The organism is Nostoc sp. (assembly GCF_036919555.1).
Taxonomy (GTDB): Bacteria; Cyanobacteriota; Cyanobacteriia; order Cyanobacteriales; family Nostocaceae; genus Nostoc.
On record NZ_JBALCS010000054.1, the window covers coordinates 57551 to 110633 of the forward strand.

A 53083-nucleotide genomic window follows, 5' to 3' on the forward strand; every position below is an offset into this window, starting at 1 on the left:
ACCCGTTGTTTAAATTCGGCGGTTTTACCTTTTAACTCATCATCAGAAAGAATCTTAATTTCTTCCTCTAAAAGGTTAATTTCAGTAACAGAAGGTTGGTATTTTTTAAGCTTACGAGCGTTGGGGTCGCCCAACAAAAGTTTTAGCATGGCAGATTATAGAACTGAATCAAGGGGGATGGGAATTAAAGGTTCGGCATTGATTATAAACATTTAACCCAACCCAACCGTTTCGGTCGTGGATGGGTGTGAAATGAGAATTACCTCAAAAACAGGAGAAAAACGAGCCAATCACTTTCTTAAATAATTGGTTTTAACTCTTATCTTATATTTACTCTTTCTTCATAGTATCATTTTGCCCCCAGATGAGGCCAGAGAAGGAGTGGGAGAATAGAGTGAGGAGTTAGGAGTTAAGAGTTAACGCGATGTGCGACTTCTTCTTAAAACCCCACTTCCATTCCTCTCTCCGCTTCGGGGAGAGGCTTTAAGTCTTGCTCGCCAACCCTGGTAGGGAAGGGGCTGGGGGTTAGGTTTGAGAGAAAGTTGCACACCGCGTGAGTTATGAATTTTTTAACTCCTAACTTCTGTAGAGAGGCGATTAATCGCGTCTCTACTCTTCATTTCCACTCTGCTGTCAGGCGGCGGAAATTGTAATCACTAACACTGGGATGACAGCTGACACAACTGCCAAGCTGGACGGGACGTGGTAACTTAACTCCTGGATGCAAAGCTTTAAAATAACGTGAGTTGTTGACGCGATAGGGTGTTTCTTCGTCGTCTAGTTGGACACGGGAGAAAGTCGAAAGATATTTCCACACCAAGATGCGCTGCGGATCAACTAAAGGCTTTAGTTGTGCGCCGTAGTGCTGGGAGTCTTCCAGAAGATTTTTCCAAGTTTGGGTGGGCAAAACGGCTGGTGGTAAGCCGATGTGGCATGTGGAGCAGCTTTCTAAATACACTTCTTGCCCTAGTTGGTACTGTGCAGGCACTACGTCAACAGTGCCAATTTCGGCGGAAGGAGTAGCACTTTGAGCGTTAGTTGCCAAAGCTAGAAGCCATCCCATAACTAGGCTCCAGGTGACAATTACCAGAAGTAAACCGAAAAATTGGCGTTTGAATTCACGTTCGGCGCTTTGGTGTAACGATCGCATTTCGCCATCGCGGGTTTTGCGCTTAACAAAAATTGACATTCCTCACATTCCCAGATATTTAGAAGTGGCGCTTGTGCTAATCATAAGACTTACGCAGTTTTGGCAGTATTTGGTGATTTTGCCTAAGTACTTTTGGCAACCAACGCATCTTTCATATCCACAAGAGTAAACGGCGTTTTTGTACCCCCACCATGCGATTGGGTGGGGGTATTAAACCATAGGATGCAGAAATTTACATCTGCGATCGCTATAGTTTTATAATCTAGATGACCAATCTGCCATCAGCCTAACCAATTAATTTCTGCCAGTTAGTAGGCCCGACAATCCCATCGGCTTCTAAACCATTTTGCTTTTGAAAGTTCTTAATTGCAACCTCTGTTTGCGGCCCGTAGACGCCATCATTATCAACACCTAAACGGTATTGCAAGTATTTGACAACTGCACCACCAGCATGGTTTGGTCTGATAATTCGTTTTGCCAAAATTAGATTTATGGCATTCCATGTAGCATCATCAGTAATTCCAGTCGGCTGAACCCCAATAATAGTCTGAAATTTTCCTACGGCAGATTTTGTGTTAGCCCCAGTGAAACCATCTTCCACTAGCGCCGTACCATTTTTATCAGTTATTTTGAGTCGATTTAATGCCTTTTGCAGTCTAAGAATAGTTGTATCTACATTCTCCTCTTCATCTGGTACGGGTTTAACAGGAACACTTGACACTTTACCAGTTAAGCCTTTGACGATCGCATTAGCTATTGCTTCTGGATTATAAAGATTCATATCTTTTTGCGAATCGACAAAGCAACCTTCTACCAGAATCGCCGGCATATCTGTATGTTTCAGAACATACAAGTGGGAACCACTCTTAACGCCGCGATTAAAAAATCCTAACTTGACGATTTCATCTAGTACAGGTTTAGCGATTTTTGTCCCCGTATCGCTAGTCGAATATACTTCTGTGCCGTTAGCTTGTCCATTAAAGCAGTTAAAATGAATCGCAACGTAAATATCTACTTTACTCCCATTAGCTGTAGAACATCTTTTTGAAAGCGATTCAGTTACTGTACGAGCGCTACTTGGTCTACATACTACGACTTCGTTCCCCAAAGCTCTTAACTTGGCTATAACTCTATTACCGACATCTAGAGTTAAATTATCCTCAAATTTAATCCCGCTCGCTCCTGTATCTGGTGGACAATTGTGCCCGCTATCAATTCCAAATTTCATGATTTCATCCTCAAGTTAGTTATTTTGACACTAGTACCGCAGGGCAGAATTCAAAATTCAAAATTCAAAATTCAAAATGAATATAGCGTAAGCGTTTCATTTATTTTGAGTGGGTGGTTTATTTATGCCGTGCTGTACTAGTTTAAATCTCTTCCAATTATAGATACAAAGTTTTGTTAATAATTTTTTTGAAGTAGTTGTTGGGAATGTCCACATTATTTTAAGTAATACTACACTGGCAGACAAATTCAAAATTCAAAATTCAAAATTCAAACATTTTAGACAATTTCAGACAGTGATTTAAACCCTGACTGAAATTGAAGCTATGTGTAGACGTAGGGGGCTTAAACCCTTCGATTTGCGATAAGTTTTTGCCTGAATCTGAACAGCAAATTTACTGTGGTAAAATCCACTAATTCAAAGGTATATTTTCACCAAAAACACAACCATTATAATTTATCAAAATCGGGAATAACCCGTTAATTTTTGCAATAAATTGAAATGCAGCAATTGCCTCCATTATTCAGATAATAACGCTGACAAATGTACTTAGTAGACTGTGACGGAAGTTTACCGACTTTTAACCAGTTGCTCAAGCAATTGTCTTGTTAATTGAGATGGTAGCTGAATTTACGTCCTACCTCAAGGTACTACTGACCAAAGAGGCAGGGGAGCAGGGAGCAGGGGGCAGGGGAGAAAGATTCTGGAATTCCCCTGCCATCTGGGTTTCAGAGCAACTAAATTTATTTATGCCCAAAAGCAAAAATATTTATTTCGAGATGCATAGCACGAGAAATAATGCGTCCGTTTTCAGAGCAAATAATTTTATTTATGGGGTTCTCCCCCCTGCTCCCTGCCCCCTGCTCCTTTTCCTCTTCTTTGACCGAAATCTGTGGGTAGATATTTAACAATCAACCTGTGAGCCAGTTTAAAATTTAAGTAAAGAAATATTTCGTAGCTTACAGGCATGAAACGCATCGTCTTGGTTGCTGGGTTTGAATCGTTCAACGCTGACTTGTATAGAAAAGCAGCTTTTTTGGCTAACTCTCGCTGTCCAGAGTTGGATATTCGGGTATTTAGCGATCGCGATATTACCAGTAAACGCACCGAGGTAGAAGCAGCACTTCATGAAGCGGATGTATTTTTCGGTAGCCTACTATTTGATTATGACCAGGTTGTGTGGTTGCGCGATCGCATTGCCCAAATTCCCATCCGTTTGGTGTTTGAGTCAGCCTTAGAATTGATGAGTTTAACCAAGTTGGGTGACTTTGCCATTGGCGACAATCCCAAAGGAATGCCCAAACCAGTTAAATTCATCCTCGACAAATTTAGCAACGGACGAGAAGAAGACAAACTCGCTGGTTACATCAGCTTCTTAAAAATTGGCCCCAAACTACTGAAATACGTGCCAGTGCAAAAAGTCCAAGACTTACGCAACTGGTTAATTATCTATGGTTACTGGAATGCTGGCGGTTCAGAAAACGTCGCTTCATTATTCTGGACACTAGCAGAAAAATACTTGGGTTTAAAAGTCGGCGACATTCCCCCGCTAGTCGAAACCCCCAACATCGGATTACTCCATCCCGACTATCCAGGATTTTTTGAATCGCCCCGCGAATATTTAGAATGGTATAAAACCCATTGTAGAGACGCGATTCATCGCGTCTTCCCTAATCGCGTCTCCCCAGTAGTAGGAATTCTCCTCTACCGAAAACACGTCATCACGAAACAACCCTACATTCCCCAACTAATTCGCAGTTTTGAATCAGCCGGGTTAACTCCTTTGCCCATTTTCATCAACGGCGTGGAAGGACATGTGGCGGTACGAGATTTGATGACAACCGACTATGAAATTCAGCAACGACAACTAGGTAATATAGAGACTGCCTCGCTTTCTAGTGAAGCAGTAAAAGTCGATGCGATCGTTTCGACAATTGGCTTTCCTCTGGTGGGTGGCCCGGCTGGTTCAATGGAAGCTGGGCGTCAGGTGGAAGTAGCAAAGCGCATCCTCACTGCCAAGAATGTACCTTATATTGTTGCTGCACCACTATTAATTCAAGATATTCACTCGTGGACGCGCCAAGGTGTCGGCGGATTGCAAAGTGTCGTCTTGTACGCGTTACCAGAATTAGATGGTGCTATTGATACCGTTCCCCTCGGTGGTTTAGTGGGCGAAAATATTTATCTAGTTCCCGAACGGGTGCAGCGACTAATTGGTAGGGTGAAAAGTTGGGTGGCTTTACGACAAAAACCGACATCGGAACGCAAGATTGCGATCGTTTTATATGGGTTTCCTCCAGGTTATGGTGCTGTGGGTACAGCTGCATTATTAAATGTCCCGCGTAGTTTGCTGAAGTTTCTCCACGCACTCAAAGAACAAGGTTACACCGTCGGGGATTTGCCGGAAGATGGGGAAGAATTAATTCGCTCTTTGAAAGAGGCGGATGAATCTTTAAATAACGCGGAGAATATCCCTGCATCTGTAAATGTCCGCACATTAGAAAAATGGTTGGGATATCTGCAAACCTCCCGCATCGAAAAACAATGGAAATCTCTCACGGGGACTGGAATTAAAACCTATGGCGACGAATTCCAAATTGGTGGTGTGCAATTAGGAAATGTGTGGATAGGTGTACAACCACCTTTAGGTATACAAGGCGACCCGATGCGCTTAATGTTTGAACGAGATTTAACGCCCCATCCCCAATATGCTGCTTATTATAAATGGCTGCAAAATGAGTTTCAAGCTGATGCTATAGTTCACTTTGGAATGCATGGAACGGTAGAATGGTTGCCTGGTTCTCCTTTGGGTAATACGGGTTATTCTTGGTCGGATATTTTGTTAGGAAATTTGCCTAATTTATATATATATGCGGCGAATAATCCTTCTGAATCGATGTTGGCAAAACGTCGCGGTTATGGTGTAATAATTTCTCATAATGTACCGCCTTATGGACGGGCAGGTTTGTATAAGGAATTGGTAGCATTGCGAGATTTGATTTCGGAGTATCGTGAAGATCCACAAAAGAATTATGTCTTGAAGGAAGGGATTTGTAAAAAAATTGTGGACTCTGGTTTAGATGCAGATTGTCCGTTTTTAGAGGCGAAAAAGTTGGGTATTGCCTTTACTCCCGAAAATGTGCGGTTGTTTAGCGCTCATGCTTTTGATGGTTATTTGGCGGAGTTGTATGGATATTTGCAAGTTTTAGAAAATCGGTTGTTTTCTTCTGGGTTGCATACTTTGGGGGAAGCACCGAATGAGGAGGAATTGGGGTCGTATTTGGAGGCTTATTTTGGGGGGGAAGAAGGAATAAACGAACCGCGTTCGCGAAGCGTCTCGCAGAGAAGGCGCGTTCACGAAGTGTCTCGAAGAGAAGGACGCGAAGAAGAAGAAAGAGAAGAGGAGGAAAGGCTAATAAGGGATTTATTGATGCAATCTACGGATGAGTTAACGAATTTGTTAAGGGGATTGAATGGGGAATATATTCCGCCTGCGCCTGGTGGTGATTTGTTGCGGGATGGGGCTGGTGTTTTGCCGACTGGGAGAAATATTCATGCTTTAGATCCTTATCGGATGCCTTCACCTGCGGCTTATGAACGGGGACGAGAAATTGCTCAAAAAATTATCGCCCAGCATTTGGATGAATCTGGGACATATCCTGAAACGGTGGCGGTGATGCTTTGGGGATTGGATGCGATTAAAACCAAGGGTGAATCTCTGGGGATTCTATTGGAATTGGTGGGGGCTGAACCTGTTAAGGAAGGAACTGGCAGAGTTGTTCGTTATGAATTGAAACCGTTGGTGGAAGTTGGACATCCCCGTATTGATGTGTTAGGTAATTTGTCTGGGATTTTCCGGGATAGTTTTGTAAATATTATCGAATTGTTAGATGATTTATTTCAACGGGCGGCTGATGCTGATGAACCCGAAGATCAGAATTTTATTAGAAGACATGCTTTAGCTTTAAAAGCCCAAGGTGTAGAAAATGTATCGGCGAGATTGTTTTCTAATCCGGTGGGTGATTTTGGTTCTTTGGTGAATGATAGTGTAGTTGATGGTAACTGGGAATCTGGCGAGGAGTTGGGCAATACTTGGCAAAGTCGCAATCTATTCAGCTACGGGAGAGAAGATAAAGGTCAAGCTAGACCGGAAGTGTTGAACACGTTGTTAAAAACTAGCGATCGCATTGTTCAAGAAATCGATTCGGTAGAATATGGTTTAACTGATATTCAAGAATATTACGCCAATACCGGCGGTTTGAAAAGGGCAGCAGAAAAACAACGCGGTAAAAAGGTTTCAACCAGCTTTGTGGAAAGTTTCTCGAAAGATACTACACCCCGCAATTTAGATGATTTGCTGCGAATGGAATACCGCACTAAGTTGGTAAATCCCAAATGGGCGCAAGCGATGGCGAATCAAGGTTCTGGTGGTGCATTTGAAATTTCCCAACGGATGACGGCGTTAATTGGTTGGGGTGGTACTGCCGATTTTACCGATGATTGGGTTTATGACCAAGCGGCTGATACTTATGCGTTAGATGCAGAGATGGCGGATAAGTTACGTAAGGCAAATCCGGAAGCTTTTCGCAATATTTTAGGCAGAATGTTAGAGGCGCATGGGCGCGGTTTCTGGCAAGCTGATGATGACAAGTTAGATAAATTACGTCAATTATATGAGTTGACAGATGAAGAATTAGAAGGCGTTACAGTTTAGAGAGTTGGGTACGTTAGGCATAATCACAAAATACCTTGAAAAGGCTACAAGATAAACGCTGTAGACTTTTTGTGTGAAAACAGAGAGAGCGATCGCTTTTCTTGAGGCGATCGCCACGATCTGATCTACGCTTAAACACAAGTCAATTGCGATCAGAGCGTGGCAATCTCAAACCCGACGATTGCTTAACTCCACTTCGTTGCGATCAAAATCACATCTTACAAATAATTTGCTGGACATGAAATGATTCATCTTTTGATTCAGCAACACCTGCCCTTGAGATTTATTTCCCCCGTCTCTGTTTTTTAACTGCATACCCGTAGGGCAAAGGCCAGTTCATTTCCTCATCCAAGTGGCAACGCGCATGAATCGACCAATATGGATCGCGGAGCATTTCTCGACCAATGAGAACCAAATCTGCACACCCACGAGTAATTATTTGATTAGCATACTCAGCCTCAGTTATCATCCCCACAGCCGCAGTCCTAATTCCAGCCTCCTCTCGGATTTTGGCGGCAAAAGGCACCTGATAACCTGTCTGCACGGGAATCCTGGCATGAGGGACTAAGCCTCCTGTGGAAACATCGATCAAATCAACGCCTAATATCTTTAGTTCGCCAGACAATATAACTGATTGCTTGAGATCCCAACCTCCCTCTACCCAGTCGGTAGCAGAGAGACGCACAAAAAGCGGTATCCCACTTGGCAGAATATCTCGCATTCTTTTTACCACCTCCAGTAACAAACGCATTCGGTTCTCCAAGGAACCTCCGTAACGATCTGTTCGTTGATTACTTAGCGGCGAAAGAAAGGAATGCAGTAGGTATCCATGAGCCGAGTGGATTTCGATAATCTGAAAGCCCGCTTGAACGGCATGCTGGGCTGTGGCAACGAAGGCTTGAATCACCTCTTCAATCCCATCCTCATCCAGGGGTATGGGAACGGGGCCGCCCTCTTGAAACGGAATTGGGCTTGGCCCGACTACAGGCCAACCCCCTTGTTCAGGTGTCAGAGGTGTACCACCCAGCCAAGGAAGATTGCAGCTCGCCTTCCGGCCAGCATGGGCTAATTGAATCCCTGCGATCGCTCCCTGTTGGCCAAGGAAGCGCACAATCCGAGCTAGTGGCTCAATGTGCATATCGTCCCAAAGACCAAGGTCGCCGGGGGTAATTCGTCCTTGGGGTGTCACAGCTGTCGCTTCCACTACAATCAGGCGAGTACCTCCAACAGCCCGACTCCCCAAATGGACGAAGTGCCAATCGTTTGCGAATCCATTCTCTGCCGAGTATTGACACATTGGTGACATCGCTATGCGATCGGGCAGGGTGATATCTCGAATTGTCAGTGGACTAAACAAGTCTACTTCCGGTACATCCGAATCGTGCAGACTTGTTGAGTAACAACCGGGGGAATCTATGAATTCTAATTCCGTCTGGGCTGGGGATGATGGCAAAGTTGTTAGTTTCTCTGTAGTCATGCTGGTACTTTTCCGTGCTTTGTGGACTAACACCCAGTATCCGAGTTAGCTCGTCAAAATCGATTTTGGATAAACAGTTTCAGATATTGGGTGTCTGATTTTTTCTCGCTTATCCAATGATTTTTAACTAATCCCCCTAATTCACCATCCCTCTATAGAGTGGGGAATTACCGCGAACAAACAAAAGAAGGAATGGAAGCGGGGTGACAAGAATAAATCGTAGATCGCGTGACTATAGTCCTGCAAACCACTCATAGCCTTGATCTTCCCAATAGCCTTTAATCGGTAACAAATTACTGACGAATGTAATTTGAGTCACCCACTTGCTTTGCTTGTAGCCCAGTTTAATTGGAGATGCTAGGCGTATGGGCGCACCATTATCAGCCGATAAAGGTTGTCCATTCTTTTGATAAGCCATGAGAGTTTGAGGATGTATAGCCGAGGCAAGATCCCAGCTTTCATAGTAACCATCAGCAGATTTGAAGTAGACATAGCGGACGTTTGACTTCGGCTGTACCAGCGCTACTAAGTCTCGCAATCGCACGCCTCCCCATTGAACGATCGCAGCCCAGCCTTCAACACAGATATGCCGAATTACCATTGAAGTCAAGGGAAGTTTTTGAATATCTGCCATGCTCAATTGCATCGCGTTACTAACTTCACCATCAATCTTCAGGCGAAACTGCGCCGGATCAATTTGCGGAGTGAAGTCAAAGGTATTAATCAGCAATTTGTCTGCTTCTATGGCACTGACAGGAAATTCTGGTATAGGTTTTTGAGTTAGCAGCAGTGCTTGCAGACGTTGATTTAGTGGCTCAGATATTTGCCGCACATTATTTGAGAACAAACTTGTCCCACAGCCATCTAAAAGAAAGCCTACCCCTGAAAGTCCAGATAGTTGCAGTAATTGGCGACGGGATAGGGTGCGTTTGGGAAGAATCAGACTCATAACTACCTCTACAGGAACATAGATTTAACTAGACGGATGTTTCCTACCTTCAGGGCAAGTAAGGAGTGAGCAATTGTAAACAGTATGACAGTGGGAACAGTGATAAAGTGAACAGTGCGTAGATTCTGCCAACTACCAAACAGCCCCGAAAGCCAATGCAGTTGAGCCGGTTTGTACATCGCCAGACCACTCATGATTGCCAGCAGCAGCACTGGAATGATCGCAGTATAAACTAGCCGATGCCATGCGTAATTCTTGCGCTTGGGGTTCTGGCTGACTTGCAATGCTTTTAAGTCACCGCGATCGGCAAATCGACGCTGCCAACGACGAGTTACAAAGATATAAACTCCATACCAAAGTAAGTTCAGCGAAAACAGCCACATCGCAGTAAAATGCCAGTTTCTGCCACCCCCTAGCCAACCTCCTAGCAACAGAAAGTCAGGAAAATGCCAACCTGCACGCCCTCCAAATACCGGATTAGCATTATAGATTTGCAGTCCGCTAGTGATCATCAAGATGAGACTGATGATATTAATCCAGTGAAAGGTCTTTGATAGAAAAGTTTGACTTGGTGTTGAGCGACCTTTGCCTTTTGATGAAGTCATACCAATTTTGGATTTTGAATTTTTGATTTTAGATTGTTCCAAGTTATACCAATTTTAAAAATGATTGCGACAGACGGATTCACACAAGCTACACCCAGAAGGCGATTCCCCATCCAAAATCTAAAATCGTATTAGACTTTCTGATTGGGTCTTCTAATCCAAAATCTAAAATTGGCAATCTAAAATTGGCACGTCTCACAGAGATTGAGTAGGAAAGAACGGAGCCAGCCAAAGTTGTATCTGCACATCCCAACCCAAAAGAATAGCAATTGCTGTGGACACGATCGCTACGCCACCAATTCGCTGCAACATTGGACTATGGGAGCGGAGATTGAGGATTCGTTTGCTGAGTACTCGCCCACCGTAGGCGATCGCTAACAGAGGCAACCCGGCTCCGATTCCATAGGCAACCAGTAGCCAAAATGCACCTGCGACTTGATGATTAACTGCTGCTAGTACTAAAATTCCCCCCAAAACCGGGCCAGCACAGGGAGTCCACAAAAGCCCCAACTGAGTCCCAAGCCAAAACTCTCCCATGAGTCCGATTCGTGGAGTATTTTTAGCCCACTTGCCAACTGGAATATAAGTAAATATTCGGTAACTCCAGGTGGGAAAAATCGCCAGTAATCCCAAAAATAAAAGCAGTACGATCGCACCATTCCGTAATAAATTAGCCAAGCCTGTAAACCAGCTTGCTGTTACACCTAGTAAACTACCTGCCAGTGCAAAACCAGCAATTAATCCCCCTAACAGTGCTACTGGTCCGTAAGTATGCGATTGGAGCGATCGGCCCAATAGCACAGGCAAAATAGGTAAAACACAGGGTGAAAGCACATTCAGAACTCCCCCCAATAAAGCCAGACTGATTGATAGAGTAGAAGTAGTCATAATTCCTTCTAACCCAATAGCTGGCGGATAGTTTGCTCTATTTTTTCATATTCCCCTTCACCAATATGGTTATATTGCAACAAGCCCTGACGGTCAGCCAAAAACATATGAGGCCAATATTGATTGTCGTAAGCCTTCCAAGTTTTATATTCGTTATCAACCGGAACCGGATAAGTAATTTTGTGTTGTCGTAATGCCTTTTTTATGTTGTTTGCATCTCGCTCAAAGGCAAACTCTGGTGTGTGGATGCCAATTACCTTGAGTCCCTGCGACTCATACTGCCGATGCCATCTAGTGATGTAGGGCAGGGTACGCTGGCAATTAATACAAGCAAAAGTCCAAAACTGGATCAGGACAACACTGCCTTTGAGGTCAGCGATTGACAAAGGTGTAGAATTAAGCCACTGACTGATACCCTGAAACTCTGGCAAACTCTTGCCTGCTGGAGGTTTCGCTGCAATAGCTTCCGAGCCTTGCGTATTGTTACGATTTGCAGAAGAGATAGAAGGGGCATTCACTTTTCTGAAGTTGGGAAATGTTGTGGCTGCACCGATTCCGACAACCCCTAACCCAAGGTAAAAAAGTAACTGACGCCGACGAAGCAGGTTGTGATTCATCAAAATTTCTCCTGTTGAGGTGAAAACGCCAAAGTATAGGGATTGGAATCAGGATTTTCCTGGTTAACCAATCCCTAGTACTCAGTAGAAGAAAAGTGAGATGCAAAGCTAGTTGTGGCTAGGGCTTGGTGGAAGCGGGTGATTGCTTCATAGCATCGCCGGCTTTGTCTTTACTCATCGCACCGCCGGCTTTGTCTTTACTCATCGCATCGCCGGCTTTGTCTTTACTCATCGCATCGCCGGCTTTGTCTTTACTCATCGCATCGCCGGCTTTGTCTTTACTCATCGCATCGCCGGCTTTATCTTTGCTCATCGCAGGAGTGGCTTCAGGAGCAACTTGATTGTTGGTTTCAGGAGTGCCAGAGCAAGCAGTGAGACTGGTAGTTAAAATCAGACCAGCAATTAAAGAAAGTGTTTTCCAGTTCATAGTCTTCTTTCATCCTTTGGATAGTTCTTTTTGTATTGATTTATCAGAGGAAACTAAGCTACAGGCAGATTCATCAAAGCTGTTGGAGTCCAGAAGATAGCTTCTTGTAGAAGACTCCATCAGACTTTTGCTATTGCGATCGCACTGAAGCGATCGCATCTACGTGGCAATAAAATAACGCCTTCGTTTATAACACAACTTTGAATAATAGGAGTAAAAACGATTGTCTTACTCTTGATGCTTGAGTTATCCCGAACATCCAAACTATCTCTGTTAGGACTGAAGCCTATCTGAAACTAAGCCATGATTTTCATAAATTTATCCCTTGATAAATTTTAGGTGATTCTCAGCATTTTCTCAGGCAATTATGGTAGTTTAGAGATACCGCCTAATTTAAGTATTCTCTCAGCCAAACCTCATTCTGAAGTGAATGAACGCAACTTAGCATAATGAGGAATGCCTTACTAACGCTGCCAATAAATAAGCCACTAACCCCTGCTAAACCTACGCTGTGGTAAACCAGCCTAATGAAAGATACATTCTGGTTTTGGGAACACTAGATTTACCACTAGAGCATCGATTCAGTAATCAAAAACCTAACCCCCTCTTCCCTACCAGCGTTGGGGGAGTTTAGCCCCCCTCTCCGAAACGAAGAGGGGTTGGGGGAGAGCTTCTTCCAGGATTACTGAATTGGTGTTCTCGACTTAACAGGAAGGAGTTGATGTCTAAAGGCGAATGGAATAACATCTCGAAAAATACAGTTCCCCTGCAATTACCCATAATATTTTTAAAACCAGTGAAGCGTAATACAATTACCCATGAATTTGACTCTGGTTCCCAAGTAGAAATACTACCTCCACAAGAAAGTGACGACCATTTATCAGAAGCCTCCAAGCTACTACGCCAAGGAATTCAACAGCAGCAAGCTGGTGAATTAATCGTGGCGATGAAGTCTTTACAACAATCCTTGGGGCTGTTTCAGGCAGTTGGGGATTTACCAAAACAAGCACAGGTACTTTCTTTTTTAGGATTGGTAACTTACAGCGCTGGAGACTACAAAGGTACTATCTCCTACTCCCAACAGTGTCTGTCTTTGAGCGAAGACACCTCAGATTTAGCAGTGCAAATGCAAGCACTTTCCCATTTAGGCAATGCATACCGTCATCTGAATGACCATCAAAAAGCAATTGAGTTTCTAGAAAAATGTTTGAAAATAACGCAGCAACTACAAGACAAACGCAGTCAAGTAGCAGCACTGAATAACTTGGGATTGGTGTATAAAGCTTTAGGCAACTTTACACAGGCAATTGAGTATCAGCAGCAAAGCCTAGAAATTGTGCGGGAACTCAAAGATAATTGGGGCGAGGAACAGGTACTCAAGAATTTGGGTAATGCTTGGTATGCTTTGGACAATTACCCAAAAGCGATCGCCTATTATGAGCAGTGTCTAGTAATATCACGCTCCTTAAAAAATGTTCGCAGTGCTTCTCAGGTGCTAAAGAATCTGGGAAATGCTTGTTATGCCTTAGGTGATTATGCTAAAGCCATTAAGTATTATGAAGATCGGTTGCAATTAGCCAAAGAAATTCAAGACAAGCGTAGCGAGGAACAGTCTTTAGGTAGTTTAGGAGTTACTTGTGAAGCTTTGGGTGACTATAACAAAGCAATTAGATATTATGAAGAACGTTTGCTTTTAGCTAGGAATATCAAAGACCGTCGCAGTGAAGAACAAGCTCTTGCCAGTCTGAAAGTCGCTTGCTACGCATTGGGTGATTATGCTAAAGCTATGCAATACCAGCAGGGAACATCTCCAAATAGTTAAAAAGCAAGACAGTAAAACAATTCAAAATTACTCGTACAGATCAATTCCCCCAATTGTCTTTTGTTGTTGGAGATATCTGAGAACTTCTAATGTATCTACTTGGGGAAATTGGGCGTAAAAATTACTCACACTCCAGAAGGGTTCCGGTGTTTCCAAAACTATTATGCGATCGCCCCACTGTTCTAACCAAGGTAGCAATTTTGGTGGCGCTACTGGAGTACATAGCCAAACTGCTGCTGGAGAAAGCGCTTTCATGGCAGTTGCCGCTACCGCTATTGTCATACCTGTAGCAATGCCATCATCAACTAAGATCAGCGTAGCATTCTCGGCATTCACCTGCGGACAAGCAGAAATTAATTGAGCCTCAAGAGACTTAGCAAGGTTTATCGCTTTATTTAAAGCTACTTCCCGCCTCCCCGCATCATGTTTAGACCGAAATAGCTTTTGATCAGTCCAAAGAACATTCCCGGAAGTCGTGACTGCACCAATTGCTAACTCTGGGTTTTCTGGATGGCTAATCTTTTTCGCCACAACAATTGTCAACGGACAATCCAAAAGATGTGCTATTGGTGCTGCTACTGGTACGCCCCCTCTCGGCAAAGCATAAACAATTGGTACAGGCTTTACGCCAGAATCAATAGTTTGCTGAGTTAAAACATCATGAATCACTCGCGCCAACTGCTCACCCGCATGGGTGCGATCGGCGAAAAGTGGGGTATGTGACATGGTTTCCCCCAGCATCTTAGGACGGCACTGCTTTTATGATGACTGAATTTTGTCTCAAATTAACTGATAGAATCAGATTTGTATAAATAATAAGTATTCAGCAAAAGTCTATTTATTCTGATAAATCTCCAACCAGAGCAGTATTTAACTCAGATAAGACAGCTGGTGCTGATAATGCCAAAATCCTGATTTTCATGAGCAGCGAAACCCAACTCAGCCTCTTCGACGACTCAACCTTTAACCAACGAGAACTGATTCCTACAGACGCGAAAATTGCGATCGCTCCGGGAACTTATTCTGGCATAATGGAGTTGACACAGGATTGCGATCGCTGTCACCGTTGTCCATTGGGAGACACTCGGACTCACGCTGTTGTCGGACGTGGCAATCTCAAAGCACCAATTATGGTTATAGGAGAAGCGCCTGGTCAAAATGAAGATGAAACGGGTTTACCATTTGTCGGTAGATCAGGGCAGTTGTTGGAGAAAATTTTGGCATCTGTGAATCTGACTACTGAGCATGATGTATACATTGCCAATATTAATAAATGCCGCCCACCAGATAATAGAGTTCCCACTCCAACAGAAGTGGCGGCTTGTCTACCCTACTTACTAGAACAAATTCGCCTAGTTGACTCCAAAATAATTCTGTTAACAGGTGCAACTGCTGTCAAAAGTATCACTGGCGATAAGCGAGGGATTACGAAAATTCGCGGTCAGTGGCTGGAGTGGGAAGGGCGTTTATGTATGCCAATTTTTCATCCTTCCTACTTGCTGCGTAACCCTTCTAAGGAAAGAGGTGCGCCGAAATGGTTGATGTGGCAGGATATCCGGGCAGTGCGTGCCAAGTTAGACGAAATTCAAAATAACAGCTAATGTTTAATTCCTTCCTTTTTAAGACTTGTCATTACCAACATCTTTTCAATTACCAAGACTTAAAAATTTTTCAGGCAGAAACAAGCCTCAAACCCATACAGGGCAAGGAAAGTACACCAAAGGCTCAAAAATGCTTGAAACCCAGATATATCAATAAATTAGGCAAACCGATGTCAAAGTACTTCTGTGTATACATTTGATAGTTTTTTCTGGCTACTTTTTGTCTAAGTCCCGTTACTCGCTTCGTTAGCATATTCGCTCTGTGAGTGAAAAAATACAAAATCTTTTTCCATGAGTGCAGCTCTCTAATGTATAAAGAAAAAATAGGTAAACAAACTTTTTTGTATTAGCAATATGCCCAAACAATTGAGTGATTTTCAAGTTTTCCCCAAACATATTGGCACTTGGTCAGGCTACTGGATCAGAATGGATGCTAATGCTCAAGAAACAGAACGCTTTGAAGCAGAAATTATACAAAAGATAGTTGACAATCAATGGCTACAAACCAATACTTACCATTATGCCGACGGGAGAATTGTCACTAACAGTTTTGTTGGTAAGGTAATTAGTAATGATGAAATAGAAATAGAAGCAGTAGATGTTCCCGCATGGGAAAATTTCACCACTATTGCACGTGAACATGGAGATAGCATTATCATTTTTAATGTCTGGAATAAAGCGACAGGCCAATTATTGGCAACGGAAATGATTAATCTTGTAAATAACAACAATAAATGTCGCACTAGCCAAAGTTTTACAGAAGATGGGAAATTAAAAGGCTTAATGTTAATAGTTGAGAAGCGGATTTCTAGTTAAAAAGTTGATGACGAATTATTGACCAAATTTGGCGCTGGATGGATAAAATATAATTCGTTCCCAGTCTTCGACTGGGAATGCCTAATGTGAGGCTCCGCCTCAAGACTTGCGGCAGAGCCGCTATGATCAGCATTTCCAGCCTCTGGCTGGAAACGAGGTTTTAAAAGGGTTTAAGCTTAAGTTGACACGGATGATTCATCAATTGCCCCTACGACGAAAGTGTTTTTTCAAATCATCTATACTTGGTCTTTTCTGTCAATGCGTAATTCTTGAATTATTTAGCAGTCTTAGCAGTCTTTTTGATACCTTGCCAGATTTCTCGCAGTCGCTTCAAGTTAGGCGTATGACCACCATAACGCCAACTAACATAAGCTTGGCTAATCTCATCTATTACCTCAGCAGTTGGTGGGGCATGATGCTGGGATGAGACTCTGGCATACTCTAAAGGTGTTTGTGCTGGATGTTTGCCTAAACCTTTTTGGGTTGTCCATTGCAGCATTTGTTGATAAAGGCTCTCCATTGCTGGCAATTTCTTTAACCATCGACGGTTGCGCCACTCTCGCCACTGACCCCAACCCAGCCAACCAAGGAAAGCTGCTATAGTTGCCAAGATTAAGCCAGTCAATACGCCAAACCAACCTTGAGAGAATAAAGCTAAAAACCAAGCGATCGCTTTAATCACCCAACTCAATATTGTCCCAAATACATTATTCAACAAACCTGTCACCGGAGAAGGCAACCATCCAGCAACCCAGTGCCACAACTGGCGCAACACACTAAAAGTCTGAGTATCTTCAACAGATGGGGGAATCAGGGGATGATTAGGAATCGGGTCAAAGGCAAACCAGCCATATTTCGGAAAATACACTTCCGTCATCGCGTATGCGTCAGTATTACGGACAACATACAGCCCTGTAAATGGATTAAATTCTCCGGCACTAAACCCTGCTACTAACCGCGCTGGGATGCCAATGGAACGCAACATCACCGTCAGAACTGTAGAGAAGTGGTCTGGATAGCCTCCCTTTTGCTTAAACAAAAAAGTTTCTACCAAGTCTTCTTTTTCACTCAAATAAGGCAATTCTAAGGGATTTTGGGGAACAGAGTAGTGTTGCTTTAGGTATTGAGCTAAGTAGAGAGCCTTTTCATAGGGTGAATCGAGGCTTTTAGAAAACTTTGTGACTCCTTCTTGATTGTAGCTAGCGAGAATTTCTTCAGTCTGTTGCCGGACTTTTTCGGCAATTTCGGGAGGAACTTGCAGATAATACTTTTTAATATGTTTTGGATAATTAGTAGAAGCTTTACCTAATAAAGTGCGATCGCGGTATGGGACTGCGGAAATGACTGTGTAGGTGAGTCCTTCTGATAATTCTACAGGCGATCGCAATCCGTCTTCTTGATCAACAGCGATCAGTGCTGTGGGAAAGTAAACTTCCTTGGGATAAGCCATCGCTGGAATTAGGTTAGGCAAATCCGCCACCATTGTATAAGTTTGTACTACCTCTTGGGTTTTACCAACGAGCACAGATGGGTAAAGAAAAATTTGGTAAGACCAAGGCGATCGCTTAATAGTCGTCACATCTTCATTCCGGGAAATCTCCCATCCCTTACCTGTATAACGGTCAAATCCCAGCACTCGCCAAAAACCCTCAATTTGCGATCGCACCCGCATTACAACCTTAGGTTTCATCTCGCCGCGCAGATTTTGGTTAATTTGGCTATTAAAACCGTAATAAAAGTTATTATCTACTTGACCTGGTTGACCAGTTTGATTTTGCCCTGTACCACCGCTACCACTGCCTTGATTATTACCTTTACCTTGGCGGACATAACCGGGATTGATGATACTACGTCCCGTGAAACTACCTTTTACTTGAATAGTAGAACTTACAGGAAACGTTCGTAATTGATAGCCAGGAAATCGGGGTAAAATAGCAAAAATTGCCAGACCCAGACCGACAATTAGCAAAAAATTCAGAATTAAAAATTTAAAATTAAGAGTTGAAGAATTCTGCTGATGGGATTTTTCCTTTTGAGTTTTTAATGGCTGCAAACCCAAGCGTGAACGATAATCTAGGACTAAAGTTGGGAGAGCGATCGCTAAAAATAACAGTAGCACAGGTGCAAATGCTAAAGTCTGACTTAGGGTTCCAGCCACACCCAATAAAATCAGTCCGATAATAATCGAATAGCCCAAATCTTTGCGGCGGGGTGTATCAAAGCTATGTAACACCTGTAGTTGAATTAATAACTCTGCCAAACCCAAGCGCGTATCATTCAACTCCCCCACTAATCGCCCAAAGAAAGCACCCAGTGCTACTAACATTCCGATAGCGATGCAGAACTTAACTGCAACATTAGCATCGCGGCGACGATAATAACTCCAAATCGCACCTACTCCACTCAAGGGAAACGCCCAAAAACTGAATGAAGTCTCGGCGGCAATATCCGTCGCCACAATTCCCAAAATAACTAACGCTAGCACCAGCACCCGCAATAAAATTGAATCTTCCACTTCTATTAAAGGCGACCTCTGCGGATTTCGCGGCCAGAAATTACCTACAGAGGGAGGCCAAAACCGATTCATCCTGGATAAGTTAAACATTTGAGTCTAGCGAAGCAATAATGTAGATGCAACAGACACAATACGGGGGACGTAATTGCCTACCCTACTACTGTGTCAAATAAAAAATGATCGATCAAGGGAGACACGAGAGGGAAGAAGACGCAAAAAGGCGGAGAAATTATCAAATACTCTCTCCGTGTTCTTGTGTGTCCATATCCCTGCGTCCCTGTGTCTTTGTAATAACTGCTTCTCGTAGATGCCCTAATCACCCCTTGTTGAAAAATAAGATCAGCTCCAAAACCAGGAAAATCTTCTTAATATATATCGACGTAGTGTGCTAGCGGTGGTAATTTAAACTAAATCGTGGGACTAATCACAAACAACAACGACTGTTGGTCTATTTCGGGAAATTCAACTTCCAGGGTATAAGTTGGGTTAAGTTGCTCGCAGCCTAACTCTACACTTAAGTATCCAGGACTCGAAGATGTTGCCATTGCTAAGGTGCCACTTCCCCGCAGCGTCAAAGTTCCTTTAACAGGTAACTCAGCCTGAATAAGTAACCTCGTAAGTTTACTTAGAGACTGGTACTCTACTCTGATATTCAAAGTACCAACACTGGTTAGCCATTGTCTTTCTACCACTGGACTGGTTGTTGAAAGTGGTAGAGTCAGATTTTCTAACAGTTGTTTAGCTGCTAGCAACGACAAAGCCATCTGTTGACGCGGTTGTAAATCTGAGTAATCGCTCTGAATAGTGGGCATTGTCTCCAGAGTGTTTACAGACCGATAGGTGCTTCTTAGCACCAATCCAGCTATATCGTTTAACGCTTGAGACTCGTTGGGAAAAAAGTTCTCCACCACCTGAACTAATTTTGCCCCCAGAGGCACCGAAGATGTCACCAACGCCTGACACTGTTCTAGCAATTGCTGGAAAACTCTTTCCGGTAAGCGAGTCGGTAACTTCAGTTTCGACTGTTGTACCATCCATCCCCACGTAGGAACGAGTGTCATTGACGGCTCATCAACAAAATCAGGATAGTCGATTAATTGTGTTTCCCAAGGAAACAACGGTGGATGGTCTTGGACTTGGATTTGTAACCGACGCTTAAGGACAGCTTGAAAACGATCTTGCACAGTAGGAATTTCTCCCAGTTGAAAGGTCTGGGGCGTTCCTCCCAATTTTGGCTGACTGCTTTTTGAAGCAGTAGCTTCCTTGAGGAGGTTTTCTACCCCGTCATTTTCCTCACATTCTACCGATTGCTCGTTAGTTTTGACATTATCTGTCAATAACCAATCGAGACACTGGTCTTGTAAGGATTCTGAGTCACTATTCATGAGTAGATGCACCTGATCCGGATACTAATGAGTTACGAATTTCCCAAGCTTGCTCAAGAATCTTAAACCATCGTTTTTGAAGTTGTGCCATTGACAGCCCTAAAGTTTTTGCTATTTTTTCATCGGCTTGTCCTTGTTGCTTTAACTCTAATAAAGATCGTTGCTTATTGTCCAGTTGTGCGGTATATACTTGCCATTGCTGGGGAGTTAAGCCCAAATTGGTGTGCAAAGAAGCTTCCAGCCACTCGTGAACTAATTCCCAACGGTGTAACAAGGCAAATCGAATCAAATGATACTTAAAGCGCTGCTGCAAATAATCTCTTTGACGAGGGGTTAAACCTAAAACCGACTCAATTTCCTGTGCTGATAAATCCTGGAGGCGGAGGGAAAAGTAATCAGCGCAGTCAGATTGTTGTCGTTGTTCGAGATAATTCATCAATTCTGTAACGACAACGGAGCGCAAGGTATCTTCTTCGGGTTCGGGTTCGGCTTGGGTTGCCATTGTGGAGCGTAATTGGTGAATTGCTGGCTCTTCCCAAGAACCGTCACCTTCATTATTGCTACCTTCTGCGGCTTGTTCTATATCTACGCTGGTTTCTGGGGGCTGCTGTTGGGAAAAAGTTTGCGCCCGCAGGATAATTAACTGCTGCTGACGGCCTGGTAAAGGAATGCGTCGCTTGCCGTAGCGCTCGGTAAATGCCATATACTCGGACAATTCCAAAAGCGTCTGAGGGCGATAAGTAGCACCGAGTTGATTTTCTCGCCGGAAAGCGTTCAATGCCTCCAGATAAAAACTTTGTAAAAAATCTTCAATTATAGTCAGTCGCCCTTGATAACTCAATTGCTTCTGAGGGGGATTAATATATCGATAAATAATTGCACTCAGAGTACTGTGTAATTCTACCCTGCCCCGATTTGAACCCAACTGATAGTATCTGAGACACTGTTGTAGCCGATGCCGAGCTAAGGTCATCGCCGAGCTTTCTACAGACCCAGAAGCTTGGATACGTTTGCTTTCATGACAAATCCGGTAGACTTCGGTGGTAATACGTGTTGCTACATCGTGGCAATTCTGTTCCGAAGCTTTGGTTGATTGTTGAAACTCCCTGGACAGGAGTTGAAAGATCACCTCCACGCCTTTAGAATTTTCTCCCAGAATAGTTGCAGATGGAATAGTTGCGGTTGCGGCTGAATTCATAGTCTCGGTTTTCAAAAGACCCTAAGTATTTAAATACAACCTGTACGACTGTGGGTATTGGCTTTTTCAGTTTTACGTATAAGCTAAACGCAGACCAATCCTATATTTAGGATGTGGCTGATTTTATTATTCCCAAGTTTGATGGGATTGTTCACACTTTGATAGATGTTATTGCCATTACCCAGGAGCCGTATACAAGTCATTATGGATTTAGAAGCACAAATTCAATTGCTGATTGACAATGCACCCCGCGATGGTATGACACCACATCTTGTTGCAGCAATTGCTCCTGCCCTTAGAGCGATCGCTCAAAAATTACGTTACTCCCAATACTATATTCTCCAAAATTCAGAGGAAAGCTGGGTTTTAACTACGTTGAGCAATCGGGCTAATCCAGGATTGGAAAAGCGTGTGATTTACGCTTTCCCTACCATACAGGATGTCTCTCTAATTTCCCCTGCTGGGCTTGACCCTCAAATGCTAGCTAAAATTGTTCCTGTAACCCATATTTTGTTTAAAATGGTGGCATTGTCACCCGTAGATAGTATCGTTTTTTTGGAAACGCCGGGTAAGACCACTCATACCGTTGAAGTTCGGCGATCTGAACTAGAAAAACTGATGCAACAACAGTTACGACAACAGCGATCGCCTAAACAGATACCCCCTGATATTGCATAGAAAAAATTTGGATGTGGGGTTTTTTAGATACAATCCCACATCCAAATTTTTAAATCTCAAATTTCTTTAAAAAAGTTTTCTAAATCAGGAAAAAAAGAAATTTTTTCTTTCCCTTACACCACACCACGGGCTAAACTCTCGATGAAACCTAAAATTTCTTAAAAAACAGTTATCAGTGAACATTTTTCAGTTTTCAAGTTTTAGTTTCCCAGTGAAGTAGAGTCGCAAACCGTAACACACCCTACACCTAAATCCCCACTTTCTAACTGATAACTGAATTTAATAGAGGCGACTCAGTGTGTACTCAGCGATGTTAATCAATGCCTGGTGGGATTCTGAGGGTGGAAGAACTGCAAGATGTTCAATTGCTAACTTCGCATGGTCAGCAGCTAACTCTCGCGCCTGCTGTATACCTTGACTATCTTGAATTATTTCCAGTGCTTGATCTAAATCGCCTTCTTGAGCAAACTCTCGTTCAATCAGCACTTCCAAAGCTGGTTTTTGGGCTAAAGCAAATAAAACGGGTGCAGTCAAATTACCACTTTTGAGATCCGACCCCACTGGTTTACCCAAGGCATCTATTGTACTGGTGAAATCTAGAATGTCATCAACAATTTGAAATGCTATACCAAAATGACGTCCATAGCTATACAGATGCTCAACAGTTTCTCGTGAGACTTCACTGAGCAACCCAGCAGCTTTAGAACTGTTGGCAATTAACGAAGCTGTTTTGTAATAACTCTTCTCAATGTAAGTTTCAATAGAGATACTAGCATCAAAACGATTCAGTCCCTGCTGAATTTCCCCAGTAGCCAGATCCATAATCACTTCTGAGAGGAGTTTTACCACCTCCAAATTGTCCAAGTTTGCTAAATACCAGGACGATTGGGCAAAGAGAAAATCTCCTGCTAATATGGCAATGCGATTACCGAACAAACTATGAACGGTAGGAACGCCTCGCCGCACGTCTGATTCATCTACCACATCGTCATGTACTAAGCTTGCTGTGTGAATCATTTCTGTAATCTCAGCAAGGCGGCGATGACGCGGTGTAATCTCTTGTTCTAACATTGTTGCCCGCGATATTAGCAGGACAATTGCTGGTCTAATACGCTTTCCCCCAGCTCCGAATAAATGTTCGGCTGCTGCAAACAGAATGGGGTGGCGATTTCCAACTAGCTGTTTTAGGTTATCTGCTAGTAGTCGCAGGTCTGCTTCCACAGGGGTAAACAGGGAGGTGGCTGGGGTCATGTATGGGCGGACTCTGACTTAGGTTACGAAAGTTTACATATCCTACACTCATTTTAAGATAACCCTGTGCCAGCGCAAAGTTTTCATAAAGTAATCCCATATTCATGAGCATATCGGTGATAATTAAGCTTGATAGTGATTATGTCAATAAGCAATTATACTTGTTTTTCAAGGCTCAGGTTTTAAATTAGTTTAAAACCTGAATTCTCAGTATATGAGAAGGAATATAAGATTGAATTATGCTAAGTAGTTTCCCCGTTGCCGTTTCCCGCCACAGATCAAAAGATAATCTAAGCAATATTACTTATTGACAAAATGGATACAATTTAATTTTTCGGCAATGGGTAAGACTTGGTTTCTCCAAGACTGAAGTGCAGCTATTCAAAAAATTTAAAATTTAGCACTAAAGTGGGCTTAAAATTTAGGGTGGTTGTGTTAGGCTAAAATATAGGAATTTTAAATTTTTCAGAAATTCATACGGCAAAAGTAAGTCACCTACTAGTTGATTTTAGTGACTTGGTGATGTGAGTCTAAAATAATTAGTCGTAGCTTAGATTAAGGGGATAATTCCTTTAATTTTTCCTACGATATGCAAAACTCCGGGTTTGGAGCTATGCGATATCCCTATGGGAAGCCGCTACACGTCTTCAGCGCACGTTGAGCGTAAGCATTGCTCTTGTCACAACAGTTTGAGCAAAAAAAAGCAGATCAAGTAGACCGGTGAGAATGGTAGTTTTAGATTGCCAAATGGCAAGCTAACTGCTGTGGGATCTATGGTCTGCAAGAAGTCGCATTAGACAATAAATTATTTGTCCGTAGATAATTTTATCTCTATAGGTAATTTTACCATAGGAAACTACAGCCATCAAGAATGCACTTGGTTGGCTGAGGTTCTACTTCTTTTATGGAATTTTATATTTGTTTGAAAAGGTACTGGTAGGACTAATGATTTACGGAAGTATGTCTATGATGATTTTTATTTTAGCGTCTGGATATTTGTTCACAGTCTACCTGTTATTAGCACTGGCGAAGCGAACGGGTACAAAGACTGTTATTACAAGCTTGCCTTCATCTGCTAAAGGGAAACACCAGCAGGAGATATCAGTAAAGACAAAGGCGACTCAAGCGGTTAATAGTCAATAGTCATTTGTCATTTGTCCTTGGTCATTTGTTTTGATTAAAGGACTAAGGACAAATTAGTTTTATTGGAGTTGGGAAATAGCGGTATCAGTGAAGCAAACCTCTTCAACCATTGGGGTATAGCCTAGCCACTGCAATCCTGACTGGGAAAACTGTTGCGGACAACCGCTCACAGCGAAGCGAGTTGGCAGTGGTGGGTGAGTATTTCTTAAGCCTAGTAAATCTAGCTCTTGGGCACAAGCTGCCACAACATGAACAGCTGGATCAATTAACTGGACTTGAGAGGAGAGGAGCGATCGCAATACTGGTGTGAGGTGGGGATAATGGGTACAGCCATGTACTAAGGTGTCAATTTCCTTCTCTAATAAAGGCTCTAGGTAGGCTCGTGCTACTTCAGCCGTGTAAGGGTCGTGAATGCGGTTTTGCTCAATGAGTGGCACAAACTCTGGACATCCAACTTGCCAAACTTGGACATTAGGATCTATTTCGAGTATAGCGTGCTTATAAGCATTACTCTTAGCCGTAGCTGGAGTAGCAATCACACCAATGCGCCTTCCTTGCTGTACTGCTGCCCTTGCCCCTGGTAAGATAATGTCAAGGATTGGTAGAGAAAATTCCTCACTTACTGTCTCTAGCGCTAGTGCCGAACTGGTGTTGCAAGCCATAACAACCATTTTCACACCCTGCTTTTCCATCCAGGTGAGGATTTCACGCATAAATTGGATAATTTCTGCTTTTGAGCGGATGCCATAGGGAACTCGAGCTGTATCCCCAAAGTAAATAATAGATTCATTGGGGAGTTGGCGATAGAGTTGTCGCAATACTGTCAGACCACCCACACCACTATCAAAGATGCCAATTGGGGCACGTTGGGGTTCTTGATCTGCAAAATCGTGAAGATTTCCTTCAAAAATGGAAGATGAATACACAGGCAGATATTGATTTAGGTTTTTGGATATAAAATACAGAATCTAGCAGAGAATTCGCTAATTTACCACTAAATTCTGCACCGAAAAGAGGTCTTTATACCACCTCTTGAATGAGTAATTTGGACTATATTAGCGGTGTAAGTATTTGAGGATACCACGAGCGATCGCTTCTGCCATGCGATTTTGATACTCTCGTGTTCCCAATCTAGGATTATCCTCGTAACCAGTCATATAGCCTGTTTCCACTAAAATCGAGGGCATAGAGCTTTTCCTGAGAACGTAGAATCTGGCTTTGCGGGTTCCTCGGTTTTTGATAGTACCGATGTCCTGGAGAATGGTATTGCGAACTACTTCAGCCAGAGCATAACCACTGTCGTAATAATATACTTCTAACCCATTGACATCAGGGCGATTATCAACCGAATTAGCGTGAATGCTAACAAACAAAGTCGCGTTAACTCGTTTCGCAATCTCTACCCGTCCCTGAAGTTCTACGAAAAAGTCAGCATCCCGCGTTAGTACCGCTTGTACACCATTTTGCTCTAAAATTGCTGCGACCCTTTTACCAATAGGCAGAATTACATCCTTTTCTAAAAGTCCACCCAGACCAGGGGCACCTGAATCTTTTCCACCATGTCCTGGGTCAATCACAACTAGCAATTTTCCTTTGGGAACCGAGGAGTGTGTCTGTGGCTGGGAAATTGGACGGGGATTATCTGTGGGGTTTGGGAATTGTCCTGAGTTTAGCGATGGCAGGGGAGGTAAAGCAATGGGCGGTGTGATGCTACTACTAGAGCGCTGTAATTCTAAAGCCAAAAGCTGGTCGCCAACCTGGTTGAGTTCCCCAATTTGCACACCGGCTGCTGGTTGAACCAAGACCACGACAGTATTGGATTCTTGTGGTTGCAGGCGTACCCGCAGGATAGGGCTATTAGCATTAAAAGCAGGGCCTATAACTCTGGGAGCTAATTTAGCATTGTTAATAGTGATGCGGAACAGACCAGAGGTTCTATCCCAGCCGCCTATAGCAGATAAAGTTTGGTTGGCTCTAATCAGCAGTTGTGTACCATTATTAGCCAGTTCCACAGACTGAATAGTAGCAGTAGTTGAGGTGTTAGGAGGTTGTATAGGGCGGGGACTATTACCTCCAGACAACTGGGCAACGCCACGATTGGGTAGAACTACAAAACCACCAACGCTGCTATTAGTTGCTCGCCAATTAGGACTATTTTCATCTACCTGTAAAGTCAGGCGAACAACAGATGGGCTTGTTTGCAGTTGGGTGAACTGGATACGGCTGACACCATAGCGATTAATCGACAAATCTCGCTGCTCTAGATTGGGTGATAAAGTTGCGCCAGCAATGTCGATGTTGATTGCTTTTTGATCGTTGCTACGATTTACTTGAATCTGAGGATTACCACCACTTGTACTGATGAAAAAACCATCGCCTGTTACCCGTAAGTTCTCAATTTGAGTAACTCTGGCGACAAGCATTCTGTTGTTAGGTGGATTCAGAGAGCCAGTTCTCACCACATTGTAAATATTCCTTGGGGAGAATATTGGTGTAGATGTTCTTGGTGAAGTTTCTCTGGCTATAACTTCTCCTTGCTGTCCCTCAGTATTTTTTGAGGGGAGATTTTCGGCTTCTGGCGTAGGTAATTGCACCGTCCAGCGATCGCCAGTTGTGGCTACAAATTGCACTCCCTTGGGGTCAAGAGTATAGCCAGGAGTCAATTCAACGACTATGCGCGTTGTTTGTTCGTCAAACTGCCCAACCCGGATGGAACGAATTCCACCGCCTACCTGTTGGGTCAGCTGCGGACGCCCAAATGTCGTTCCTGGCAAATCAATTACTAAACGAGTGGGGTTAAAAATTAATTGTGCTTGGGGTTGAACATCCCCTAAAGTATTAAATTCAAGCCTGTTTTGATTGGCATCGAAACGCCAAGATTCCAGTTTCGCGGCCATTGCCGGCGACGATAGCATGAAGATAGTTCCAATAGTACTGGATAGTAACCAGTGTAATTTCACAGTCCTTTCTCCTGATTCACATTCATGGCAGCTGTCAACATCTGAACATATTGGCAAATCCTCACACCATCACCGCACACACTTGAGTTTTTTGCTGTTATTAAGACCCAGCTAATGGCGTAGAATATATCATGCTCCTCTGATTTTGCCATGCCATTAGCCCATATAAATTTGACTGCCAATTTTAAATTTTAGATTCCCGATTGCAGAAAAGCCGATTTTAGGTTCATGCTGAACTAAGTCCCGCTACGCTAACACTCCTTATGAGTGACACAAATCCAAAATTTAAAATCCAAAATTTAAAATCCAAAATCTGTTTACTTGCAAGCCATCAGACGACAATAACTTTGAAGCTACTCTTGCCCCGGAGGGAGAATACTTAAATCGTTGTACTACTAAACTTGGATAAAAATGGTAAAGATTAGATGTATTTACTCAATAGTTTTGACTAAATTACTTATCTTCTCTTTAGATACTGAAGGACACCACGAGCGATCGCTTCTGCCATTTGATTTTGGTAAGCTGAGGTTCTCAGCCTAGCCATATCCTCTCGACCAGTCATATAACCCGTTTCCACCAGAATGGAGGGCATAGAACTTTTTCTCAGGACATAAAATCTGGCTCGTCGCACTCCCCTGTCTTTGAGAGTACCAATACTTTGGAGAATGCTACTGCGGACAATCCGAGCTAGATCCAGACCACTGTCATAATAATAGACTTCCAAACCATTAACATCGGGACGACTCGCACCGGCTGAATTAGCGTGGATGCTCACAAACACATCAGCATTAGCTCGCTCTGCTAATTGCACTCGTCCCGGAAGGGTAACAAAATAGTCAGAATCCCGCGTCAGAATTACTTGTATACCATTTTGCTGCAAAATCTGACCAAGTTTCTTACCAATAGGCAAGATAACATCCTTTTCGCGTGCCCCCCCAAGACCAAGCGCTCCAGAGTCTTTACCGCCATGTCCTGGGTCAATAATCACTACTACTCGTCCATTGGTAACTCGGCGCTGTGGTTGTAATCGGGGCTGGAGATTGGGATTATTTGGGTCTGGGAATGGACCCCGGTTTGGCGGTGGTAGCCCCGGTAAAGCAAACGGGGGTCTTCCAGGGAGGGAGACAACTCGCCGAGAGCCTTGTATGGGTAAAGACAAAAGCTGGTCGCCGATTTGCTTGGGTTGCCCAATTTGCACTCCGGCTGCTGCTTGAACTAAGACAATCACAGTGTTGGGTTTTTGGGGTTGCAGACGTACCCGGAGAATGGGGCTATTGGCAGCAAAGATAGGCCCGGTGACTTTCTTAGCTAATTTAGCATTGGGAATTGTGACGCGAAACAAACCAGAGGCTCTATCCCAGGTTCCCGTGGCTGATACAGTTTGATCGGCTCTAATTAGCAGTTGTGTGCCGTTATCAGCCAGTTGCACAGACTCAATTGTGGCTGGCGAGTTGTTGAGAGATGGTCTATTAGGAAAGGAAATGGGTTGTGGCTGATTGTCCGGTAGGTTGTTTGAATTATTACTTTCCGGCGATGTGACAACGCGACTAGGTAGAATTACCAAACCACCGCCACTACTATTGGTTGCTCGCCAGTCTGGGCTATTTTTATCTACCCGTAAAGTCAGACGGACGCCAGGAGGTTGGGTTTGTAATGAGGTAAATTCGACGCGGCTAAGACCATATTTGTTAACGGGTATATGATTCTGCTGCGCCAGATGTGATGATAAAGATGCGTCAGAGATGTCCATAAAGATGCTAGCGCGATCGCGGCTCCGAATTACCTGAATCGGAGGATTACCACCACTGCTGCGAATGAACAACCCATCGCCTGTTACTTGTAAGTTCTCAAGTTGAGTCGCCCCTCGTGTAGTAGTAGCAACCCTTGAAATATGAGGTTGAGGCTCAGAGTTTGGGGTGACTACACTGTAAGCACTTCTGGGAGATGAGGCAACTTTATCGACTTCCGGCTTAGGTAATTGCACCGTCCAGCGATCGCCAGTTGTGCCAACAAATTGGACTCGTTTGGGGTCTAAAGTATAACCAGGAGTTAGTTCGATGACTATACGTGTTGTGTCTGTATCAAACTGCCCAACACGGATCGAGCGAATTCCACCGCCTACCTGTTGGGTTAGCTGCGGACGCCCAAATGTAGTTCCTGGCAAATCAATTACCAGCCGAGTCGGGTTGAAAATTAGTTGTGCCTGGGGTTGAACTGTTCCCACAGTATTAATTTCCAGCCTGTTTTGATTGGTATCAAAGCGCCAAGATTCAAGTCTCGCGGCCATTACTGGCGACGATAGCATGAAGATAGTTCCAATAGTGCTGGGTAGTAACCAGTGTAATTTCACAGTCCTTTCTCCTAATTCACGTTCATGGGAGCCATCAATATCTCAACTTATTGGTAAATCATCACACCGTCACCACTTAAACTTGACCTCTGATGCCTTTTTTGATTTTTAAGCTGGTATAAAGACACACTTAAATTAATTAGTTATCAGGTTTCATATTGGGTCTAAATCGCCATGTCAAACCTTCCACCTGTAGAGGTGGGGGACTCTGACTCCCAATCAAGCTAGAAAACTGATAATTGATAGCCGTTCACTGATAAGTGTTTGTTCTTTGTTGCGATTGATGCACTGAGTAGATTATTCCCATTACTGTCAGATGATCTAGCAAAATCTATGGGTGTTACTCCCAATTACCTGGAAAATATTCAGATAAAGGCTCACAAGCCGAGGGAGACTGGAAATAAATAACATTCTGAATGCTGGTAGAAATTAAAAACAAACGATTATTCTACAATCACACGGGACGGAAATTTGGGGAGAGAAGTTTCCACAGCACAATCGCAAAATCTTCAAAGCACGGTGATAGTACTGAATTCAGAGTCCTGAGTTCTGAGGGAAAATTACTCAGAACTCAGTAATAATTTATCCAAGACTCTGATTAACGATCGCCAGAATCTGGGGTTACTTCCAAATTGCCACTGTCATTTGATGCTGGCACCCTCGACGGAGGTGGTTCAATTACCAACGATGTCCCAGAGGAACCGTCTAAAATTAGTTGCTCTGAGCCTGCATCCACAGTTTTTGGATCTGGAAATACAAATCGTAACAAAGGAGGAGCTAAAAAGGTTGTCAAGATAACCATCATGATAATTGCTGCCCCTAATGGTTTCGAGAGAGCGCCACTGGCAGCGCCGACACCAGCAAACACTAACCCGACTTCGCCTCTAGGTATCATCCCCACACCAATCGCTAAACGGTTGATTTCCGGTTGACCAAACACGCTTAAACCTGTGATTACTTTACCGAGAATGGCTACTGTGATCAGGAAAGTTGCCATAATTAGACCTTCACGATTGTCGGGAATTGCTGGGTTGAGAACTCCCAAATCGGTTTTTGCCCCAACAGTCACAAAGAAAATTGGCACTAATATATCGGCAATGGGACAAACTTGCGTTTGCAGTTCTTTGCGCTTATCTGTCTCCTCTAGCACTAAACCCGCCGCAAAAGCTCCCAGAATTGCTTCTAAGTGAATGACGGCGGCAAGATATGCCATAGCAAAGGCGAAGATGAATGCTGGTATTACGAGTCCACCGCGTGTTTTGAGTTGATCAGCGATCGCTACAAAGGACTTATTGAAAACATTGCCTAGTAGGATTGCGCCCAAAATAAAACCAGTGGCGCTGATAATCAAATAAATGACTTTACTTACATCCACCACGCCATCTTTAGCTAGGCTAGCAACTACCGCTAAAACGATGATTCCTAATACATCGTCAATTACGGCAGCACCGAGAATAATCTGCCCTTCTTTAGAATTGAGTCGCCCCAATTCTGACAGCACTTTGGAAGTCATCCCAATACTAGTGGCAGTTAAAGCCGCCCCGGCAAAAATTGCAGGTACAGCATCAATACCAAACAAAGTCATCAGTCCTACAGTCCCAGCAGCAAAGGGTACTACTACCCCCACTACTGCGACGACGGTGGCTTGGATACCAACTGCCATTAAGTCTTTTAAATTCGACTCCAAGCCGATTTCAAACAGCAGGATGATCACACCCAATTCTGCCAAAACGGAAATGACCTCAGATTGCGCTCCAAACACCGCTGGAGTGGCTTCAGGGGTTAAACCAGCAGTGATTTGCAGGAAGGACATGATCAAAGAGCTAGAACTGCCTGTGCCGCCTTCTGGAAAGACTAAAAGGTGGAAAACAGAGATGCCAACTACCACACCACCAACGAGTTCCCCTAAGACGGGCGGCAAACCCACTTGGTTTGATAACTCTCCACCAACTTTGCTAGCGAGATAAATAACTACTAAGCTTAGTAGCACTGCTGCTACTACCATTGAACTGTCTGCGGCTTCTGTTGCGCTGGCCAGCAGAGGAAAAGAGTAGCTGATTGGATCTAACAAATGCATGGGTTCTGTGAAAATCCTTCTCTTTGATTCTGACGCGTTTCTGAAAAACATCTGTCTAGGGAGACGCAATTGGCAGCTTTTAAAGCTTAATTTGTGCCATTTGTCAACTCAATCAAGCGCTGCCAGTAGACTTCCCAAACCGGGACTACAGACAGTCTCGGAAGTCGCAGTAAGTCAAAGTCTGTGAATTTATTGTCATGTTTGATTTGGGCTAGGGTGACGGGTTGGTGTACTCTTCGTAATGCCCGCACATCTACAACTGCCCGTTTGCTGTCATTGAGTTCTGGATCGATATAGGGTTGACTAACTATCTCTGCTAAACCGATGACTTGCCGTTCTTTGCCTGTGTGATAAATTAATGCCAAGTCACCAAGGAGCATGGTACGTACATGTTTCAGCGCTAGGGAATTGTTGACTCCATCCCAAACTGTACTGCCGTCCCGTTCCAAATCGAAGTAGGAATAATTTTCCGGTTCAGTTTTCAGCAGCCAATACGCCACGACAAAATCTCCAAAAAAGCTAGTGTAATTTTTTTAGTATCCAAAAATGTAACCATTTCAGCTTTTGACGATCGCAGTGTCAAAGTAAGAACATAGAAATCGGATCTAGCGATCGCACTTAAGTTATGAAAAACTTGTGGTAGCTGTTAAATCTCAACGGCCACCAAAAGATTGTTACATCCGCTTGTTAAAAACATCTGTGGATACTTTGAGGAGTGCAAATCTGATGACCAGAGCCGCTTTACCTGGTTCTCAGTTTCCATCTGGAAACTTGGGGAAAATACTGCCTTTAGCTTTGCTTTTATGTGTAACTTTTACAGTGCCTGCGTTCGCACAAGAAAAGGATAAATTGTGGCGAACCCTTAGTGTTAGTGGTCGTGGAGTGGAAACAACTCCTGCAACCTTAGCGCAGGTTAGTTTAGGAGTGGAGATTCAGGGGAAAACAGCCCAGGAGGTACAGCAAGAAGCCGCCCGGAGGTCATCGGCTGTAGTTGCGTTCCTCAAGAGCCAAAATGTCGAAAAATTACAAACTACTGGTATTAGTCTCAACCCAGTTTACAGCTACACCAATAATGTGCAGCGGATTACAGGCTATGCTGCCAATAACACTGTCAGTTTTCGCATTCCTACCGAAAAAGCTGGGACATTATTGGATGATGCAGTCAAAGCCGGTGCAACACAAATTAACGGTATTAGTTTTGTTGCGAATGATCAAGCGATCGCGGCTGCTCAAAAACAAGCATTAAAAGAAGCCACCCAAGATGCCCAGCAGCAAGCTGATGCTGTTTTCAGTGCCTTGGGTTTTAAAGCCAAAGAAATAGTCAGCATTCAAGTTAATAATGCGAGTCCGCCTCCACCACCCATGTTTTTACGGGCTGAGGCTGCCAAGTTAGCTGATACTTCCACCCCTGTTGTTGCTGGTGAACAGCAAGTAGAAGCATCGGTGACACTGCAAATTAGTTATTAGTTATTAGTCATTAGTCATTTGTGAGGACAAATGACTAATGCTCCATGCCCCATGCCCCATGCCCAATTAAAAATGTTCTGAAGACGTATCTCCTGTACCGCCCTCTCCATCTCGCTTAGAGCCTAATAAATCTAGTTGATCTACTCTAATAATCGGTGTAGAACGGTTTGCTCCTGTTTGGCGATCGCTCCATGTGTCAAACTTCAAGGAACCTTTGATGCCAATTAAGCTTCCCTTACGGACATAATTACCTGCTACCTCAGCCGTCTTATCCCATAATTCCAGCGTGAACCAGTCAGGTTCATCGCTGTTGCGCGATCGTCTTTTTACAGCTAGTGTCAATCTACACTTAACACTTCCAGATTCAAAATATTTTATATCAGGGTCACTGCCTACACGACCAACAAGGGTGACAATATTAATACTCATGTGCGTTACCTTTAAGTACAAGTGTACTGATTAATTCCGACTTTCATCATAGCGAATTGTGAAACACTTGAAAATAATGTGTTAAACAGTTAACAATATAGTTGACTTGAAAAATTATACATACTACTTGGAGAAACACATAAAAGTATACGGATATACTTAGTTAACCAGAAAATATCAAAAAATTGAAGCTTGAGAGATAGTAAATATTCCTGGGAATCATCTAAAAATATAGTCTAGTTTACTCAACTCAGGATATAAACTTCATCAAATCCGGCACGATTAACTCTTACCGTTGTAGTCAAAAAGTATCGCACATAGGGGGCTTAGAGACGCGTGGGTATTTTTAGAAACTTTCGCACATCATGGGATATGGGTATCGACCTCGGTACCGCTAACACTCTCGTTTATGTATCTGGTAAAGGTATTGTACTGCAAGAACCTTCTGTAGTTGCGATCGATGTCAACGAAAAGGTCGCACTAGCAGTGGGAGAAGAAGCCAAAAAAATGCTCGGTCGTACACCTGGAAATGTGATTGCCCTCCGCCCCTTGCGTGATGGTGTAATCGCTGATTTCGATATAGCCGAGCTGATGCTGAAAAGCTTTATTCAGCGTGTAAATGAAGGCAGATCCCTAATTTTACCTCGGATTGTCATTGGTATTCCCAGTGGTGTCACAGGAGTAGAAAGGCGAGCTGTCATGGATGCAGCTCATCAAGCAGGAGCAAGAAAAGTGTATTTAATCGATGAACCAATAGCTGCGGCAATTGGTGCAGGACTACCTGTTGCCGAACCGACTGGCAACATGATCATCGATATTGGTGGTGGTACAACAGAAGTTGCGGTGCTAAGTCTTCAGGGTACGGTGATTAGCGAATCAGTACGCATTGCTGGAGATGAACTGACTGAAGCGATCATTCAGTATATTAAGAAAGTTCATAACTTAGTCATTGGTGAACGTACTGCCGAAGACATCAAGATTCGGCTTGGTTCTGCCTATCCTACTCATGATGATAATGAAGCCATGATGGAAGTCCGAGGCTTACACCTGCTTTCGGGTCTACCGCGAACTGTCACAATCAAAGCCCCAGAAATCCGTGAAAGCATGTTGGAACCACTATCAGTAATTATAGAAGCTGTGAAACGGACACTGGAACGCACACCTCCAGAACTGGCAGCAGACATTATTGACAGAGGTATTATGTTAGCTGGTGGCGGTGCTTTGCTCAAAGGCATAGATACCTTAATTAGCCATGAAACAGGGATTATAACCCACATTGCTGCCGATCCCTTGTGTTGTGTTGTGCTGGGAACAGGTCGTGTGTTAGAAAACTTTAAACAGTTGGAACGAGTTGTCACCGAAAGCTCTCGCAATATGTAGTAAAAAAAATATCATATTTGAGTTCTATTTGGGTTCTATATAAATAGAATCCAAGTAGAACTTAATTTGTATAAGTAGATAAAGGTATATATGGTTACAATACGGCGTTGGTGGGATCGTAAAGGGTTACAAATCGGGTTGTTAGCTCTAGTAGTTGGTAGTGCTTGGATATTGCGACAGACTCAAGGTGAACTGGTGCTTGAGACATACCAGGCAATTACCCGTCCATTAGAGATGTTGCAGTCAGGGCCAACTCCAGAAGAACGTCTTAGAGATGCCCGAATATTGGAATTGCAAACTCGAATAGTAGATTTGGAAAGTCAAAAGACAAAGCTACAAAATTTATTAGGCTATGTGGAAAAAGAGCCACTAGCATCACGGCCAATTCCAGCACGCGTGGTAGGACGTAGTGCTGACCAGTGGTGGCAACAAGTTACCCTAAATCGCGGTGCGAATGTGGGGATTCAGGAAGGCTTCATAGTCAAGGCAGATGGCGGATTGGTGGGTCTGGTGGAGAATGTAACTCCCAATACTAGCCGCGTGTTGTTAATCAGTGACCTCAATAGTCAAGTGGGTGTATCAGTTAGCCGCACGTCAGCTAAAGGCGTTTTGCGAGGAGATTCTTCTGCTGAAGCTGTGCTGGAGTTTTATGAAAAAGTCCCAAATGTCAAGGTAGGAGATTTAGTTTCCACATCTACTTATAGTCAGAAATTTCCCTCTGGCTTGGCAGTGGGACGAATTAAGTCCCTAGATTTAAAGAAACTTCCCGCATCAGTGGCGAAAATTGAGCTTTTTCCGCCAATCCGCTCTCTTGATTGGGTAGCTGTTTATCCAAAGCCAGAAAACCAAGAGTCGGAAAATCAAGTGCCGCAAAAGTCTAAGTAAATTCTCCCTTAAAAATCTATAGAAAAATGAAGATTCCTGCATTTGGTAACAGCAGGCAGACAAAGCCAAAATCCTCAGAGCTAAAATCGAAATTCCAAATCCAGCCGCTTTATCGTTGGCATCCCGGTATACGTCAGTTGTTGGGTTGGATAGTGACGGTTGGATCTGTACTGTTATGTTTACTATTATTGCCAACCCGCCTGCCAGGTATGGAATTATTGGGAATTGGCCCTAATTGGCTGTTAATTTGGGTGGTAGCTTGGAGTGTGAAGCGCCCAGTGTTTTCTGGAGCATTCGCAGGTATAGTTCTGGGGCTACTTCAAGATTCAATGACATCACCTAACCCTACTCATGCGCTCAGTTTAGGTATAGTGGGAATTTTAACTAGTCTGCTCCAAAAACAACGTTTTATCGAAGAAGATTTTATTTCGATTGCTGTAATTGTCTTTGGTATGGCAGTTTTGGCAGAAACTATCTTTGGCTTGCAATTAACTTTGATCGGCGATGAGCGCAAAATAACAGATATTTGGACATATTACCAGCGTGTCGCCCTAGCTTCTGCCATTCTTAGTAGTCTGTGGGCACCTGTAGTCTATTATCCCTTAAATCGTTGGTGGCAGAGGATGAAATCGTTAGAGCAATTAGTAAAGGGAGTTAGGAATTAAGAAGAGGATAGGTTACAGGTGAGAGTCAAGAAAATTATCCTGTGTATCCTGTAACCTAAATCTTTATGGAATTTGGGCAACCTCTGGCAATATAGATTTAAGCGACAGTGAATTAAACAACACCGTATCATGGTAGTTAGTAGCATTCATGTCTGATACTTTCTTTTTTGCCTTAAAAAAAAATCAGGTAAGTCATCTCCTGATTTCTTGACGGCAGAATGTGGAAGCTTTCACTGATTAACCTAGTTGGAGAACGCTGATGTCTAAGGAAAGAAAAAGTAATAAAGAAGTTAAAAAACCTAAAAAAGATCCCAAAGACAAAAAGGAGAAACAAGAGCCAAGCAAATAGGATGATTTAGCCTAGTGCGTGCGATGTCTACGACAGTCACTGAGCTTGCCTACCTTGAGCCGACGTTGAAGCGTCGAAGTACTGGCTACGCCTATGCAACTAAATCAAGCAGGAACAAACTTCAGCGAAACACCGTTCATGCAGTAGCGCTGACCAGTGGGTGCAGGTCCGTCATCAAAAACATGACCCAGATGACCACCACAGCGACTACAATGTACTTCAGTTCTGGTCATAAACAACGACTTATCAACAGTTAGAGCGATCGCACCTTCAATTGGATTAAAAAAGCTGGGCCAGCCAGTACCACTGTTAAATTTTGTATCAGATGTAAACAGTGGCTGTTCACACGCGGCACAAAAATAAGTGCCATTGTCGTATTCCTTATCCAATGGGCTGGTGTGAGGGCGTTCAGTCCCATGCTTACGCAATACACTAAACTGTTCTGGCGTTAAAATCGTGCGCCACTCTGACTCTGGTTTGGTAATTTCAAATCCACTCTGAGAAGTTGTCATCGCTTCTGACTCCCAATTGATATACTTTGATAACACTGCTGTGCCGACTATTACTGCACTAGCCTGTAAAAAATAGCGTTTGTCCATATATCTATTATTTTCTATTTTGCCGTTAACTGGCCAATCAACTCCAGTACGGGATTCACTACTTCATAACTATAATCAGCGATCGCGCTGAATTAGCCCTGATAATCTCATTAAAATTAGCTAAGAAACAACAAAATATTGCACGGGAATCCGATCAACTTGACCTGATTTTGGACAGTACACCTAGATGTGTGTTACAGGTCGTGCATCGATTGCAGGGGGAGCAGGGGGACAATTGATGCCCAATACCCAATTTTTCCGATCGCCAGCTTATTGAACACGGTTTAATATACATTAGTCTGATAGAGATACCGGAGTTTTCTGAAAACTTCTTGCTTGCTTAAGTAGAATATGTGATACTCTCAAGCTATAAGCAAAGCACGGTATTTCTATCGAATTACCGTAGTTTTAAAAGGACAGGACTAATGCAGCTACTATGGTTCATCCCAACCCACGGCGACGGACGTTACCTTGCAACTGCTACAGGCGGAAGGGCAGTAAGCTTTCCTTATCTGCGGCAGATAGCCCAAGCGGTGGATGACCTTGGTTATACAGGGGCATTGTTGCCCACGGGTCGTTCTTGCGAAGATGCTTGGATTGTAGCGTCAACGCTGCTATCACTGACGCGACAGATGCGTTTTTTGGTGGCGATTCGTCCCGGCTTAGTATCACCTGGAGTCGCAGCACGGATGGCGGCGACTTTTGATCGGCTCTCTGGTGGACGCTTGCTGATTAACGTTGTTACCGGGGGCGATCCTGTAGAGTTGGCGGGAGATGGCTTGCATTTGGATCACGATCAGCGCTATGAATTAACAGATGAATTTTTGACAGTATGGCGAGCGATCGCTAGTGGTGAACAAGCCAATCTTCAGGGCGACTATCTCAATATTCAGGATGGTAAACTGCTGTTTCCACCCGTTCAGAAGCCATATCCGCCCTTGTGGTTTGGCGGTTCCTCTGCCGTTGCTCAAAAAATTGCTGCCAAGCATATAGATGTCTATCTAACTTGGGGCGAACCACCGGCGCAAGTAGCCGAGAAGATTGCATCAGTTCGCAGACTTGCTTTATCAGAAGGGCGAACTTTGCGGTTTGGAATTCGCTTACATGTGATTGTGCGAGAAACCGAGAGTGAAGCCTGGGATGCGGCGAATGACTTAATTCGGTATGTGGATGAGGAAGCGATCGCTAAAGCTCAAAAAGCTTATGCGCGGATGGATTCTGAAGGACAACGCCGGATGACTCAATTACACCACGGTAATCGTGAGGCATTAGAGATTAGCCCGAACCTGTGGGCGGGAGTCGGTTTGGTGCGGGGTGGTGCGGGAACGGCCTTAGTAGGCGATCCCCAAACTGTAGCTGCCAGAATATTGGAATATGCAGATTTAGGTATTGAATCCTTTATCCTCTCTGGTTATCCCCACCTAGAGGAAGCTTATCGAGTTGCAGAACTTTTATTTCCCCATTTGCCCTTAGAGAATCTACCCGCAGTGGAGAAACAACATGTTTTAAGTCCGTTTGGCGAAATTGTGGCAAATGAAGATTTCCCTAAGCAACAGCATCAGCAAAGAGCAACGTCCATATCCTAGTAATTAAGAACTAGAAGATTACCAGCCATGTTGCACCAACAAATTGACCAAAAAATCTCCGAAAAAGAAGCGTGGGCATTGCGTCGTCAGTTGGGGATACCTAACAATAAACGCTTGTGGGTGCTAGCTTGCATGGACGAACGTTTACCTGTGGAGAAAGTATTAGGAATTGGTGAAGGGGATGCTCATATTTTCCGTAATGCCGGGGGGTTAGTTACAGATGATGCTATTCGGTCAGCGATGTTAACTACACAGTTTTTTGGCACAAAAGAAATCATCGTTATTAATCATACCGAATGTGGCATGATGACAGCATCAGGAGACTTTCTCAGTGAGGTATTGCGAAATAAAGGTATTGACGTGGATCAAGTTAGTGTCGATCCTGCTTTGCCAGAGTTGAAGCTACCAAAAGGCGTTTTTTCCAAATGGATCAAAACGTTTACCGATGTGGATGAAATCTGCACACAGCAGGTGGAATTGCTGCGTAATTCTGCTTTCATTCCCCAAGATGTAGTTATTCATGGCTACATCTGGGAAGTAGAAAGTATAAGTTTGCGCCGTCCCTACAAACGTCTGAGTGAGAAGGTTAACACAGCATCAGCTATGAAGACCAAAACCACAAAACATACTCAACCCGTTTTAGAAATTGGGAGTTTAATTGAATGACAAATATTTTAGCGATCGCTGGTAGTCCTACTCATCCATCCAGAACTTACGGTTTTGTCGAATACACTGCCAAGCTTTTACAACAAGAAGGCTTGCATGTAGACATTATTTCAGTTCGGGATTTGCCTGCTGAAGATTTAGTTTTTGGACGATACGACAGCCCGGCTTTAGAACAGCCAAAAGCTTTATTAGCAAAGGCAGATGGTGTGATTATTGCCACCCCCATTTACAAAGCTGCTTATACAGGAGTGCTGAAAACATTTCTAGATTTGCTGCCACAAAAATCATTGACAGGTAAACCCGTGTTACCAATTGCTCTTGGTGGGACGATCGCTCACTTATTGGCAATTGAATATGCCTTGAAACCGGTGCTATCTGAATTAGGAGCGCGGCATATCCTAGCTACTATTTATGCGGTAGACAAACAAGTTCAACGACAAGCTGATAACAGCGTCCTGTTAGATGAGGAAATTGAGCAAAGACTCAAAGATGTTCTCAAGGAATTTGTTAAAGCTGTAGAATATGATGCCGCAGCACCTCAAGAACTGGTTCATGCCAATTAAATAATCAAGTTTATACCTCCGTTTACTCGTAGCAGAGGAGTAAAAATTACCCCTCTGCTACCTTTTTCTAAAAGTTAATCAGAGCAACATCTATTTATTGTCAATTATGCTATGACAAACATTTGTGGACATAGCTGAGACACCCTTGAATTTTTCTTATTATTCCAGTCTCAGCTTTTTTTTGCACCTTTTTCAACCCGTTGAACTCACGTTCCCTAGAGGAATTTTCGCCAACGTAGCAGATCGGCTCATGACCACCTGGCTGTAATACAAATTCAAACACTCATGAGTAACGATCAAAATCAATCGGTTTACGATGTAATCATTTCCGGGGCTGGCCCAGTAGGACTTTTCCTTGGCTGTGAACTGGCCTTGGCCAAATGTTCAGTCCTGATACTGGAAAAGGCGGAGAATCCGCACTCGCCCTTAAAGCAGCTTCCTTTCGGGATACGGGGACTTTCGGCGCCTACTATTGAAGCGCTTTACCGCCGTGGGTTGCTAAATGAACTTGAGGTACATAAACGCCTTAAAAACCCCCACCAAAATGCCGGACAAGGATCACGTCGTCAGGTTGGACACTTCGCCGGCATTCCATTTCATGAGGGCGATATCGACATCTCACAGTGGAAGTATCGCCTGCCAAGCTCGACTGAAACCAGTTTGATTTCTGAAATGCAAGAGCTTGAAATGGTGCTGGCCCGCCGCGCAGAAGCCTTGGGCGTAGAAATCAAGCGCAGGCTTGCCATTACTGGCTTTCACCAAACCGGGGACGGGGTAACTGTTCAGTCTGGTGAGCAATCTTTCCAAAGCAAATGGCTTGTGGGTTGCGATGGAAGCCGTAGTGTGGTTCGCAAGGCGGGCGGTTTTGAATTCGCCGGTACGGAGCCAGAATTCACCGGCTACACGACTCAGGTTGATATTGCCGATCCGGAGAAGCTCAGTCCGGGTCGAAACGTGACACCAACAGGCATGTACCTCCAATCCCAGCCAGGTTACGTAGTCATCCAGGATTTTGATGGTGGGGCATTTCATAATTCAGAAAAGCCAGTCACGCTTGAACACGTGCAGGAGGTGCTGCGCCGCATCTCGAACACCGACGTTACTATCAGCGCCCTGCATATCGCAACCACTTGGACTGACCGGGCACGGCAGGCCACAACCTACCGCAACGGACGGATACTTTTAGCCGGCGATGCCGCGCACATTCACGCACCGTTGGGAGGCCAGGGACTTAACCTTGGACTTGGCGATGCCATGAACCTTGGCTGGAAGCTCGCCGCAACCATCCAGGAGAAAGCTCCGTCAGGCTTGTTGGACAGTTATTATACCGAACGGCACCCAATTGGCGCACAGGTTCTGGATTGGTCACGCGCCCAGGTTGCAATCATGGGAACAGAGCCTCATGCCCGCGCACTGAATGCAATTTTCCGCGACCTTATGAATACGCGCGATGGTGCCACCTATATTGCAGGAAGGGTGCGGGGCGTTTTCACACACTACGATCTCGGTGGCGGCCACCCTTTGGCAGGCCACAGCGTTCCCAACTTTGAGTTGGAAGTCGGGACGAGGATTGGTGAGCTAATGCACGATGGTCAAGGAATACTGCTTGACTTCGATATGAATGCTTCACTAAAAACTTTGGCGAGTGAATATGATGATCAAATGAAGTATGTTTGGGGCCGGGCGAAAGAACAATTAGGCTTGAGCGCTGTACTGATACGCCCTGATGGGTTTATCGCCTGGGCTTCTGACAACGAACCTAATGAACAATCAATCAGACAAGCGGTTGCTCTTTGGTTTGCTCGATAGCCTGGAGTTCCAATAGCATCTAATCCACCTAAAGGCACATTGATTCCTGTAACCTAATCCCGTTATAGAGAAAACAGGTAACTGCCCCGACCTTACGATTCGCCTTATCACTGCCGGGACATGGAATAACCATGTAGAGCCTACCGGCACGGACGGTTTTACAGTGTAGGGATTAAAGAACGGCCGACAGCACCCCTACCCTGTAACGGATATGTCAGAGGCGGTAAAGCAGCAGCTGAATTTACTACACACCCCTTGCCGCTTTAAATACTGGGCGCACTTGGTTAGGGTTGCCTGGGATTTGATTATTTCCAATCTGTCGTAAGCGCACAGCATTGCTGTGCCCCTACCGCGTGGTCTATTTACCTGAAAATAGCTGTAAGTTGACACCAATGCACAAATGTACCCCCCTAGCGCGTGTTCCATTCGTAGATTTTGACACCAAAAATCTTTGGTGTTCACTTTAAGAAGAATGTTCAATGAAGGAACTGGGCTATTCTTTCCACAGCAGTTTCTAACAAAAGTGGCTCATGCACCAGGGCAAAACGGACATACCCTTCTCCAGATTTGCCAAAGCCAGCACCAGGGGAAGCGGCTACACCAGTTTGTTTGACTAGCTGGGTACAAAAATCTATGGAGTTTTGACTCCAAGGTGAGGGCAATTTTGCCCAGATGTACATTGTGGCTTGGGGAGTGGGAACGTTCCAGCCAATGCGGTGTAAAGCGTTGATGAAAGCATCACGCCGCCCCTGGAAAGTAGCGACAGCAGATTTTACGCCAGATTGAGGGCCAGTCAGGGCAGCGATCGCACCATTCAAAATCCCCCGATACTGATTAAAATCAACTGCGGCTTTTACCTGACGTAAAGCGTTAATTAACTCAGCATTACCGATGGCGTACCCAATACGGAAGCCGCCCATATTGTAGGACTTGGAAAGGGTGAAAAATTCAATCGAGACGCTCTTTTCTGGGTCAGCTTGGAGAATTGAAGGAATTGGGCATTGGGCATTGGGCATAGGGCATGGGGCATTGGTTATTCTTTCTCCCCCTGCTTCCCCTGCTCCCCTGCTTTCTTTTCCCAACTCCCCACTCTCGCCAAATACCAAATCTACGTAGGGGAAATCGTGAACCAGGGCGAGATTGTGCTGTTGACAGAAGGCGACAGCTTCTTGAAAGAAAGATAAAGGAGCGATCGCAGCTGTGGGATTGTGAGGATAACTTAATACCATCATCCGCGATTGAGCCAAGACAGGGGCAGGAATATCAGCTAACACTGGTAAAAAAGCATTTTCTGCCCGTAGTGGCATTGGGTAGATTTGACCACTGGCTAGGTAGACTCCCCCGGCGTGAGAGGGATAACCTGGATCGAGCAACAGGGCGAAATCTCCGGGATTGAGTATCGCTAGGGGTAAATGGGCTGTGCCTTCTTGAGAACCAATTAGAGGTAGTACCTCAGTTTCGGGATTGACTTTGATGCCAAATTTTTGTTCGTACCAGTTGGCTGCGGCTTGGCGAAACCCAAGGGTACCGTTAAACAACAGATAGCCGTGGGTAGTGCGATCGCCAAGAGATTGGGCGATCGCCTCAATGACATGTGCCTCAGCTGGTAAATCAGAAGACCCCAACGACAAATCAATTACTTGTTGTCCAACTGCCAAAGCGACTGCCTTGGCTCTGTCCATATCAGCAAATACATTAGATTGTAGGGGTTGTAAACGCTTTGCAAATTGCATATTAGTCATTAGTCATTAGTCATTGGTCATTAGCTATAGACTATGAACTATTGACTACTTAAGTGCTTATCTAAGAGTTCGAGTAATTTTTCTTTGCTGATGACTCCCTCAGTAGATTCTAATAGTTTGTCTCCTTGAAATAGTCTGAGGGCTGGCACGCCTTCCACTTGGTACTGCTTAACAGTGAGTGGGTTGGGGTCAATTTCCATTTTCACGATTTTGAGGCGATCGCTATATTTGCTAGCAGCTGAGTTAATCACGGGCGGCATTAATTGACAAGGACCACACCAGGAAGCCCAAAAGTAAACTAATACAGGCTGCTCGGCTTTTAACACTTCTGTTTCAAACTCAGCATCAGTTATGGTGGTGATTACAGCCTTACTCATTGCAGTCTCCATCAGGTGGCGATCAAAGTTGGCACACACAATACTTTATCCCAAAGTATTGACTAATGACCGAAAATTTGGGATTCAAGCCCCGCACTTTTAGGGCGGCTTTTTCTTAGATTTTAGATTTCTGATCAACTCTCTAAGCACGTCCGTCTTCGTTCTACCAACCGCATTGCAATACTCTTCTAGGATTTGAAACTCAAATTCTTCAATCCGAAAATCTAATCGTCTTTTCATTGCCACTTCCGGCTGCTTGCTGTACAATAATAACATGAAAGCAAGATTTAAATATCGCATTTATCCTACAGAACTACAGAAAAACGCCCTTTCCAAGTTGTTCGGGTGTGCAAGAACTGTGTGGAATGATGCGTTAGATTTTTGCGTTAAATCTTTTAAAAAAGGAGAAAAATACTGCAAAGAAGCAGAACTTCAGAAACGGTTTATAACCCAAGCTAAAAAGACAGAAAATAGAAGATGGTTATCGGAAGTTTCAAATATTACTTTGCAACAATCTATCAGGGATTTAGGGCAAGCTTACCAGAACTTTTTCAAATCTTGTAAGGGACAAACAAAGGGCAAAAAAATACGTTTACTAAGGTTTAAGAAACGCAAATCGGCTCAATCAGCTAAGTTTATAATTGGTGGATTTAAAGTACATCAACATAATGTTTACTTAGCTAAGATAGGTAAACTAAAAATTGTTTGGAGTCGTCCTCTACCATCTGAACCATCAAGTGTCACTATTATTAAAGATTCTGCGGATAGATATTTCTTAAGTTTTGTTGTAGAAATGAATACAGTTAAATTACCTGATAATGGTAATGCTGTAGGCATTGATTTAGGAATTACGGATTTTGCGACTTTTAGTCATGGGGAAAAAGTCAAGGCTCCGAAACCCTTAAAGAAGCATCTTGAAAAGCTACGTTCTTTGCAGCGTAAACTATCCAATAAACCAGTAGGGAGTAAAAGGCGTGAGGTAGCAAGAATTAAGGTCGCTAAATTACACGCAAAAATCTCTGATACTAGAACAGACTTTTTGCATAAATTATCAACTAAAGTTATCCGTGAAAACCAAACGATAGCATTAGAAGATTTGAACGTTAGCGGCATGGTTAAAAACCGTAAGCTTTCTCGTGCTATTTCTGATTTACGTAGTTTTCGGACTATGCTTGAAGCTAAAGCAACAATGTATGGTAGGGATTTACGAGTAATTAATCGATGGGAACCAACATCTCAAAAGTGTTTTTGTTGTGGTGAAAAGGGCGGTAAAAAAGAACTTTCAGTTAGAGAGTGGACTTGCCTTTTTTGCGGTAAAGAACACGACCGAGATATTAATGCTTCAAAAAATATTTTAAAAGTCGCGGGCGGGCAGTCCGAGACTAAAAAACGAACGTAAAGGAAGGCGTAAGACTACCGTTAAGGTAGTAGCATCCTGTGAAGCGTTAACCCCCTTCAAACCAGTTCAATTGAGCTTGTTTTAAGGAATCCCCGTTCCCTTCAGGGCGGGGAGGATGTCAAGTAAAATCCCACAACCAACAGGCGTGGGACTAGCTCAAATAAGTTTTCTGCCAATTTTACAATTGATCCAATTGCTTGCGTAGGGAATCCAACTCGGCATCAACCACCTCATTAGACTTAGCAGGAGTGGTTTGTTGTTGCGGTGGCAGTTGGGGTTGATTTACTGGAGTAGCGGGTGGTAACATTTGGGCTTTCAAAGCTGCCAATTCATCATCAACATCGCTACCACCTTCCAACTGGGCAAATTGGGTTTCTAAATCTGCACCTGCTAACTCTCCTAGTGCCTGGGCTTTGGATTCTTGGATTAAGACTTTTTCTTCCATCCGCTCGAAGGCAGACATTGCACTGCTGGTATTCATCCCACGCACCATGCCTTGGAGTTGCTCTTGAGCTTTGGCAGTGGTAATTCTAGCTTTGAGCATTTCTTTCTTGGTCTTAGCCTCAGAAATCTTGCTTTCCAGCTGGATTAAGTTGCGCTTGAGGGTTTCAACTTGAGTGCTTTGGGTATCCAAACTAGCTTTGAGGGCGGCGCTGGTGTCCGTATAAGTCTTCTTGCGCTCTAGAGCTTGTCGTGCTAAGTTCTCATCACCTTTTTGCAGCGCTAGTTGGGCATTGCGTTGCCACTTATTGATTTCATTTTGGGCATCATTGTACTGTTTCTCACTGCGTTTTTGGCTGGCGATCGTCTGGGCTACTCCCTGACGCAGCTGCACCAAGTCTTCCTGCATTTCCAGGATGGCTTGTTCGAGCATTTTTTCGGGGTCTTCGGCTTTGTTAACCAGGTCATTGAGGTTAGAACTAACTACTCGCTTAATGCGATCAAATAATCCCATAACTTTGTTTTTCCTTGTCTGGTTTACGCTTTTTGTTGGACAGTTAGCTTTTTTACTTTTTAATAGCTACCTATTTAAATGTAATCTTTCCGCTTTGAGTCAGTACCTCCTAACAACTCTTAATTGTTAAGATAGCTCCAAACTGGGGTAATTAGCCGAACTTCAAGAGTCTTGGGTTTTGGGTAACTGCTGCGCTGTGTTCTGGTTCTCCTGGGTGAGGAGACTGTTGTGCTGTGTGTTTTCTGCCTGGTTTAAAACCTGCACTTTCATCGCTGCCAATTCGGCATCTACATCATTAGTAGATTCCAAAGAAGTAAATTGTGTTTCCAAGCCGTCGCTACTGAGTTCAGAAATCGCTTCTGATTTAGCTTCTATCTGCAAAACTTTTTCTTCCATCCGCTCAAAGGCACTTAGACTGCTGGTAGCAGAAACTGTGCCCAACATTTCTTGGAGGCGATAAGACGCTTCCGCAGAACGGGCGCGAGCAATATACATATCTTTTTTAGTTTTCGCCTCGCCAATTTTTAACTCCAGCGATCGCATATCCTTTTTTAGCCTAGCTACTATATCGTTTTGCTGCCCTATCTGGGAAAAGAGGGCTGTAGAAGTTTCTTTATAAGCTTGGCGCTTAGTCAAAGCTTCGCGTGCTAGAGGTTCGCTGCCTTGTTGCAGGGCTAATTGAGCGCGGCGATACCATTCTTCTGTTTGAGACTGGGCAGCCGCCGCCTGTCGTTCGGTGCGTTTCTGGGTAGCGATCGCTTGTGCGACACCCTGCCGCAACCGTACCAGATTTTCCTGCATCTCTAGGACAGCTTGCTCCAGAATCTTTTCTGGATCTTCTGCACCACCGATCAAACTATTGAGATTAGCGCGAATCACCCGCAGGATACGCTTGATTAATTCCATGTCGGCTCTCCATTCACGAAACTCAGTAATGAGTGCTGAGTCCTGAGTGCTGAGTATAAGATTTTTTGTCGTCGGGTAGTTATGCAGTGGTGAATGCTCAGTTAGAGTCCTGAGTATAAGATTTTTTGTCGTCGGGTCGTAAACAAGCAAGATTTTGCCTCTATTACTTCAGCACTCTTCACTCATTGACTCAGCACTCAGCACTCAGCACTGTTATCTTATGGTATCGTAGATTTTTGCAACTCATGGCTGCTGAACTCGTGCGTTAATTCCCTTTCTCTGTAACAGTTGCATCTGTTGTTTTACTTGCACTTTAGTCTTAAAAGCACCCAGATAAATCAATTCTTTGTTGGATGATAAATAAGCATCGGGAACTACTTGCCGTGCTGAGGCTAAAGCCGCGTCTTTATTGTCTATCACTACATGATAGAACCCATCTGTTCCTGGTTTGATTTCTGAATTCGGCTTTGGTGAGGTTGCGATTGGCTTGGGCGAAGTTTTTGCCGGTGAAGTGGGAGGCAAATTCAAAAGAGGTAAGGGCTGTACCGTCGGTACTGGTGCTAAGGCGATCGGAGTTGTCGGCTTTAGGGCTGTGTTGGGGCTAGGCAATGCCGCTTGAGGATTTGCAAAGTTTTGGGGAACGACTGGATTAGGCACTACTGCGAGGCTTGGTTGGACTTTGGGTTGTAAGCCAACTACATCATTGGGATCTTTCACCTCAGGAAACTCTTGGGCAGCTAGATTGGGATACTTAGGTATAGAACTGCTTGGTGGCTGGATTTGAGGTTGGAAATTACTCCCAACTTGCTCAGTATTTTCTGGTGCGGCAGAGGAGTTCCCGTTAAACAACTTGCCTAAATTCCATTGTGGCAAGCTTTTGGGATTGAATACTACATAACCCAAGGTAAGACTCGCAACCAATAGCAGCAACATGGAGCCGATACCCAAAGGTGATAGCAGACTGTCGTTATAATTGCTTGGCTTCTTGGTTTCTGGTTGTTCTTCTTTCACACTTCGCAGCAGTGCTTCACTAGATTCTAAATAGTCATCTGGGTGCTTAGGGGTGTCATCTGGCTGCAAGAGATTTTCGCTTTTAGTATGTTTAACGACTACTGGCACGATGCTGCTAGTAAAGTTGGTACTAAAGTTGGGCGGGGGTGGTGGAAGTTGAGTTTGTGTTTTAGCAGAATCTGAGATGGAGGGTACATTGAGATTATTTAGTTCTTCAGTATTTGCCGTAGCTGGCGCTGGGTTCATTTCCGGATTCACAGCTACAGATGCGGGTGGTACGTCAATTTTTGCCGTAGCTGGCGTTTCCTGATGATTCACGGGTACAGATACAGATGGCACGTTGGTTTTAATTTCCGTTACTGATGACTGAGTTGTGCCCGATGTTGTCGGAATGGCAGTCAACGGCTGGGTTTGACTACTCATGTAACTTGTAACACGGGGCTGCTTCGATGACACCAAACCAGTTCGCGTCCGTCGGTATCGAGCTAACTCTTGATCTAGCGGCACCTCTAAACTCGCTAGTGCTGCTGCAAGTGCTGGTTTCAACCCAGGTGTTTTAGAGGATTGAGTACCGGAATCATTCAGGGGATTTTGAGTCATTGCCTCTGTGCCTCAAACATAGACTGCTGGAATTAACTTTAGATATTATTTGTGACAATGGTAACGGAAATTATCAAGACTGGGGATTGGGCATTAGGCATTGGGCATTGGGCATTGGGCATTGGGCATTAGAAAAGAGAGATTTTCAGGTTTTGTTATGAACGATAGTTCATGGGAGTCTATTTTGGAAATAGAGTATGGGGCTGTGAGGCGAGTAGGGTGAAAAATCCTCACTTCTCACTCCTCACTCAGCACTCAGCACTCAGCACTTTAAATGATGTCGTTGAAATCAATTAATGATATTTTAGGCATTCTGGAAAAGCAGGCTAAATGGCAGGAGCAACCATTTCAACGCCTGCTCAAGTTTTGGCCAGAAGTTGTTGACCCAGTGGTTGCCGCACATACTCGACCATTGTCGATTCAACGCGATATTTTGTCGGTAGCAACTTCTAGTGCTGCTTGGTCGCAAAACCTGACCTTTGGTCGCACGTCTCTGCTTTTAAAGTTGAATAAAAAGCTGCCAACACCTTTGGTTGATATTCGCTTCTCTACTGCTGGCTGGCAGAATCCATCTGTGGAGAGAAAACAGCAACAAACGGTTTCAGCCCATGAGCATCCCAGTTACCTTGGTGATGAAATTAGCCACCCTGATGTTACACCCACCAAGGATGTAAATTCTGCTTTTGGGCATTGGGCTAAGGTCATGCGATCGCGATCGCATGGCTTACCCCTTTGTCCTCAGTGTCAATCTCCCACCCCACCTGGCGAACTCCAACGCTGGGAAGTCTGTTCTGTCTGTGCTGCTAAACAGTTTTGAAGGCAGTCAGTCCTGACCTAAATTAAAAGCAAAATAGTTTAGCGATTATTTGTTGAACAGAATTTATCCTGAAGTAACTTGCTGTTACCACATAAAATAGTTCTGGCTCTGGAGAAAAAAGAGATTTTAAGGCGAGAATATGGCGAATTTGGCATCTAAAGCAGACTATTTATCTAAAATTCTCTACCTTAAACTCTCCTTAAGGAGGAAGTTAAAAGGCTGGAGAAATCAAAAGCTTTGCTTTTAGTCTTGATCCCTAATAATTTCTAGCCAAAATCTATATGTAATCACTCTCAAGATTATTGAAATATATAACAACAATATAAAAATATTATAAAGTTTGTTTTTCCCTTGGGATCGCTGAAACCTAGATAAAATAATAACTTTTTGGCTCTTATCCGTATTTATATATAGAAGCAGAATAGAAGGGTGAAATACAGCCTGAAACGAAACTAAAGATGAATCAATATGAAACCCATTAAATATTTAGCATCTGCCTGTAGATATTGCCGTCATTACCAGCCAGAGGGTCGCCGTGGCGGAATGTGCCAGCAGTTGGGAGCACCTGTTCAAGCAACTTGGAAGGCTTGCTCTTTGGCACTCCCACCTTTTGCACCTACTTGGGAAACCTTGGAAGATGCTTGGAGTTTGCCAGATGCAGCCCCAGTTTTAGCCTGTTCTAATTCCCCAGCCTCAGATTTAGATAATGCTGCTCTTGCCCCTGTAGAGGAAATAACTGCCTCTATATATTCTGAAGAGGCCAAGACTGAAGCAGTGTTTATTTAGTTATCCATTATTACTGAACTGATTTTGTAGTTTGCTTAAGATAAGATTTGTTTTTAAGATTTTTAGTGCTGTAAAAGTTGACATCTACAAAAATCGCACCTCACTAAAGGGTGCGATTTTTGCAATTCTAAGGTAGCCAAGGAAAAGAGCGAAAATCTGGTGGACGCTTTTCGAGAAAGGCTTGTTTGCCCTCAGACCCTTCTTCTGTCATGTAATAGAGTAGGGTGGCATTACCAGCGAGTTCTTGTAAACCAGCTTGTCCGTCACAATCAGCATTGAACGCGGCTTTGAGACACCGAATTGCGATCGGACTTTTTTCTAAAATCTCCTGCGCCCATTGAATACCTTCCGCTTCTAGATGTTCCAGTGGGACGACGCAATTAATTAAACCCATTTCTAGAGCTTGTTGGGCATCATATTGGCGGCAGAGAAACCAAATTTCTCTAGCTTTTTTTTGCCCCACGATGCGGGCGAGATAGCTGGCTCCAAAACCACCGTCGAAACTGCCGACTTTGGGGCCAGTCTGTCCGAAAATGGCGTTATCGGCGGCGATGGTAAGGTCGCAAATCAAGTGTAAAACGTGTCCACCACCGATCGCATATCCAGCTACTAAAGCAATTACCACTTTTGGCATGGAACGAATCAGGCGTTGTAAGTCCAACACATTCAAGCGGGGGATGCCAGTTTCGTCCACATAACCCGCATGTCCGCGCACACTTTGATCGCCACCCGAACAGAAGGCATATTTGCCATCAGTGTGTGGGCCATAACCAGTAAATAGGACAACACCAATAGTAGTATCTTCACGAGCATTACAGAAAGCGTCGTACAGTTCAAAGACAGTTTTAGGACGGAAAGCATTGCGTTTGTGGGGACGGTTGATGGTGATTTTCGCAATGCCATCGTTTTTTTGATACAGAATGTCTTCGTAGGTTTTGGCAGTTTGCCAGTTAATTTGCATTGGTATGAAGTGCGCTGTTGTGCTTGAGAATTTTATCGCGGTATTAGGGACAAGCGATACCTGCGGTGGGCTACGCCTACGCTAAAATTGGTATCTCAAGCCTTTACAATCTGGTAATTGTCTGGGTGTTGAGGAATAAAAATGCGACGTGACACCATTTTCTATAAATTATTTAAGCAATTTCCTCTTTTGCTGTTTGAATTAGTAGATGAACCACCCCCAGAAGCGGAGAACTACCAGTTTGAATCAGTTGAGGTGAAAGAAACGGCGTTTCGCATTGATGGAGTGTTTTTACCTCCGGCTAATGCAGTTTCCAAAACCGTCTTTTTTGCTGAAGTCCAGTTTCAGAAAGACGAGGACTTGTATCACCGCTTCTTTAGTGAGTTGTTTTTGTTTCTCTACCGTCACACTATCCGTTACGATGACTGGTTTGGAGTAATAATTTTTGGCTCTCGCAGCCTGGAACCTTCTTCCTCTTCGATTCACCGCGCTTTGTTAGAAAGTGGTCAAGTCAGGCGGGTTTATCTGGATGAGTTAGGGGATTTGCGACAACAACCTTTGGGATTGGGTTTGATGTTGCTGACAAATGTTACTTCTGAAACGGAAGCAGTGGAAGACACGCGGGTATATCAGGAAGCGGTGGAAGAAGGAATGCGATCGCTCGTCTTCCGAAAGTTAAAACGACTATTTGGTGAAATTGCTGAGGAACTTTTAGCCAAAATTCAGACATTATCGCTGGAACAGTTGGAAGCGTTAGCTTTGGCGTTATTGAAATTGAGGTTGCGATCGCAATCTTGAAAGGGTGATTACAAGTCAACCAAAATGATCTTGAATTGGAAGTGATGCTATTTGAAAGGCTGCTTGGCATTCATTAACTAGATTTTGGCTGTTGACACTCGACCACAATCACCATTAGGGATAAAATAAGCAACCGTGCAGAAAGTTACGTTAAGGCTAATTTTCCTAAGAACAGAACTTAGTCATTATCTTTTGAACAGCCCGAAATCTTGATTATTTAGTTGAATGTCCATGCATATTACTCAGCGTCAAGAGCAATTTAGTAACGCTTATATTCGTGCTGTTGCAGCAGTAGTAGGTTATACCCTTTATAAACAAGAGGTAGATGATGACAGCATTGACTTGGGTATTGCAGCCAAAGGAGCTATTGGAACTATTCGCTCCCCCCATTAGACCTATCCGCGAATTACCAAATCTATGCTAGTAATAGGTTTGAGTCATTATTTAGGACAGGCGATCGCTGACACTAGTCTGACGATAGA

At 43.8% G+C, this 53083-nt stretch carries 46 protein-coding genes (1 of these 46 only partly in view); 19 read left to right on the forward strand and 27 right to left on the reverse strand.

The features are described 5' to 3' along the window. The 3 genes from secA to V7K36_RS16580 all read right to left on the reverse strand — a co-directional run. On the reverse strand, positions 1-149 hold the 5' portion of the coding sequence (secA, locus tag V7K36_RS16570) for a preprotein translocase subunit SecA (protein WP_335117485.1). It extends 2644 nt beyond the left edge of the window; the window shows 149 of its 2793 coding nt (coding positions 1-149); it begins with the start codon at positions 147-149; its stop codon lies beyond the left edge, outside the window. Between the two features lie 467 nt (positions 150-616). Beyond that, entirely contained in the window at positions 617-1150 is a 534-nt protein-coding gene (locus V7K36_RS16575; RefSeq protein ID WP_335117556.1) for a cytochrome C, read from the reverse strand. 286 nt (positions 1151-1436) lie between these two features. Beyond that, complete coding sequence (locus tag V7K36_RS16580) at positions 1437-2378, reverse strand: N-acetylmuramoyl-L-alanine amidase (RefSeq protein WP_335117487.1); 942 nt, start codon at positions 2376-2378, stop codon at positions 1437-1439. A gap of 967 nt (positions 2379-3345) precedes the next feature. On the opposite strand from V7K36_RS16580, the gene bchH reads away from it, so the two are divergent. Continuing rightward, a complete protein-coding gene (bchH, locus tag V7K36_RS16585) occupies positions 3346-7092 on the forward strand; it encodes a magnesium chelatase subunit H (protein WP_335117489.1) in 3747 nt (1248 codons plus the stop codon). Between the two features lie 283 nt (positions 7093-7375). On the opposite strand, the gene V7K36_RS16590 is transcribed toward bchH, so the two are convergent. The 6 genes from V7K36_RS16590 to V7K36_RS16615 all read right to left on the reverse strand — a co-directional run bounded on the left by V7K36_RS16590 (position 7376) and on the right by V7K36_RS16615 (position 12055). Beyond that, complete coding sequence (locus V7K36_RS16590; RefSeq protein WP_335117491.1) at positions 7376-8569, reverse strand: NADH:flavin oxidoreductase/NADH oxidase; 1194 nt, start codon at positions 8567-8569, stop codon at positions 7376-7378. 232 nt (positions 8570-8801) lie between these two features. After that, the gene (locus tag V7K36_RS16595; RefSeq protein WP_335117493.1) at positions 8802-9518 is read right to left on the reverse strand and encodes a molybdopterin-dependent oxidoreductase; all 717 of its coding nucleotides are present in this window, start codon (positions 9516-9518) and stop codon (positions 8802-8804) included. 8 nt (positions 9519-9526) lie between these two features. Next, positions 9527-10123: a cytochrome b/b6 domain-containing protein gene (locus V7K36_RS16600; RefSeq protein ID WP_335117495.1), complete on the reverse strand. Its 597-nt coding sequence runs from the start codon at positions 10121-10123 to the stop codon at positions 9527-9529. Positions 10124-10318: 195 nt separating this feature from the next. Next, complete coding sequence (locus tag V7K36_RS16605) at positions 10319-11011, reverse strand: cytochrome c biogenesis CcdA family protein (protein WP_335117497.1); 693 nt, start codon at positions 11009-11011, stop codon at positions 10319-10321. Between the two features lie 8 nt (positions 11012-11019). Beyond that, positions 11020-11628 carry a thioredoxin family protein gene (locus tag V7K36_RS16610; protein WP_334832835.1) on the reverse strand — a complete coding sequence of 203 codons (609 nt, stop codon included), beginning with the start codon at positions 11626-11628 and terminating at the stop codon, positions 11020-11022. Between the two features lie 118 nt (positions 11629-11746). Then, positions 11747-12055, reverse strand: a complete 309-nt coding sequence (locus V7K36_RS16615) for a hypothetical protein (RefSeq protein ID WP_335117499.1) — start codon at positions 12053-12055, stop codon at positions 11747-11749. A 721-nt stretch (positions 12056-12776) separates the two neighbouring features. On the opposite strand from V7K36_RS16615, the gene V7K36_RS16620 reads away from it, so the two are divergent. Then, complete coding sequence (locus tag V7K36_RS16620; protein ID WP_335117501.1) at positions 12777-13877, forward strand: tetratricopeptide repeat protein; 1101 nt, start codon at positions 12777-12779, stop codon at positions 13875-13877. A 27-nt stretch (positions 13878-13904) separates the two neighbouring features. On the opposite strand, the gene V7K36_RS16625 is transcribed toward V7K36_RS16620, so the two are convergent. Beyond that, entirely contained in the window at positions 13905-14603 is a 699-nt protein-coding gene (locus V7K36_RS16625; RefSeq protein ID WP_335117503.1) for a phosphoribosyltransferase, read from the reverse strand. Positions 14604-14797: 194 nt separating this feature from the next. Here V7K36_RS16625 and V7K36_RS16630 point away from each other — a divergent pair, with 194 nt between their 5' ends. Further along, positions 14798-15478: a uracil-DNA glycosylase gene (locus V7K36_RS16630; RefSeq protein WP_335117505.1), complete on the forward strand. Its 681-nt coding sequence runs from the start codon at positions 14798-14800 to the stop codon at positions 15476-15478. Between the two features lie 354 nt (positions 15479-15832). Further along, positions 15833-16294 (forward strand): DUF3598 family protein, encoded by a 462-nt coding sequence (locus V7K36_RS16635; protein WP_335117507.1) that lies wholly within the window; start codon positions 15833-15835, stop codon positions 16292-16294. A gap of 274 nt (positions 16295-16568) precedes the next feature. Here V7K36_RS16635 and V7K36_RS16640 read toward each other — a convergent pair whose 3' ends face one another. From V7K36_RS16640 to hetZ, 3 genes are all read right to left on the reverse strand, one after another. Next, positions 16569-18881 carry a transglutaminase TgpA family protein gene (locus tag V7K36_RS16640; protein WP_442948473.1) on the reverse strand — a complete coding sequence of 771 codons (2313 nt, stop codon included), beginning with the start codon at positions 18879-18881 and terminating at the stop codon, positions 16569-16571. 335 nt (positions 18882-19216) lie between these two features. Continuing rightward, the gene (locus tag V7K36_RS16645) at positions 19217-20194 is read right to left on the reverse strand and encodes a PatU (protein ID WP_334823107.1); all 978 of its coding nucleotides are present in this window, start codon (positions 20192-20194) and stop codon (positions 19217-19219) included. After that, complete coding sequence (gene hetZ / locus V7K36_RS16650) at positions 20187-21392, reverse strand: heterocyst differentiation protein HetZ (RefSeq protein WP_335117511.1); 1206 nt, start codon at positions 21390-21392, stop codon at positions 20187-20189. The genes V7K36_RS16645 and hetZ overlap by 8 nt, the downstream gene beginning before the upstream one ends. Before the next feature lie 204 nt (positions 21393-21596). On the opposite strand from hetZ, the gene V7K36_RS16655 reads away from it, so the two are divergent. After that, positions 21597-22070, forward strand: a complete 474-nt coding sequence (locus V7K36_RS16655) for a hypothetical protein (protein ID WP_335117513.1) — start codon at positions 21597-21599, stop codon at positions 22068-22070. A gap of 279 nt (positions 22071-22349) precedes the next feature. Here V7K36_RS16655 and sds read toward each other — a convergent pair whose 3' ends face one another. The 6 genes from sds to V7K36_RS16685 form a co-directional block, all read right to left on the reverse strand. Continuing rightward, positions 22350-23321, reverse strand: coding sequence for a solanesyl diphosphate synthase (gene sds, locus V7K36_RS16660; RefSeq protein WP_335117515.1), 972 nt, complete (start codon positions 23319-23321; stop codon positions 22350-22352). A gap of 1202 nt (positions 23322-24523) precedes the next feature. Next, on the reverse strand, positions 24524-25390 hold the full coding sequence (gene murI, locus V7K36_RS16665; protein ID WP_334823114.1) for a glutamate racemase: 867 nt from the start codon (positions 25388-25390) through the stop codon (positions 24524-24526). A gap of 129 nt (positions 25391-25519) precedes the next feature. Beyond that, positions 25520-27424, reverse strand: a complete 1905-nt coding sequence (locus V7K36_RS16670; RefSeq protein ID WP_335117516.1) for an N-acetylmuramoyl-L-alanine amidase — start codon at positions 27422-27424, stop codon at positions 25520-25522. A gap of 457 nt (positions 27425-27881) precedes the next feature. Next, entirely contained in the window at positions 27882-29774 is a 1893-nt protein-coding gene (locus V7K36_RS16675; protein ID WP_335117518.1) for an N-acetylmuramoyl-L-alanine amidase, read from the reverse strand. Positions 29775-30372: 598 nt separating this feature from the next. Then, on the reverse strand, positions 30373-31851 hold the full coding sequence (locus V7K36_RS16680; protein ID WP_335117520.1) for a cation:proton antiporter: 1479 nt from the start codon (positions 31849-31851) through the stop codon (positions 30373-30375). Between the two features lie 86 nt (positions 31852-31937). Then, entirely contained in the window at positions 31938-32351 is a 414-nt protein-coding gene (locus V7K36_RS16685) for an EVE domain-containing protein (protein WP_335117522.1), read from the reverse strand. A 226-nt stretch (positions 32352-32577) separates the two neighbouring features. On the opposite strand from V7K36_RS16685, the gene V7K36_RS16690 reads away from it, so the two are divergent. Continuing rightward, on the forward strand, positions 32578-33318 hold the full coding sequence (locus V7K36_RS16690; protein ID WP_335117558.1) for an SIMPL domain-containing protein: 741 nt from the start codon (positions 32578-32580) through the stop codon (positions 33316-33318). A gap of 66 nt (positions 33319-33384) precedes the next feature. Here the strand turns inward: V7K36_RS16690 and V7K36_RS16695 are convergent, their stop codons facing one another. Continuing rightward, entirely contained in the window at positions 33385-33747 is a 363-nt protein-coding gene (locus V7K36_RS16695; RefSeq protein ID WP_334823126.1) for a single-stranded DNA-binding protein, read from the reverse strand. Positions 33748-34119: 372 nt separating this feature from the next. Here V7K36_RS16695 and V7K36_RS16700 point away from each other — a divergent pair, with 372 nt between their 5' ends. The 3 genes from V7K36_RS16700 to mreD all read left to right on the forward strand — a co-directional run bounded on the left by V7K36_RS16700 (position 34120) and on the right by mreD (position 36677). Beyond that, positions 34120-35127, forward strand: coding sequence for a rod shape-determining protein (locus tag V7K36_RS16700; RefSeq protein WP_292793711.1), 1008 nt, complete (start codon positions 34120-34122; stop codon positions 35125-35127). Positions 35128-35217: 90 nt separating this feature from the next. Then, positions 35218-36012, forward strand: a complete 795-nt coding sequence (gene mreC, locus V7K36_RS16705; protein ID WP_335117524.1) for a rod shape-determining protein MreC — start codon at positions 35218-35220, stop codon at positions 36010-36012. Between the two features lie 26 nt (positions 36013-36038). Further along, positions 36039-36677 carry a rod shape-determining protein MreD gene (gene mreD / locus V7K36_RS16710; RefSeq protein ID WP_335117526.1) on the forward strand — a complete coding sequence of 213 codons (639 nt, stop codon included), beginning with the start codon at positions 36039-36041 and terminating at the stop codon, positions 36675-36677. Between the two features lie 453 nt (positions 36678-37130). Here mreD and msrB read toward each other — a convergent pair whose 3' ends face one another. Beyond that, positions 37131-37625, reverse strand: coding sequence for a peptide-methionine (R)-S-oxide reductase MsrB (msrB, locus tag V7K36_RS16715; RefSeq protein ID WP_334823131.1), 495 nt, complete (start codon positions 37623-37625; stop codon positions 37131-37133). 425 nt (positions 37626-38050) lie between these two features. Between msrB and ssuD the strand changes: the two genes are divergently transcribed. The 4 genes from ssuD to V7K36_RS16735 all read left to right on the forward strand — a co-directional run bounded on the left by ssuD (position 38051) and on the right by V7K36_RS16735 (position 42249). After that, on the forward strand, positions 38051-39211 hold the full coding sequence (gene ssuD, locus V7K36_RS16720; RefSeq protein ID WP_335117529.1) for an FMNH2-dependent alkanesulfonate monooxygenase: 1161 nt from the start codon (positions 38051-38053) through the stop codon (positions 39209-39211). 27 nt (positions 39212-39238) lie between these two features. Continuing rightward, positions 39239-39877 carry a beta-class carbonic anhydrase gene (locus tag V7K36_RS16725; protein WP_335117531.1) on the forward strand — a complete coding sequence of 213 codons (639 nt, stop codon included), beginning with the start codon at positions 39239-39241 and terminating at the stop codon, positions 39875-39877. Beyond that, positions 39874-40440: an NADPH-dependent FMN reductase gene (ssuE, locus tag V7K36_RS16730; RefSeq protein ID WP_334715895.1), complete on the forward strand. Its 567-nt coding sequence runs from the start codon at positions 39874-39876 to the stop codon at positions 40438-40440. The genes V7K36_RS16725 and ssuE overlap by 4 nt, the downstream gene beginning before the upstream one ends. 285 nt (positions 40441-40725) lie before the next feature. Further along, complete coding sequence (locus V7K36_RS16735) at positions 40726-42249, forward strand: FAD-dependent monooxygenase (protein ID WP_335117533.1); 1524 nt, start codon at positions 40726-40728, stop codon at positions 42247-42249. A gap of 476 nt (positions 42250-42725) precedes the next feature. Here the strand turns inward: V7K36_RS16735 and V7K36_RS16740 are convergent, their stop codons facing one another. Both V7K36_RS16740 and V7K36_RS16745 read right to left on the reverse strand, forming a co-directional pair. Beyond that, the gene (locus V7K36_RS16740; protein WP_335117560.1) at positions 42726-43982 is read right to left on the reverse strand and encodes an LL-diaminopimelate aminotransferase; all 1257 of its coding nucleotides are present in this window, start codon (positions 43980-43982) and stop codon (positions 42726-42728) included. A 47-nt stretch (positions 43983-44029) separates the two neighbouring features. Next, positions 44030-44368 (reverse strand): thioredoxin family protein, encoded by a 339-nt coding sequence (locus tag V7K36_RS16745; RefSeq protein ID WP_334940546.1) that lies wholly within the window; start codon positions 44366-44368, stop codon positions 44030-44032. Between the two features lie 274 nt (positions 44369-44642). Between V7K36_RS16745 and V7K36_RS16750 the strand changes: the two genes are divergently transcribed. Then, a complete protein-coding gene (locus tag V7K36_RS16750; RefSeq protein ID WP_335117535.1) occupies positions 44643-45767 on the forward strand; it encodes an RNA-guided endonuclease InsQ/TnpB family protein in 1125 nt (374 codons plus the stop codon). A gap of 178 nt (positions 45768-45945) precedes the next feature. Here V7K36_RS16750 and V7K36_RS16755 read toward each other — a convergent pair whose 3' ends face one another. The 3 genes from V7K36_RS16755 to V7K36_RS16765 all read right to left on the reverse strand — a co-directional run bounded on the left by V7K36_RS16755 (position 45946) and on the right by V7K36_RS16765 (position 49239). Then, on the reverse strand, positions 45946-46722 hold the full coding sequence (locus V7K36_RS16755; protein WP_335117538.1) for a PspA/IM30 family protein: 777 nt from the start codon (positions 46720-46722) through the stop codon (positions 45946-45948). A 162-nt stretch (positions 46723-46884) separates the two neighbouring features. Further along, positions 46885-47628 (reverse strand): PspA/IM30 family protein, encoded by a 744-nt coding sequence (locus V7K36_RS16760; protein ID WP_335117541.1) that lies wholly within the window; start codon positions 47626-47628, stop codon positions 46885-46887. 243 nt (positions 47629-47871) lie between these two features. Continuing rightward, positions 47872-49239 (reverse strand): hypothetical protein, encoded by a 1368-nt coding sequence (locus V7K36_RS16765; RefSeq protein WP_335117544.1) that lies wholly within the window; start codon positions 49237-49239, stop codon positions 47872-47874. Here V7K36_RS16765 and V7K36_RS16770 point away from each other — a divergent pair. The 3 genes from V7K36_RS16770 (at position 49239) to V7K36_RS16780 (ending at position 50842) form a co-directional block, all read left to right on the forward strand. Then, positions 49239-49400, forward strand: a complete 162-nt coding sequence (locus V7K36_RS16770) for a hypothetical protein (RefSeq protein ID WP_335117546.1) — start codon at positions 49239-49241, stop codon at positions 49398-49400. The two genes, V7K36_RS16765 and V7K36_RS16770, sit on opposite strands and share 1 nt — an antisense overlap. A gap of 116 nt (positions 49401-49516) precedes the next feature. Continuing rightward, positions 49517-50056, forward strand: a complete 540-nt coding sequence (locus V7K36_RS16775; protein ID WP_335117562.1) for a DUF721 domain-containing protein — start codon at positions 49517-49519, stop codon at positions 50054-50056. Between the two features lie 468 nt (positions 50057-50524). Beyond that, positions 50525-50842, forward strand: coding sequence for a hypothetical protein (locus V7K36_RS16780; protein ID WP_334823151.1), 318 nt, complete (start codon positions 50525-50527; stop codon positions 50840-50842). 127 nt (positions 50843-50969) lie between these two features. On the opposite strand, the gene menB is transcribed toward V7K36_RS16780, so the two are convergent. Further along, positions 50970-51803 carry a 1,4-dihydroxy-2-naphthoyl-CoA synthase gene (gene menB / locus V7K36_RS16785; RefSeq protein WP_335117548.1) on the reverse strand — a complete coding sequence of 278 codons (834 nt, stop codon included), beginning with the start codon at positions 51801-51803 and terminating at the stop codon, positions 50970-50972. 141 nt (positions 51804-51944) lie between these two features. Here menB and V7K36_RS16790 point away from each other — a divergent pair, with 141 nt between their 5' ends. Beyond that, positions 51945-52601, forward strand: coding sequence for a DUF2887 domain-containing protein (locus V7K36_RS16790; protein WP_335117550.1), 657 nt, complete (start codon positions 51945-51947; stop codon positions 52599-52601). Positions 52602-52832: 231 nt separating this feature from the next. Further along, positions 52833-52994: a hypothetical protein gene (locus tag V7K36_RS16795; protein ID WP_335117552.1), complete on the forward strand. Its 162-nt coding sequence runs from the start codon at positions 52833-52835 to the stop codon at positions 52992-52994. Positions 52995-53083: the final 89 nt, after the last annotated feature.

Bases quoted from the DNA above. Each gene is read 5' to 3' on its own strand.
- V7K36_RS16700 (WP_292793711.1), top strand. From the start codon at position 34,120: ATGGGTATCGACCTCGGTACCGCTAACACTCTCGTTTATGTATCTGGT.
- mreD (WP_335117526.1), top strand. From the start codon at position 36,039: ATGAAGATTCCTGCATTTGGTAACAGCAGGCAGACAAAGCCAAAATCC.
- ssuE (WP_334715895.1), top strand. From the start codon at position 39,874: ATGACAAATATTTTAGCGATCGCTGGTAGTCCTACTCATCCATCCAGA.
- V7K36_RS16795 (WP_335117552.1), top strand. From the start codon at position 52,833: ATGCATATTACTCAGCGTCAAGAGCAATTTAGTAACGCTTATATTCGT.
- ssuD (WP_335117529.1), top strand. From the start codon at position 38,051: ATGCAGCTACTATGGTTCATCCCAACCCACGGCGACGGACGTTACCTT.
- V7K36_RS16750 (WP_335117535.1), top strand. From the start codon at position 44,643: ATGAAAGCAAGATTTAAATATCGCATTTATCCTACAGAACTACAGAAA.
- V7K36_RS16695 (WP_334823126.1), bottom strand. From the start codon at position 33,747: ATGAGTATTAATATTGTCACCCTTGTTGGTCGTGTAGGCAGTGACCCT.
- V7K36_RS16575 (WP_335117556.1), bottom strand. From the start codon at position 1,150: ATGCGATCGTTACACCAAAGCGCCGAACGTGAATTCAAACGCCAATTT.
- sds (WP_335117515.1), bottom strand. From the start codon at position 23,321: ATGACCCCAGCCACCTCCCTGTTTACCCCTGTGGAAGCAGACCTGCGA.
- V7K36_RS16580 (WP_335117487.1), bottom strand. From the start codon at position 2,378: ATGAAATTTGGAATTGATAGCGGGCACAATTGTCCACCAGATACAGGA.
- V7K36_RS16725 (WP_335117531.1), top strand. From the start codon at position 39,239: ATGTTGCACCAACAAATTGACCAAAAAATCTCCGAAAAAGAAGCGTGG.
- V7K36_RS16595 (WP_335117493.1), bottom strand. From the start codon at position 9,518: ATGAGTCTGATTCTTCCCAAACGCACCCTATCCCGTCGCCAATTACTG.
- V7K36_RS16600 (WP_335117495.1), bottom strand. From the start codon at position 10,123: ATGACTTCATCAAAAGGCAAAGGTCGCTCAACACCAAGTCAAACTTTT.
- V7K36_RS16755 (WP_335117538.1), bottom strand. From the start codon at position 46,722: ATGGGATTATTTGATCGCATTAAGCGAGTAGTTAGTTCTAACCTCAAT.
- V7K36_RS16760 (WP_335117541.1), bottom strand. From the start codon at position 47,628: ATGGAATTAATCAAGCGTATCCTGCGGGTGATTCGCGCTAATCTCAAT.
- V7K36_RS16745 (WP_334940546.1), bottom strand. From the start codon at position 44,368: ATGAGTAAGGCTGTAATCACCACCATAACTGATGCTGAGTTTGAAACA.
- V7K36_RS16635 (WP_335117507.1), top strand. From the start codon at position 15,833: ATGCCCAAACAATTGAGTGATTTTCAAGTTTTCCCCAAACATATTGGC.
- V7K36_RS16775 (WP_335117562.1), top strand. From the start codon at position 49,517: ATGTCGTTGAAATCAATTAATGATATTTTAGGCATTCTGGAAAAGCAG.
- mreC (WP_335117524.1), top strand. From the start codon at position 35,218: ATGGTTACAATACGGCGTTGGTGGGATCGTAAAGGGTTACAAATCGGG.
- V7K36_RS16645 (WP_334823107.1), bottom strand. From the start codon at position 20,194: ATGAATAGTGACTCAGAATCCTTACAAGACCAGTGTCTCGATTGGTTA.
- menB (WP_335117548.1), bottom strand. From the start codon at position 51,803: ATGCAAATTAACTGGCAAACTGCCAAAACCTACGAAGACATTCTGTAT.
- V7K36_RS16625 (WP_335117503.1), bottom strand. From the start codon at position 14,603: ATGTCACATACCCCACTTTTCGCCGATCGCACCCATGCGGGTGAGCAG.
- V7K36_RS16740 (WP_335117560.1), bottom strand. From the start codon at position 43,982: ATGCAATTTGCAAAGCGTTTACAACCCCTACAATCTAATGTATTTGCT.
- V7K36_RS16605 (WP_335117497.1), bottom strand. From the start codon at position 11,011: ATGACTACTTCTACTCTATCAATCAGTCTGGCTTTATTGGGGGGAGTT.
- hetZ (WP_335117511.1), bottom strand. From the start codon at position 21,392: ATGAATTCAGCCGCAACCGCAACTATTCCATCTGCAACTATTCTGGGA.
- V7K36_RS16765 (WP_335117544.1), bottom strand. From the start codon at position 49,239: ATGACTCAAAATCCCCTGAATGATTCCGGTACTCAATCCTCTAAAACA.
- V7K36_RS16620 (WP_335117501.1), top strand. From the start codon at position 12,777: ATGTCTAAAGGCGAATGGAATAACATCTCGAAAAATACAGTTCCCCTG.
- bchH (WP_335117489.1), top strand. From the start codon at position 3,346: ATGAAACGCATCGTCTTGGTTGCTGGGTTTGAATCGTTCAACGCTGAC.
- V7K36_RS16615 (WP_335117499.1), bottom strand. From the start codon at position 12,055: ATGAACTGGAAAACACTTTCTTTAATTGCTGGTCTGATTTTAACTACC.
- V7K36_RS16630 (WP_335117505.1), top strand. From the start codon at position 14,798: ATGAGCAGCGAAACCCAACTCAGCCTCTTCGACGACTCAACCTTTAAC.
- V7K36_RS16610 (WP_334832835.1), bottom strand. From the start codon at position 11,628: ATGAATCACAACCTGCTTCGTCGGCGTCAGTTACTTTTTTACCTTGGG.
- V7K36_RS16690 (WP_335117558.1), top strand. From the start codon at position 32,578: ATGACCAGAGCCGCTTTACCTGGTTCTCAGTTTCCATCTGGAAACTTG.
- V7K36_RS16735 (WP_335117533.1), top strand. From the start codon at position 40,726: ATGAGTAACGATCAAAATCAATCGGTTTACGATGTAATCATTTCCGGG.
- msrB (WP_334823131.1), bottom strand. From the start codon at position 37,625: ATGGACAAACGCTATTTTTTACAGGCTAGTGCAGTAATAGTCGGCACA.
- V7K36_RS16680 (WP_335117520.1), bottom strand. From the start codon at position 31,851: ATGCATTTGTTAGATCCAATCAGCTACTCTTTTCCTCTGCTGGCCAGC.
- V7K36_RS16780 (WP_334823151.1), top strand. From the start codon at position 50,525: ATGAAACCCATTAAATATTTAGCATCTGCCTGTAGATATTGCCGTCAT.
- V7K36_RS16790 (WP_335117550.1), top strand. From the start codon at position 51,945: ATGCGACGTGACACCATTTTCTATAAATTATTTAAGCAATTTCCTCTT.
- V7K36_RS16590 (WP_335117491.1), bottom strand. From the start codon at position 8,569: ATGACTACAGAGAAACTAACAACTTTGCCATCATCCCCAGCCCAGACG.
- V7K36_RS16655 (WP_335117513.1), top strand. From the start codon at position 21,597: ATGGATTTAGAAGCACAAATTCAATTGCTGATTGACAATGCACCCCGC.
- V7K36_RS16640 (WP_442948473.1), bottom strand. From the start codon at position 18,881: ATGAATCGGTTTTGGCCTCCCTCTGTAGGTAATTTCTGGCCGCGAAAT.